Genomic DNA, 57,671 nt, shown 5'->3' with positions numbered 1-57,671 from the left:
ACTTAACTTTAGCGTCCAGCATGTCCAGGGTAGGAATGCCTTCGGTGATGCAAACGATCAGCTTGATGCCGCCGAATGCCGCTTCCAGGATGGAGTCTTTGCAGAAAGGAGCTGGAACGTAGATCACGCTGGCGGTGGCGCCAGTTTTTTCTACCGCTTCTTTCACGGTGTTGAACACTGGCAGACCCAGGTGCTCGGTGCCGCCTTTACCAGGCGTAACACCACCCACCATCTTGGTGCCGTATTCGATGGCTTGCTGGGTGTGGAAACTACCTTGCGAACCGGTAATACCCTGGCAGATAACTTTGGTGTCTTTATTGATCAGGACGCTCATTATTTGCCCTCCGCAGCTTTGACAACTTGTTGAGCAGCGTCGGTCAGGCTGGTAGCCGCGATGATGTTCAAACCGCTTTCTGCCAGTACTTTAGCGCCCAGTTCAGCGTTGTTACCTTCAAGGCGAACAACCACCGGAACTTTAACGCCTACTTCTTTGACTGCACCGATGATGCCTTCGGCAATCATGTCGCAACGAACGATGCCGCCGAAGATATTGACCAATACTGCTGCGACGTTGGAGTCGGACAGGATGATCTTGAAGGCTTCAGTCACGCGTTCTTTGGTAGCACCGCCGCCCACGTCGAGGAAGTTGGCTGGTTTGCCGCCATGCAGGTTGACGATGTCCATGGTACCCATGGCCAGGCCAGCACCGTTGACCATGCAGCCGATGTTGCCATCCAAAGCTACATAGTTAAGTTCCCACTTGGCAGCGCGTGCTTCCTGCGGATCGTCTTGCGACGGGTCGTGGAAAGTCTTCAGCTTTGGCTGACGGTACATGGCGTTGGCGTCGATGTTGATCTTGGCGTCCAGGCAGTGCAGATCGCCGTCAGCCTTGATCACCAGCGGGTTCACTTCCAGCAGGGCCAGATCGTGATCCTGGAACAGTTTGGCCAGACCTACGAAGATCTTGGCGAACTGGGCAACTTGCTTGCCTTCCAGGCCCAGCTGGAACGCCAGCTCGCGACCCTGGAATGGCTGAGCGCCAACCAGTGGATCGATAGTGGCTTTCAGAATTTTTTCTGGGGTTTCTTCGGCGATCTTCTCAATGTCCACGCCACCTTCGGTGGAAGCCATGAACACGATGCGACGGCTCGAACGGTCAACGACAGCGCCCAGGTACAGCTCTTTAGCGATATCAGTGCACGACTCAACCAGGATCTTGGAGACTGGTTGGCCATTGGCATCAGTCTGGTAAGTCACCAGACGCTGATTCAGCCACTTCGCTGCGAAGGCCTTGGCCTCTTCGCGGCTCTTAACCAGCGTGACGCCACCCGCTTTACCGCGACCACCGGCGTGGACCTGGGCTTTTACAACCCACTCACTGCCACCGATTTTGTCGCAAGCTTCTGCTGCTGCTTCCGGGGTGTCTACTGCGTAGCCCTTGGATACTGGCAGGCCGTATTCAGCGAACAGCTGCTTACCCTGATACTCGTGAAGATTCATGCTTTTTACCGTCTTCGTTAGGTACTGCGCATTCGGCGCTGCGCTCATTATGAGTGCCGCGCCACCTGTGACTGCTGCTTGCACACCTTGCGGGGCTTAACGCCCGTAAAGCTGTGCAAGGCTGCGTCCAGCGGATATTCCGCGGTGAGCTTTGCGCGCAAGGCTCACGACGGGCAACTCCGCCGTGGTTTCTTATTATCTCGCTTAGCGCTTCTTGCGGTTGGCGATGTGGATGGCGCCGCCATTCACTGCCAACGCTGCTTCGTGCAACGCTTCGGACAGGGTCGGATGGGAGAAGACCATCATGCCCAGGTCTTCGGCACTGGTGCCGAATTCCATACCGATCGCGCCTTGCTGAACCAGTTCTGCAGCGCTTGGGCCAATCACGTGGACGCCCAATACGCGATCAGTCTTGGCATCAGCGATGACTTTGACAAAACCACCGGTGTCGTTAGCAGCCATGGCACGGCCAGAAGCGGCAAACGGGAAGGTGCCGACGTTAACTTCAACGCCTTCAGCTTTCAACTGTTGTTCGTTTTTACCGACCCATGCAATTTCCGGGTGGGTGTAGATAACCGATGGGATCAGGTCGTAGTTCATCTGGGTTTTGTGGCCCTTGATGCGCTCGACAACCATGATGCCTTCTTCGGAAGCCTTGTGCGCCAGCATCATGCCGCGAACCACGTCGCCAATGGCGTACACGCCTGGCACGGTGGTAGCGCAGTGATCGTCAACGTGGATGAAGCCACGCTCGTCGATGTTCACGCCGCTGTCGGAAGCCAGCAGGTCAGCAGTCACTGGACGGCGACCCACGGCAACGATCAGCTTGTCGAAAGTGATGGTCTGCTCGCCTTCTTTATCGGTGTAGGTCACGACGACTTCTTCGCCGTTGACCTTGGAACCGGTAACACGGGCGCCCAGCTTGATGTCCAGACCTTGTTTGGTCAGGGTTTTCAGCGCTTCTTTGGACACTGCGGTGTCAGCAGCCAGCAGGAACGTGTCCAGGGCTTCCAGCACAGTCACTTCAGAACCCAGACGCGACCATACCGAACCCAGTTCCAGGCCGATTACGCCAGCGCCGATCACGCCCAGACGCTTGGGAACCGATTGGAATTCCAGGGCGCCGGTCGAATCAACGATCACGTTCTGGTCGACAGGAGCAGGCGGGATGTCGATTGGACGCGAACCTGGTGCCAGGATCACGTTCTCGGCTTCGATGACTTCAACCGAGCCGTCCGGCTTGGTGATTTCAACTTTCTTGCCGGCCAGCAGTTTGCCGTGGCCTTGCAGGGAAGTGACGCCGTTGGCCTTGAACAGGGTGGCAACGCCGGAAGTCAGGCCTTTAACGATGTTGGCTTTACGGCCGACCATTGCTGGCACGTCCATGGTCACGCCAGCATGGTTGATGCCGTGGATCGCGAAACCGTCTTGGGCTTCGTGGAATTTCCAGGAGCTGTCCAGCAGCGCCTTGGAAGGAATGCAACCGACGTTCAGGCAAGTACCGCCCAGCGCCAGTTTGCCTTCCTTGTCGGTGTATTTTTCGATGCAAGCAGTCGAGAGGCCCAGTTGTGCGGCCTTGATCGCGGCAACGTAGCCGCCAGGACCTGCACCAATCACTACAACGTCAAATTTCTGTGTCATGAAAATAGATCCTCTATTTGCGACAAGCTTCTAGCCACACGTTGCAAGCCAAGCTGCTTGTTCCTACAGCTTGTAGCTCGCAACGTGAAGCTGCTTCTATCAGATATCCAGCAGCAAACGAGCCGGGTCTTCCAGCAGGTTCTTGATGGTTACCAGGAAAGTCACGGCTTCTTTACCATCGATCAGGCGGTGATCGTACGACAGCGCCAGGTACATCATCGGGCGGATCACGACTTGGCCGTTGATGGCCATCGGACGCTGGATGATGTTGTGCATGCCCAGGATCGCAGCTTGCGGCGGGTTGACAATCGGGGTCGACATCATCGAACCGAAGGTACCACCGTTAGTGATGGTGAAGGTACCGCCGGTCATCTCGTCGATGGTCAGCTTGCCGTCACGGGCTTTCTTGCCGAAGCCGGCGATGCCGCCTTCGATTTCAGCCAGGCTCATCAGCTCGGCGTTACGCAGAACCGGTACTACCAGGCCACGGTCGCTGGACACGGCAACGCCGACGTCTGCATAGCCGTGGTAAACGATGTCGCTGCCGTCGATGGAAGCGTTGACTGCCGGGAAGCGTTTCAGCGCTTCGGTGGCCGCTTTCACGAAGAACGACATGAAGCCCAGGCGCACGCCGTTATGGGACTTCTCGAACAGGTCCTTGTACTTCGAACGCAGGGCCATGACTTCAGTCATGTCGACTTCGTTGAAAGTGGTCAGCATCGCCATGTTCGACTGTGCTTCAACCAGACGCTTGGCCACGGTGGCACGTACGCGGGTCATCGGCACGCGCTTCTCGGTGCGGTCGCCAGCAGCGAACACAGGCGCGGCAGCAGCAGGGGCTGCAGCCTTGGCCGGTGCGGCAGCCGGAGCGTTTTTCTTGGCTTCAACAGCCGCAACCACGTCTTCCTTGGTCACGCGGCCGTCTTTGCCGGTGCCCTTGAGGGACGCCAGGTTGATGCCGTTTTCTTCAGCCAGCTGACGCGCAGCCGGTGCAGCGATCGGGTCTTCACCACCCGCAGCCGGAGCGGCAGCAGCGGGTGCGGCCGCTGGAGCAGCAGCAGCGGCGGCCGGAGCAGGAGCAGCAGCGCCGCCCGCTTCGATCGAGCCCAGGATCTGGTTCGACAGGACGGTAGCGCCCTCTTCAGCCACGATCGCGCCCAGCACGCCGTCAGCTTCGGCCAACACTTCCAGAACGACTTTGTCGGTCTCGATGTCGACGATCAGGTCGTCACGCTTTACAGCGTCGCCTGGTTTCTTGTGCCAGGTGGCAACGGTGCCATCGGCAACCGATTCCGGGAATGACGGGGCTTTGATTTCGATAGCCATTATCTGTGGGTCCTTAAAATTCGGTTTCAGTCAGCGCGAAGGCGTTAAACAGTGAAAGCATCTTGCAGCAGTTTTTCCTGCTGCTCGGCGTGCATCGACGCATAACCACACGCAGGTGCAGCAGAAGCATCACGACCGGCGTACTCCAGGCCCAGGCCTGTTTTGTGGTTACCGATACTGCGACGCAAATGATGCTGGCTGCTGTACCACGCGCCCTGGTTCATCGGTTCTTCCTGGCACCACACCGCATGGGTGAGGTTGGTGTAAGGCGCGATGGCCTCCATCAGGTCGTCTTCCGGGAACGGGTAAAGCTGCTCGATACGCACGATGGCGATGTCTTCGCGGCCTTCGGCACGGCGTTTTTCCAGCAAGTCGTAGTAAACCTTGCCGCTGCACAGGATCAGGCGAGTGACCTTGGCTGCGTCCAGGGTGTCGATTTCTGGAATCACGGTCTGGAACGAACCGTCGGCCAGATCTTCCAGGGTCGAGATGGCCAATTTGTGACGCAACAGCGATTTCGGGGTCAGCACTACCAGCGGCTTGCGCAGCGGGCGGATCACCTGGCGACGCAGCAAGTGGTAGATCTGGGCCGGGGTAGTCGGCACGCACACCTGGATGTTGTGCTCGGCGCACAGCTGCAGGTAACGCTCCAGACGGGCCGAGGAGTGCTCCGGACCCTGACCTTCATAACCGTGTGGCAGCAGCATGGTCAGACCGCACAGACGGCCCCACTTGTGCTCGCCGCTGGTGATGAACTGGTCGATAACCACCTGGGCACCGTTGGCGAAGTCGCCGAACTGGGCTTCCCAGATCACCAGCGCCTGTGGCGTGGTGGTCGAGTAACCGTATTCGAACGCCAGTACGGCTTCTTCGGATAGGAACGAATCGTACAGGTCGAAACGTGGCTGGCCTTCGTACAGGTTCTGCAACGGGATGTAGGTGCCCGCATCTTTCTGGTTGTGCAACACAGCATGACGGTGCGAGAACGTACCACGGCCGATGTCCTGGCCGGTCATGCGGATCGGGTGACCTTCGAACGCCAGGGTCGCGTACGCCATGGTTTCGGCGTAACCCCAGTTGATCGGCAGGCCGCCGGCTTGCATCTTCTGACGGTCTTCGTAGATCTTCGCAACCTGGCGCTGTACCACGAAGCCATCCGGAATTTCCAGCAGCTTGGCGGACAGTTCCTGCAGGGTCTTGAGGTCGAACGTGGTGTCGTGACGCGCCGTCCAGGCGTGGCCCAGGTAAGGGCGCCAGTCCACGAACAGCTCTTTGTTCGGCTCTTTAACCAGGCTTTTCACTACATGCAGGCCGTTGTCCAGCGCGTTGCGGTATTCATCGATCTTCGCTTGAACACGCGCATCGTCAACCACGCCGGCCGTGATCAGGCTGTCGGCGTACAGTTCACGGGTGGTGCGCTGCTTGGTGATCTGCTGGTACATCAACGGCTGGGTGCCGCTCGGCTCATCCGCTTCGTTGTGACCGCGACGGCGGTAGCAAACCAGGTCGATGACCACGTCACGCTTGAACTGCATGCGGTAGTCGATGGCGAGCTGGGTCACGAACAACACGGCTTCCGGATCATCCCCATTCACATGGAGGATCGGCGCCTGGATCATCTTGGCAACGTCGGTCGCGTACTCGGTAGAGCGCGCGTCCAGCGGGTTGCTGATGGTGAAACCGACTTGGTTGTTGATGACGATGTGAACCGTACCGCCGGTCTTGAAGCCGCGAGTCTGCGACATCTGGAACGTTTCCAGGACCACGCCTTGACCGGCGAATGCCGCGTCACCGTGGATGGAAATCGGCAGGACTTTCTCACCGGTGGAATCGTTACGACGATCCTGACGGGCACGCACCGAACCCTCGACCACTGGCGAAACGATTTCCAGGTGGGACGGGTTGAAGGCCATGGCCAGGTGAACTTCACCGCCGGTGGTCATTACGTTGGACGAGAAGCCCTGGTGGTATTTAACGTCACCGGAACCCAGCTCGACCTTCTTCTTGCCTTCGAACTCGTCGAACAGTTCACGCGGGTTCTTGCCGAAGGTGTTGACCAACACGTTCAGGCGACCACGGTGAGCCATGCCGATCACGATTTCCTTGGTGCCATAGGAACCGGAACGCTGGATCAGCTCGTCGAGCATTGGAATCAGGCTTTCGCCGCCTTCCAGGCCGAAACGCTTGGTGCCCGGGTATTTGGTACCCAGGTATTTCTCGAGGCCTTCGGCCGCGGTCACGCGCTCCAGCAAGTGGCTGCGCACGTCGGCGGACAAAACCGGACGGCCACGCACACCTTCCAGACGATGCTGGAACCAGTGGCGCTGCTCGGAATCGGTGATGTGCGTAAATTCAGCGCCGATGGTGCGGCAATATGTCTGCTGCAACGCTTCGTGAATTTCGCGTAGGCTCGCTTCCTCTTTGCCGATGAACAGGTCGCCGGCACGGAAGGTCGTATCAAGATCGGCATTGGTCAAGCCGTAATGATTGATCGACAGGTCAGCAGGTGCAGGACGCTTCCAGAGCCCCAGCGGGTCAAGCTGGGCCGCCTGGTGGCCACGCATCCGGTAAGCCTGGATCAGTCGCAATACTTCAACTTGCTTCTTCTCATGCTCGCTGCTCACGCTACCGGCGGAAACCGGTTGGGCGCGGCGCTGGTTCTTTGCCAGCAGCACAAATTGATCGCGAATTGTTGCGTGCGATACATCGGTGGCAGCGTTGCCGTCTGAAGACAACGTCTGAAATTTGGTGCGCCATTCTTCTGGCACAGCGTTAGGGTCGTGCAGGTAGAGCTCATAAAGCTCTTCCACATAGGCAGCGTTACCACCTGAAAGATAGCCGCTGTTCCACATGCGCTGCATCACGCTTTCTTGCATGCTTGGTCACCCTCGATTTGGGGACACCACCGGCGAAAACACCGAGTTTGCTTGCAAAAGGCCAAGTGCAGCGACCAAAACAAGCCACTTAGGATCACGCTGATAGTTCGGGTACCAACCCGAATGCCCCTGCTTGTCTCATTTCTTCAAAATAAGAGCTGCGGCTTTGTAAGTCGCTGCTCAAGTTAAAACTACGGCGCCGGTTGAAGCCTGCGCCGCAGCATTTACGGGCACAACGTTCCTGCTTTGCTACAACGTCGCTTACACGCCGCTTTGCAGCAGCATGTTACGGATGTGACCAATGGCCTTAGTCGGGTTCAGGCCTTTGGGACATACGTTGACGCAGTTCATGATCCCGCGGCAGCGGAATACGCTGAACGGGTCATCCAGTGAAGCCAGACGCTCGGACGTCTTGGTGTCACGGCTGTCTGCCAGGAAGCGGTACGCTTGCAGCAGGGCAGCTGGACCCAGGAACTTGTCCGGGTTCCACCAGAAGGACGGGCACGAGGTCGAGCAGCAAGCGCACAGGATGCACTCGTACAGACCGTCGAGCTTTTCACGCTCTTCTGGGGACTGCAGACGCTCGATGGCCGGAGCCGGCGTGTCGTTCTGCAGGAACGGCTTAACTTTTTCGTATTGCTTGTAGAAGATGCTCATATCGACCACCAGGTCACGGATAACCGGCAAACCTGGCAGTGGACGAACGATCAGCTTGTTACCTTTAACCACGGCGGACAGCGGCGTGATGCACGCCAGGCCGTTTTTGCCGTTGATGTTCATGCCGTCGGAGCCACACACACCCTCACGGCAAGAGCGACGATAGGAGAAACCTTCGTCCTGCTCTTTGATCAGTGCCAGTACATCCAGCACCATCAGGTCTTTACCACCGGTATCGACCTGGAATTCCTGCATGAACGGCGCGGCGTCCTGATCAGGGTTGTAGCGGTAAACACTGACTTTCAACATGGCAGCCACCCTTAGTAAGTCCGAATCTTCGGTTCAAACGTCGGCACCGTCTTCGGCGAGAAGTTCACGGCACGCTTGGTTACGCGCTTGTCACCCGGGAAGTACAGGGTGTGGCACAACCAGTTTTCGTCGTCGCGATCTTCAAAGTCTTCACGAGCGTGAGCACCACGGGATTCTTTACGAACCTCGGCGGCAATCGCAGTCGCTTCAGCCACTTCCAGCAGGTTTTGCAGCTCAAGGGCTTCGATACGAGCGGTGTTGAACGCCTGGCTCTTATCGTTGATCTTGACGTTGGCGATGCGCGTGCGCAGGTCAGCCAGCTGGGCAATACCCTTCTGCATGTATTCGCCAGTACGGAATACACCGAAGTAGTTCTGCATGCAGCTTTGCAGCTCGCGACGCAGGGTTGCCACATCTTCGCCATCGGTACGCTCGTTCAGAGCGTTCAGGCGCGCCAGGGCGGCCTCGATGTTGGCGTCGGTGGCGTCATCGTATTCGATGCCGTCGGTCAGGGCTTTTTCCAGGTGCAGGCCGGCAGCGCGACCGAATACCACCAGGTCGAGCAGCGAGTTGCCGCCCAGGCGGTTGGCGCCGTGTACCGATACGCAGGCCACTTCGCCTACAGCGAACAGACCGTGGATGATCTCATCCACGCCTTCGGCATTCTGGGTGATCGCCTGACCATGAATGTTGGTCGGCACGCCGCCCATCATGTAGTGGCAGGTTGGAACAACCGGCACCGGAGCAACCACCGGGTCAACGTGCGCAAAGGTCTTGGACAGCTCGCAGATGCCTGGCAGGCGGCTGTGCAGGACTTCTTCACCGAGGTGATCGAGTTTCAGCAGCACGTGGTCGCCGTTCGGGCCACAGCCGTTACCGGCGATGATTTCCTTAACCATCGAACGGGCCACAACGTCACGACCGGCAAGGTCTTTGGCGTTCGGAGCATAACGCTCCATGAAACGCTCGCCGTGCTTGTTGATCAGGTAACCACCTTCACCACGGCAACCTTCTGTAACCAGTACACCGGCGCCGGCGATGCCGGTTGGGTGGAACTGCCACATTTCGATGTCTTGTACCGGCACGCCAGCACGCAGGGCCATGCCGACGCCGTCACCGGTGTTGATCAGGGCATTGGTGGTCGACGCGTAGATACGACCTGCACCGCCGGTTGCCAGCACAGTAGCCTTGGCGCGGATGTAGGTGGTTTCACCGGTTTCGATGCAGATGGCGATTACACCGACGAAGGCGCCGTCGGCGTTCTTCACCAGGTCAACCGCGTAGTACTCGTTCAGGAACGTGGTACCGGCTTTCAGGTTGCCCTGATAAAGGGTGTGCAACAGCGCGTGACCGGTACGGTCGGAAGCGGCGCACGTACGGGCAGCCTGCCCGCCTTTACCGTAATCCTTCGACTGGCCGCCGAATGGACGCTGGTAGATACGACCTTGCTCGGTACGCGAGAACGGCAGACCCATGTGGTCCAACTCGAACACGGCAGCCGGGCCTTCCTGACACATGTACTCGATAGCGTCCTGGTCACCGATATAGTCGGAACCCTTGACGGTATCGTACATGTGCCAGCGCCAGTCATCGTTTGGATCGGCGGAAGCGATGGCGCAAGTAATGCCACCCTGGGCCGAAACGGTGTGGGAACGGGTCGGGAACACCTTGGTGATCACGGCAGTCTTGTGACCACCCTGGGCCAGCTGCAGCGCTGCGCGCATGCCGGCACCGCCGCCACCAATAATGATGGCGTCGAAGGAAATAGTTGGAATGTTAGCCATGAATCAGATACCCCAAAGAATCTGCACACCCCAGACGAAGTAAGCGAACATCGCGACGCCGCAGACTGCCTGGAAGAGAAAACGTACTGCAGTCGCGGACTTGCCCAGCGCCATCGGCGTGAGGTAGTCGGTCGCGATGGTCCACATGCCGACCCAGGCGTGAGCGCCCAGGGCTACAAGGGCCAGCAGACTGAAGATTCGCATCGCATTGTGGGAAAACAGGCCGTGCCATTGTTCATAGCCGATGCCCGGGTTTGCGACGAGGTATCCGATCAGGAAAATGAAATAAGCCGCGAGAACGACCGCAGACACACGCTGCGCCATCCAGTCATAGAGGCCCGAACGCGAAAGGTTCGTAACGCTGGTTACCATATCCAAACTCCTGCCAGAACGATCAGCACCACGGAAATGGCGATGATGATTTTCGAGCCCAGGCGGCCGCCTTCCAGCGTCTCACCGATACCCGCATCCATGATCAAGTGGCGCACACCGGCTACCAGGTGATACAGCAGAGCGGACAGGAGGCCCCATGCTACGAACTTGGCCAGCGGGCTGGTCAAGCATGCCTTCACCTCGGCGTATCCTTCCTCGGAACCCAGGGATTTGCTCAATGCATAAAGCATGATGCCCAAGCCCAGGAACAGGATGATGCCGGAAACACGGTGCAGGAACGACGTAACGCCGGTGATGGGGAGTTTGATGGTCCTTAGGTCTAGGTTTACAGGTCGTTGGCTATTCACGGCTTTTTTTCACACTGAAGAGCCCCTAACAATCAGGGCAAAGTTGTTGGGGAGTGCACTGGTCAGGTAAGCACCACCCAGGGAGTGCGACCCCCAATGAAAGCAAGCCCAAAAGCCCTTGGCGGTCGGTGGCCGAGTATAGACAGTTAGGTTACTAATGACAACGCGCACTCCTCACCCTAATAGCTGATTGCGCTGGCGGTATAAAAGGCGTAAATGGCAGTCAATTTCGACGAAAAAGTATGGTTAAAGCCTTCTGGAGCAAGACTTTAGGCAAATTGACATCTGGATTTATATCAATATAGTGGTGCGGGCCCTGCGTGGGGGGTCTGTCTGATGATTTGAAGCATAAATAGGAGGCCACATGGCTGACAAAAAAGCGCAGTTGATCATCGAGGGCGCAGCCCCCGTCGAGCTGCCCATTTTAACCGGCACCGTTGGTCCCGATGTTATCGACGTACGGGGCCTGACGGCCACGGGCCGTTTCACATTCGACCCAGGCTTCATGTCGACCGCCTCTTGCGAGTCGAAGATCACCTACATCGATGGTGACAATGGCATTCTGCTGCACCGCGGCTACCCGATCGAACAGCTGGCTGAACAGTCGGACTACCTGGAAACCTGCTACCTGCTGCTAAATGGCGAATTGCCAACAGCCGAGCAGAAAGCCCAGTTCGTCAGCACCGTGAAGAACCACACCATGGTTCACGAGCAGTTGAAGACCTTCTTCAACGGCTTCCGTCGCGACGCCCACCCGATGGCCGTCATGTGCGGTGTAGTCGGCGCCCTGTCGGCCTTCTATCACGACTCCCTGGACATCAATAACCCGCAGCATCGCGAAATTTCCGCGATCCGCCTGGTTGCCAAGATGCCCACCCTGGCCGCAATGGTTTACAAGTACTCCATGGGTCAACCCATGATGTACCCGCGCAACGACCTGACGTACGCGGAAAACTTCCTGCACATGATGTTCAACACCCCGTGCGAGATCAAACCGATCAGCCCGGTGCTGGCCGCCGCGATGGACAAGATCTTCATCCTTCACGCCGACCACGAACAGAACGCCTCCACCTCTACCGTACGCCTGGCCGGTTCTTCGGGTGCCAACCCGTTCGCCTGTATCGCCGCCGGTATCGCCGCACTGTGGGGCCCTGCCCACGGCGGTGCGAACGAAGCCGTATTGACCATGCTGGATGAAATCGGCGATGTCTCGAACATCGACAAATTCATCGCCAAGGCCAAGGACAAGAACGATCCGTTCAAGCTGATGGGCTTCGGTCACCGCGTTTACAAGAACCGTGATCCACGCGCCACCGTGATGAAAAAGACCTGCGACGAAGTGTTGAAGGAGCTGGGCATCAAGAACGATCCGCAACTCGAACTGGCCATGCGCCTGGAAGAGATCGCCTTGACCGACCCGTACTTCATCGAGCGCTCGCTGTACCCGAACGTCGACTTCTACTCGGGGATCATCCTCAAGGCGATCGGCATTCCAACCAGCATGTTCACCGTGATCTTCGCCCTGGCACGTACTGTCGGCTGGATCTCGCACTGGAAAGAAATGCTCTCCAGCCCGTACAAGATTGGCCGTCCACGCCAGCTGTACACCGGCTACGAGTCGCGTGATATCACCAAACTGGAAGATCGCAAGGGCCTGTACGCCGACTACGAGCCGGATGACCTGACCAAAACTCAGGATCGCAAGTAAGCGTTCAGCAGTTTGGTTATAAAAAACGGCCCCCTCGCACAAGGGGGCCGTTTTTATTTGTGCAGAAATTGAGAAACAGTTTTGATCATTCCCACGCTCCGCGTGGGAATGCCTCCTGTGACGCTCCGCGTCAGATTGCACAAGACCTGAGGCCAGCGCGAACCGGGACGCGGAGCGTCCGTGGCTGCATGCCCACGCAGAGCGTGGGAACGATCGGCGTAGAGGCGCTTTATTGATGCAGGAATTGAGAAACAGTTTTGTGATATCCACCCACAATAAAAGCAAAAAAAAGCCCCGATCTCGCGACCGGGGCATTTTTTTGTAACCGTTACAAATCTTAGTGGTTAACCGCCCCACTCGCCCCCAGGCCAGTCTGTGAACGCACAAACTGCGGGAAGTACAGCGCACGCTCTTTCTCTGCCGCCGCCGACTTGTCGGTGATGGAGAAGAACCAGATGCCGACGAACGCAATGATCATCGAGAACAGCGCCGGGTATTCGTAAGGGAAGATAGCTTTTTCATGGTGCAGGATCGACACCCAGATGGTCGGGCCGAGGATCATCAGGCCGACGGCACTGATCAAGCCCAGCCAGCCGCCAATCATGGCGCCACGGGTGGTGAGGTTTTTCCAGTACATGGAAAGCAGCAGTACCGGGAAGTTACAGCTGGCAGCAATCGAGAATGCCAGGCCGACCATGAACGCGATGTTCTGGCTTTCGAACAGGATACCCAGGCCGATCGCCAACACGCCCAACGCCACGGTGGTGATCTTCGACACGCGAATCTCATCTTTCTCGTTGGCCTTGCCCTTCTTGATCACACTGGCGTACAGGTCATGGGACACCGCCGAAGCACCGGCCAGGGTCAAACCGGCAACCACCGCCAGGATGGTGGCAAACGCCACAGCCGAGATGAAGCCCAGGAAAATACTGCCACCCACCGCGTTGGCCAGGTGCACCGCCGCCATGTTGTTACCGCCCAGCAAGGCGCCTGCAGCATCCTTGAACGCCGGGTTGGTGCTCACCAGCAGGATCGCGCCAAAGCCGATGATAAACGTCAGGATATAGAAGTAGCCGATGAAGCCGGTGGCATACAACACGCTCTTGCGTGCTTCCTTGGCGTCGCTGACGGTGAAGAAGCGCATCAGGATGTGCGGCAGGCCGGCAGTACCGAACATCAGCGCCAGGCCCAGCGAGAATGCCGAGATCGGATCTTTCACCAGGCCGCCGGGGCTCATGATCGCCTCACCTTTAGGGTGAACCTTGATCGCCTCGGAAAACAGCATGTTGAAGTCGAAGTTGACGTGCTTCATCACCATCAGCGCCATAAACGAAGCACCGGACAGCAACAGCACTGCCTTGATGATCTGCACCCAAGTGGTTGCCAGCATGCCGCCGAACAGCACGTACATGCACATCAGGATACCCACCAGGATCACCGCGACGTGGTAGTCCAGGCCGAACAGCAGTTGGATCAGCTTGCCCGCACCGACCATCTGCGCGATCAGGTAGAACGCCACCACCACCAGCGAACCACAGGCCGACAGGCTACGGATCTGGGTTTGCCCGAGGCGATAGGACGCCACGTCGGCAAAGGTGTACTTGCCCAGGTTACGCAGGCGTTCGGCGATCAGGAACAGAATGATCGGCCAGCCCACCAGAAAGCCGATCGAGTAGATCAGGCCATCGTAGCCGGAGGTGAATACCAGCGCGGAAATTCCCAGGAAAGACGCCGCCGACATATAGTCACCGGCAATCGCCAGGCCGTTCTGGAAACCGGTGATCTTGCCGCCGGCCGCATAGTAGTCGGCCGCCGACTTGTTGCGCTTGGACGCCCAGTAAGTGATGCACAGCGTGGCGCCAACAAACGCGACAAACATCACGATGGCGGAGACGTTCAGCGGTTGTTTGTGCACTTCACCGGTCAATGCATCCGCCGCCCAAACGGCCGGTGCAAACAGCGAAGCGCCGAATATAGCCAATAGACGCCGGATCATTGCGCAGCCTCCTTGAGAATCGCATTGTTCAGGTCGTCAAATTCGCCATTGGCCCGACGCACATAGATCGCGGTCAGGATGAAAGCGGACACAATCAGTCCGACGCCCAGGGGAATGCCCCAGGTAATCGAAGACCCAGGGCTGAGCTTGGCGCCCAACACTTGTGGCCCGTAGGCAATCAACAGGATGAAAGCGGAGTAAAGCCCTAGCATGATCGCCGAGAGAATCCAGGCGAACCTTTCCCTTTTTCTGACCAGCTCCTTGAAACGCGGGCTGTTTTGAATCGAGAGGTAAATGCTGTCGTTCATTGTTTTTATCCTCGCAGCACAGCTTTTTATTATTTTGGAACATATCCACTGTATGCGGCTGCGGAACAGGTTCCAGACGACCTTAGTAGTAGAGGGAGTGTAGCGAGGGTTTACGGGCGTGCGAGGCTAATGTGGGAGCGGGCTTGCCCGCGATGGCGGTGTATCAGTCAAACCATCTGTGACTTATACGCCGCCATCGCGGGCAAGCCCGCTCCCACAAGGGTTAGTGCTTTATTTTGCGGTCCACTCCGCCACACGTTCAGGGTGCTTGGCGACCCAATCCTTGGCCGCGGCATCAGGCTTGGCGCCCTCTTGAATCGCCAGCATGACTTCGCCGATTTCGTCCTTGGAGGCCCACTGGAATTTCTTCAGGAAAGCGGCGACTTCCGGCGCTTTCTTCTCCAGGCCCTTGCTGCCGATGCTGTTGACGGTTTCAGCAGCACCATAAATCCCTTTTGGGTCGTCGAGGAAACGCAGTTTCCACTTGGCGAACATCCAGTGCGGCACCCAGCCGGTCACGGCAATGGATTCCTGTTTGTCTTCGGCGCGGGTCAGTTCGGCAATCATCGCCGCACCCGAGCTGGCTTGCAGTTTGTAGTCCAGGCCATAGGCCTTGATCGCTTCGTCGGTCTTGAGCATCACGCCTGAACCGGCGTCGATGCCGACGATCTTGTTCTTGAAGGTGGTGTCGGTCTTGAGGTCTTCGATGGACTTGGCCTTGACGTACTCCGGCACGATCAAGCCGATCTTCGCATCCTTGAAGTTGGGGCCATAGTCGACCACCTTGTCCTTGTTCTTGGTCCAATACTCACCGTGGGTCACAGGCAGCCAGGCGGACAGCATGGCGTCAAGTTTGCCGGTGGCCACGCCTTGCCACATGATCCCGGTGGCGACAGCCTGCAGTTTCACGTCATAACCGAGCTTTTGCTTGATCACCTCTGCCGCCACATGGGTGGTGGCTACGCTGTCGGACCAGCCATCTACATAGCCGATGCTCAGGGTTTTGCTGTCGGCGCTGGCCAGTGTGGAGCCCATCGCAACTACCAGAGTGGCAGCTGCGCCCAAGAGTCGTCGCATCTTCATAGTACTTCCCCGAAAGTGCTGCGCCCGACGGATGCCGAGCGACGTCAACCTGTTGTTATAGGGTGCATCGCGCCCCCTTCACGCGCGTCGATCACGGTGGTGCGCCGCCAGTGGAGTGCTGACACATCGATCATCAACCTGCCGGAGCCTTGGACCTGCTCTGTCAGCGACCTCGGGTAAGCAAGAAACGACATCACATCGCCAGCAGGACAGTTCCTAGGACTTGGCGTCAATTTCCCGCCCGAACTTTGCATGTCTAAATTATGCAGCCCCACTGGGACGGGCTAAATCCGGGTAAGATGCGCGCCTTTGCTCCCCCAGATAAGCTGACCATGCCCGCGACTGCCCGCTTCCCTGCCCTGCCCTATTTCTGCGCCTTGACCCTCGGCGTGCTTGCCCTCGCCGGCTATTGGTACGGCCTCGGCCGGCCGGTGGTGCTGCCGGACGTGGCCAGTGCCAGCCACAAGATGCAATGTGCATCCTATACGCCATTCGACAAGGACCAGTCGCCGTTCGACCAGCCGTTCAAACTGCGCCCCGAGCGGATGGACGCCGACCTGGCGTTGCTGTCCACCCGTTTTGAATGCATCCGCACTTACTCCATGACGGGGCTGGAAGCCCTGCCAGGCATGGCGCGCAAGCATGGCTTGAAGGTGATGGCCGGTGCCTGGGTCAGCAGCGACCCGGTGGCTACCGAAAAAGAAATCAACGAGCTGATCGCTGCCGCCAATGCCAACCCCGATGTGGTCACCTCGGTGATCGTCGGTAACGAGGCCCTGCTGCGCAAGGAAGTCACTGCCAAACAGTTGGTAGCGCTGATTCACCAAGTCAAAAGCCAGATCAAACAGCCGGTCACCTATGCCGATGTGTGGGAGTTCTGGCTGCAACACCCGGAAATCGCCCCGGCGGTGGATTTCCTGACCATTCACCTGCTGCCCTACTGGGAAGATGACCCGTCGGGCATCGACCAGGCCCTCAAGCATGTAGGCGATGTGCGCCAGACCTTCGGCAACAAGTTCGCCCCTAAAGACGTGCTGATCGGCGAGACCGGCTGGCCCAGCGAAGGCCGCCAGCGCGAAACGGCGGTGCCAAGCCGGGTCAACGAGGCCAAGTTCATGCGCGGTTTTGTGGCCATGGCCGAAGCCAATGGCTGGCGCTACAACCTGATCGAAGCGTTTGACCAGCCGTGGAAACGCGCCAGTGAAGGCGCCGTTGGGGGTTACTGGGGCTTGTTTGATGCTGATCGCCAGGACAAGGGCATTCTGGCCGGGCCGGTGAGCAACGTGCCGTATTGGCCGCTGTGGCTGGGCGTCGGCGGCCTGATTCTGCTGGGCACGCTGGCACTCGGCGGCCGGGTGCGCAGCGCACGTGCCGCATTCATGCTGCCATTGCTCGGCGCAGTGGCTGCTTGCTCCATTGGCACCTGGGCCGAGCTGACCCGTGTCACAGCGCGCTTTAATGATGAATGGGTGTGGGCAGGCTTGCTGGTGGTGTTGAACCTGTTGGTACTGGCCCATGCCGCGCTGGCTCTGAGTGCTCGGGAAGCTTGGCGGGAACGCGCCTTCAACTGGCTGGAGCGGCGCGCCGGCTGGCTGGTGGCAATCGCCGGGTTCGCAGGGGCAGTGATGATGCTGGCGCTGGTGTTTGACCCGCGCTATCGCAGCTTCCCAAGTGCGGCGCTGGTGTTGCCGGCCCTGGTTTACCTGGTTCGTCCGGTCACCGGGCCGCGTCGGGAGATTGCGCTGCTGGCCTTCATTATTGGCGCTGGCATTGCGCCGCAGCTGTATCGCGAAGGGTTGCTGAACCAGCAGGCGTGGGGTTGGGCGCTGGTCAGCGGGTTGATGGTGGTGGCTTTGTGGCGGTGCTTGCGCGTGCGTAAGGCTTAAGACCGCTATCGCAGCGGTGCGACGATTCGACAAGCCAGCTCCCACATTCGACCGCATCTCAAGGGATGTACTCGGTCAATTGTGGGAGCGGGCTTGCTCGCGAAGAGGCCCTATCAGACAACCCGAGGCTTCCTGACCAACCGCAACCCCGCAATCACCACCGCAAACACCGCAAACGTGGTGTTGTACAACGCCAGTGCCGGCAACCCGAACACCATCCCCAACACCGCCAAACCCCAGCCCGCTCGCCCTGGCACAAAAAACGCCAGCACCGAGGTGACCAATGCGGCCCAGCCCAATACCTTGAAGTGAATCATCAGCCCCAGGTTCGAGCGCAGTTGGCATTCCCAGCGGCTGGCCTCGTCAACGCAGATCCCCACCCACTGGCCGTCTTCCATAAAACCGTAACGGGCGCCATAACTGGCGGCCAGCCATAACGGCAAGGCGATAAGCAGCAGGATAAGTGGCAAACGACGGGACATGGCGAACTCCGATAGGCAAAAACGGCGCTCAGCTTAATCCCACGGCGGCCGTTAGCAAGGTGTGTACGCAGATAACTGTTCATCAGGGCGCTGCAAAGTGTATCTTCTGGCTACTATTACCCCGAATCCATGGTTTTTTTCCGACTTTTCGTGCCGAGGGCTGGCACTTCGGTGGCAACGCGGTGGTCATAGCCTGCGAACTTCATTCAGCACGTTTCCTCTTAGGGATTAAGTCATGCTCCGTTCCTTGCGCTGCGCTGCCTTGCTGGGCAGCCTATTTTTGAGTGCGTCAGCACTGGCCGTCGATGTCGACCAGGCCACTTATGGCTTCCCTTTGACGAACCCGTTCGAGGCGACCATTGCCACCACCCCGCCGGACCTGCGGCCTAAATTGCCCAGCAACGACGAGATCAACCAGTCCGATTACACCCTCAACATGCGCCCTGAGCGTGAATTCAGCCTGCCGGACAACTTCTGGGCAGTGAAGAAACTCACCTACCGCATCGCCAAACAGGACCACGCCGCGCCGCTGATCTTCCTGATCGCAGGCACGGGCGCCCGGTTTGACAGCAGCATCAACGAATACCTGAAAAAACTCTATTACCAGGCCGGCTACCACGTGGTGCAGCTGTCATCGCCCACCAGCTTCGACTTCATCAGCGCCGCCTCGCGCTTCGCTACGCCGGGTATCACCCAGGAAGACGCCGAAGACATGTACCGCGTGATGCAAGCGGTGCGCGCGCAGAACGCCTCGCTGCCGGTGACCGACTTCTACCTCACCGGCTACAGCCTCGGCGCCCTGGATGCAGCGTTTGTCAGCAAGCTCGACGAGACCCGCCGCAGCTTCAACTTCAAGAAAGTGCTGCTGCTCAACCCGCCGGTCAACCTCTACACCTCGATCACCAACCTCGACAAGCTGGTACAGACCGAGGTCAAGGGCATCAACAACACCACTACTTTCTATGAGCTGGTGCTGGCCAAACTGACGCGCTACTTCCAGCAAAAGGGCTACATCGACCTCAATGACGCCCTGCTCTACGACTTCCAGAACTCCAAGCAGCACCTGACCAACGAACAGATGGCCATGCTGATCGGCACCTCGTTCCGCTTCTCGGCCGCCGACATTGCCTTTACCTCGGACTTGATCAACCGTCGTGGCCTGATCATCCCGCCGAAATACCCGATCACCGAAGGCACCAGCCTCACGCCGTTCCTCAAGCGTGCCCTGCAATGCGACTTCGACTGCTACCTCACCGAACAAGTGATCCCGATGTGGCGAGCGCGCTCCGACGGTGGCAGCCTGCTGCAACTGGTTGACCAGGTCAGCCTGTACGCACTCAAGGACTACCTGCACGACAGCCCGAAAATCGCGGTCATGCACAACGCCGACGACGTGATCCTCGGCCCAGGCGACCTCGGCTTCCTGCGTAAAACCTTCGGCGATCGCTTGACCGTCTACCCGCTGGGCGGCCATTGCGGCAACCTTAATTACCGCGTCAACGCCGACGCCATGCTGGAGTTCTTCCGTGGCTAAATATCTTCTGCTGCTCGCCGCGCTGATGTGCGCAGGCGTGGCCAATGCCGACAACAGCAAGGCCCACGAACCGGTCAAGGTTGACTCCGATGGCTTCAAGGAGCCGCTGACCAAACTCAAGTTCAACCCTGGCCTGGACCAGCGTGAGTTCGAGCGTTCATCGCTGACGGCACTTAACGTCTATGACCCGCTGGAGTCGTGGAACCGCCGCGTCTACCACTTCAACTACCGCTTCGACCAATGGGTGTTCCTGCCCGTGGTCAATGGCTACACCTATGTCACCCCAAGCTTCCTGCGCACCGGCGTAAGCAACTTCTTCAACAACCTGGGCGATGTGCCCAACCTGTTGAACAGCCTACTGCAACTCAAGGGCCACCGCTCCCTGGAAACCACCGGGCGCCTGTTGCTCAACACCACCATCGGCATCGCCGGCCTGTGGGACCCGGCTACCGCCATGGGCCTGCCCCGCCAGAGCGAAGACTTCGGCCAGACCCTGGGCTTCTACGGCGTGCCCGGCGGCGCCTACCTGGTACTGCCGATCTTCGGCCCCTCGAACCTGCGTGACACTACCGGCCTGATCGTCGACTACGGCGCCGAGACCGAGATCAACTTCCTCAACGTCTCCAAAGTCAGCGAAAACCACCCGGAAATCTGGGCCCTGCGCGCCGTCGACAAGCGCTACCAGACCAGCTTTCGCTACGGTCAGATGAACTCGCCGTTTGAATATGAAAAGGTGCGCTACATCTATACCGAGTCGCGCAAGTTGCAGATCGCCGAGTAACCTCCCTGCAGGAGCTGGTTCGCCAGCTCCTGCTGCTATATGCCCCGCTGACACCACTTGCGCCAGGTAAACCGCAATTGCAGCACCGCCGCCCTGGCCATCTCCCGATCCTGCTCCGTCAACCCCGACGGCTGCTCAAGTGCTTGAAGCAGTGCAGCACTTGGCCCATCCAGCAGCCCCGCCGTTGCCAAGCCTGGCCCCGCGTGCCTGAGTATCACCGCCAACTGCCGCAGATAATCATCACGCTCGCCAGCCAAGGCCCCCTGGCTGCCCGCAAGGCTTGCACGCAACTCCAGCAACTCATCACCCAGGTCCAACCCGAGCAGGCCATTGTCCCAATGGGTACGACGCTCGGCGGGCAAGGTTTGGCTGTAGCGTGACAGGCGGATCAAGCGATCGGCCATGCGCCCGCCAAACCAGCTCTCGGCTTGCTCCAGAGGGCGCGAAGTCAACTGCGCCAAATCGAACAACGAAGCCTTGAACATACGCCGGTAGTGTCGCTCGCCAGGGTTGAGCTGAATCAGGCGAAACACCATCACCGCAATCCCGACGCCCACCAAAGTCGCGATGGCCTTGTTGAGAAAGGCAGCAATGTCGTAACTCATCAGGTTGCTCGGCCCGACGTTGTTGACGAAGAAGATACAAAACGCCGAAGCGGTGGCCACAAGTTTTGCCCGGCTCATGCACAGCGAGGCGAAAAACAACGGCACGCCCAACGCCACGCATAACAGCGCGAAAGCATCAAACCCGGGCAACAAGGCAAAGCGCACAAAGCCGGCTATCGGGATCGACAGCGCAATGCCCTTGAGAAAATTGAGGCCCGACGCAGAGGGGTTTTCCCGTGCGGCAAACAGGCTCAAGACCACGCCGCTGATCGACACTGCGCCCAGGCCCGACGGCCAGTCGGTAAAAATCCAGAATGCCGCAACGGCCAGAAACGCCAAGGCACTGCGCAGCCCACCGAGCACGCCTTGCTCGATATCCCGATGCCAGGACAGGGCGCCTGGCGCACCGGGCGGCACCCTGCCGGCTTCGACGGCCGCCAGGGTCACGGTGCCCACGTCAATCAAGCGCAGCACCTCGGCCAATTGCACCAGGCAAAAGTGCGCCTCCGCGCTCAAACCTGGATCACCCAGCGCCAACCTCAGGCGCTGCGAGAGTGCAGGCAGCGCATCGGGCCGCTCTTGCTGTAGCGTCGCGGCCACCTCGTCCACCCAAGGCGCCACGCGGGTCGTATCTTCCAGCATCAGTCGCTGCCGTGCCACGCCGCGGGCCGCGCGCAAGAGTCCCAGCAACTCCCGGCTCAGCACCCGCAGCGCCTGGGATCTGCGCCGGCCCTTGGGGCCTTCGAACCAGGCATGGTCACGCTGGGCATCAACTGCAACCAAACGGCCCAGTGCTTCGAGCAACCCCTTGCGCTGATCGGTGCCCAGGAGCTCCGACGCCGCGGCGCGCAGGCCCGCCTGCCAAGCTGCACGGCCTTGCACCGCCAGCGTCTGCTCAACCCGGCGCGGCCATAAAATCGTGCTCGCGATCGATGCACAGAGAATCCCCAGGCTGATTTCCTGGCAACGGGCTACCGCCTCATCAAACACCCCAAGCGGCGCCGCTGTGGCGGGCAGCGCGATAATCGCCGTGGTGTAGCCCGCCAGCACAAACCCATAGGACGCGTGATTACGCAGCAGTGATGCCCCCGTGGTGCAAAACGCCAACCAAAGCGCCATACACAGTAAGAACAACAACGGCGCCTGACCGAAGACAGCAATCATAACCACCGAAACCGCCGCACCCACAAACGTGCCCAGCAACCGATAAGCGCCCTTGGCCAAGACCATGCCGCTGGTGGACTGGCTGACGATAAATACCGTGGTCAGCGCCCATTGCGGCTGCTGCAAGTCCAGGCAAAAAGCCAAATACAACGCGACCCCTCCGGCGATCATATTGCGCAGGGCAAACAACAGATCGGCCCGCGAGGGCGCCAGCGTGGCTTGCCAAAAGTCCGGCAGTTGAAAGGTGGGAGGTTTCATTCGGTGCACACATAGATAGCAAGCTAATGATTAGCATCGTATCTATATTCACCAGGATTGCCAATTCTCTGTTAATTCCGGTCTGAATCGCCTCATCGTTGAAGCAGTACACCGTCAAAATGTGGGAGCGGGCTTGCTCGCGATGGCATCAACTGTGTGCTCCTGATGGACTGAGGTGTCTGCATCGCAGCGGTGCGACGATTCGACAAGCCAGCTCCCACAGTTTGAATCCCGGTGTGTCAGGGCTGCCAGCCGCCACCCAGGCTTTGGATCAACGCCACACTGCCCTGGCTGAGCTGCCCTTGCGTATCGCGCAAACTCTGTTCGGCCTGTAGCAGCACAAGCTGTTGAGTCAGCACCGCCTCCCGGCTGACCGTACCCGCCCGCAACTGCGCCTCCTGGCTGCCGAACAGCTGTTGATTGCGCTGATAGACCTGCTGGAAAGCATCGGCCTGGGTTTGCAGATGATTGATCGCCGACAGGTTGTCCTCGACGTTCTGCAAGGCACTGAGCACCGTCCCGCGGTAGGCTGCGGCAATCTGGTCATAACTGGCCTCAGCCTGTTTGACTGCCGCCTCGCGGGCGCCACCATCAAAGATCGTTTCCGCCAACGCCGGCCCCAAGGTCCAGATGCGATTCGGTAAAGAGAACAACCCGCCCAACGCACTGCCGCGATAGCCCACCTCGGCGGTCAGGTCCAGAGAAGGGAAAAACGCCGCCTCGGCCACGCCGATCTTGGCGTTGGCCGCCGCTGCCGAACGTTCTGCCGCCACCACATCCGGGCGGCGTTGCAGCAAGGTCGAAGGCAAGGTCAGCGGTGGCCGTGGCACCACGAAGGTGAAATCCGTGCGCGGTGCCACGCTGAACTCGCTGGGCGTCACGCCCACCAGCACTGCCAGTGCATGCTCGTATTGCTCACGGTCTCGCAGCGAGGTCTGCAAGCCGGCAATCGAGGTGGTCAGTTGATCCTGGGCCACCAGCAACTGGTCGTTGGTGGCGACCCCTTGGGTGAACTGGGCCTGGATCATGTCGAGCAATTGCTGGGTGATCGTCTGCTGCTGTTGCAGCAGGCGCACGTCGATGTCCATCTGGCGCAATGCCAGGTAATTACTCGCCACGCTGGAGCTGATGGATAAACGCACCCCGGCCAGCAAGGCATCCGATTGCTGCGCCGCCGCCTGACTCGACTCGATGCCTCGGCGCACCTGGCCCCACAGGTCCGGCTCCCAACTGGCGGTGAGGGTGGCGCTGACACTGTTCTTCACGCCGGTCGACGCGGTGCTGCTGGAGTTGGTGCCGTCACCGCCCTCGCCGCGCGAACCCGACAGCCCTACGCCCACCGTCGGCCACAACCCGGCGCGGCTCGACGCCACTTGCGCCTGCGCCAACCGGTACGCCGCCTCGGCGGCGATGATCGACTGGTTAGCCTTGGCCGAGCGCGCCACCAAGTCGTTCAGCACCGGGTCCTGGTAGGCCAGCCACCACTGGCTGTCCATGGCACCTTGCGGGTTGGACGCGGCGCGCTGCCACTGCGCGCCTTCCTTGAACGACTGCGGCAGTTGCATCCCAGGCTTCTGGTAATCCGGCCCTACCATGCAGCCGCCAAGCATCAGGCTGATAAACAGCACACTGAATCTGAGTTTCATGACCTTGCTTCCTTGTGCCGTCCCAGGCGTTGGGACGCCCGGTCGAGCCAGAGGTAAATCACCGGAGTGGTGTAGAGCGTCAGCACCTGGCTGAACAGCAGCCCACCAATAATCGAAATCCCCAAGGGCCGGCGCAATTCCGAGCCGTAGCCCGAGCCGAGCACCAGCGGCAGCGCGCCGAGAATCGCCGCCAAGGTGGTCATCATGATCGGCCGGAAGCGGATCAGGCACGCGCGGCGGATTGCTTCCTTGGCGCTGAGGCCGAACTCACGGCGCTCGGTGATCGCGAAGTCGATCATCATGATCGCGTTCTTCTTCACGATACCAATCAACAGGATCACGCCCACCAGCGCGATGATCGACAGCTCGGTGCCGGTCAGCAGCAAGGCGATCAACGCGCCGACACCCGCCGAGGGCAAGGTCGAGAGGATGGTCAGCGGGTGCATGAGGTTTTCATACAGAATGCCCAGCACGATGTACACCGACAGCAACGCGGCGACGATCAGCAGCGGCTCGCTGGCCACCGACGACTGGAACACCTGGGCCGTACCGGCAAACTGACCAGTGACGCTGGCCGGCATGCGCAGTTGCTTCACGGCATCCTCCACCTGCTCAGTGGCCTGGCCGATGGACGTGCCGGGCGCCAGGTTGAACGACACCGTCACCGCCGGGAACGTGCTTTGGTGGCTGATAGAGATAGCGGTGCGCGAAACGCCGTAATCCGCCAAGGCCGACAGCGGCACCAGCGCAGGCGGGTTGGCCAGGTTCGGCGCAGCGGTGGTGCCTTTGGCCGCCGCCGCCGTATTGCCCGTGGGCACATAAATACCTTTGAGCGCCGAGGGATCGGTCCAGTATTGCGGCGCGATTTCCATCACCACATGGTATTGGTTGGCGGCACGATAAAGGGTCGAAACCTGGCGCTGACCAAAGGCATCGTAGAGCGTCTGGTCCACCGCCGACATGCCCACGCCGAGGCGTGCCGCCGTATCGCGGTTGATGGTGACGTTGGCCAGCAGGCTGTTGTCCTGCTGGTCGGTGTTGAGGTCGGTGAGTTGTGGCAGCTTGTGCAACACGGCCACCACCTTGGGCACCCACTCATCCAGGGATTGCTGGTCATCGGCGGTCAGGGTGTATTGGTACTGCGCGCCGCTTTGCCGCCCGCCCACGGTGATGTCCTGCGCCGCCTGCAAGAACAGCTTGGTGCCGGGCATATCACCGAGGGTGCGGCGGATTTGCCCGATCACATCGGTGGCACTGTCTTTGCGCTGATCGATGGGCTTGAGTAACACGAACAGTTGCGCGCTGTTGACCGCCCCGCCGCCACCGCCCCCGCCGCCGACAAACCCGGCAGCGGTTTCCACATTGGGGTTTTGCATCACCTTGTGGTTGATCGCGGTGAAGTCTTTTTGCATCGCCCCGTAGGAAATACTCTGCGCGGCAATGATGCTGCCTTGCAGGCGCCCGGTGTCTTCCTGCGGGAAGAAGCCCTTGGGCACCAGCACATACAGCACGCCTGCGAGCACGATCACCAATACGGTGACCAGGCCCATCAGGATCGAATGATCAATTACCCAGCCCAAGGTGCGGTCGTAAAAACGGTGAAAGCGTGAATCCGGGTGTTCGTTGCCTTCATGGACCTCCTTCGGCGCACGCAGCAACACACTGGCGAGCATTGGCGTGACGGTCAGCGAGATCACCATCGAGATGACGATGGCTACCGACAGCGACACCGAAAACTCGCGAAACAGTCGCCCGACAATCCCGCCCATCAGCAGCAGCGGAATAAACACCGCCACCAGCGACACACTAATGGTCAGCACGGTAAAGCCGACTTCCTGCGCCCCGGCCAGCGCGGCCTCCACCCGCGTTTTGCCGCGCTCCAGGTGGCGCATGATGTTTTCCACCACCACGATGGCGTCGTCCACCACAAAGCCGGTGGAAATGGTCAGCGCCATCAGCGACAGGTTATTCAGGCTGTAGCCAAGGAAGTACATGGCGCCAAAGGTGCCCAGCAACGACAACGGCACCACCACCGCAGGCACCAGCGTGCTGCGCCAGTCGCGGAAGAAGCCGAAGGTCACCAGCGTCACCAGCAGGATCGAGGCCAGCAACGTCACTTCCACGTCATGCAGCGACGAGCGAATGGTGGTAGTGCGGTCCATCAGCAGGTTGAGCTTGATTGACGCCGGGATCGAGCTTTGCAAAAACGGCAGCGAGGCTTTTACCGCGTCCACGGTTTCGATCACGTTGGCGCCCGGCTGCTTGAACACCACCAACAGCACCGCCGGCTTGCCGTTGGACAGGCCGAAGTTGCGCAGGTCCTGTACGTCTTCGCGTACATAGCCCAGGTCCGAGATATGGATCAGGTCGCCGTTGTGCGCCTTGACCACCAGCGGCCCGTAATCGTTGCTGTCGAGCAACTGGTCATTGGCCCCAATGCCGTAGGAGCGGTCACCCACCGCCACATTGCCCTTGGGCAGGTTGGCGTTGGACGCGCCGATCACCTGGCGCACCTGCTCCAGGCTCACGCCGTACTGGTTGAGGCGGTCCGGGTTAAGCTCAATGCGCACCGCCGGCAGCGCGCCACCGCCCACCGTCACGTCGCCGACGCCGGTGGTTTGCAGCAGGCGCTGCTCCAGTACCGTCGAGGCGGCGTCGTACATTTGCCCGGGCGTGGCGCTGTCGGAGGTCAGGCTGATAATCAGGATCGGCGAATCCGCCGGGTTGACCTTGCGATAGGTCGGGTTGCCGGACAAGTCACTCGGTAAGTTGCTGCGCGCGGCGTTGATCGCTGCCTGCACGTCCCGCGCGGCGCCGTCGATGTCGCGGCTCAGATCAAACTGCATGGTGATGCGCGTCGAGCCAAGGCTGCTGGCGGAGGTCATCTGCGTGACCCCGGCGATCTGCCCGAACTGGCGCTCCAGCGGCGTGGCCACCGAGCTGGCGACGGTGGTCGGGTCGGCGCCGGGCAATGAGGCGCTGACGCTGATGGTGGGGAAATCCACTTCCGGCAGCGGCGCCACCGGCAGCAGATTGAAGGCCAATAGGCCAAACAGTGCCAGCCCGGCCGCCAGCAGCGTGGTGGCAATGGGACGATGGATAAACGGCGCGCTAAGGTTCATCGCATCATTCCACCGCCACCGGGCGACGGCTGAAACGCTGCCCCAGGCCATGCATGGCGAGGAAGATCACCGGCGTGGAAAACAGCGTGAGCAGTTGGCTGAGCAATAGCCCGCCGATGATCGCGATGCCCAGCGGGTGGCGCAGCTCCGAGCCGATGCCGGTGCCCAGCGCCAACGGCACCGCGCCGAACAGCGAAGCCATGCTGGTCATCAAAATCGGCCGGAACCGCAACTCCGCTGCCTGGCGAATCGCCTGCACCGGGCTCAAGCCGCCTTCGCGTAAAAGCTCCAGCGCGAAGTCGACCATCATGATGCCGTTTTTCATGACGATGCCGATCAGCAACACAATGCCGATCAAACCGATAATGTCGAACTGCGTGCCGGTCAGCAGCAACGCCAGCAAGGCGCCGAGGGCCGCCGACAGCAGGGTCGAAAGAATCGTCACCGGGTGTACGAAGCTCTCGTACAAAATGCCCAGCATCAGGTACACCACCACAATCGCCGCCAGCACCAGAAACACCTGGTTGGATAATGACGCCTGGAACGTCGCCGCCGCGCCTTCGAGGTTGGCTTGCACCGACAGCGGCAGGCCGACCTTGGCTTCGATTTCCTGCAAACGCGTGACTGCCGCACCCAGGGTCTGCCCAGGCGCGAGGTTGAACGACACATCCGCATAGGGGAACTGCCCCAGGCGGTTGATAGTGACCGGCGAACGTACAATCTGCATGGTCGCCATGCTCGACAGCGGCGCCACACCGCCCCCAGGAATATCCACGTACAACCCGGTGAGCAAGTCCGGCAGGTTACGCGGCGGGTGGTCGGTGGCGATCACCACGTGGTACTGGTTGAGCTGCGTGTAGATGGTCGAGACCTGGCGCTGGCCGAACGCGTCGTACAGCACATCGTCGATGGCCTGCGGCGTGATGCCCAGCCGCGAGGCGGTGGCGCGGTCGAAGGTCAGCTTGATCTGGTTGCCGAACTGCATGGCCTGGCTTTGTACATCGGTGAACATCGGGTCTTGCTTGATCGCGGCGAGCAGCTTGGTGGTCCACTGTTCCAGTTCATCCGGGTCAGTGGCTTGCAGGCCCAAACGGTAGCTGGTGGTCGACACCGTGGCGTCCAGGGTCAGGTCTTGCACCGAGTGCAGATACAGACGGATGCCGGCGTCATCCGCGTTGGCGTCGGCCAGGCGGCGAATCACTTCGGTGCTGCTGTCACGTTCGCCACGCGGCTTGAGGTTAATCAGCAAATTACCCTGATTAATGGTCGGGTTGGTCTGGTCAATACCGACGAACGACGACAGGCTTTGCACCGCCGGGTCCTTGAGGATACGGGCCGCCAGGCGTTGCTGCTCGACTTGCATTTGCTGGAACGAAATGGTCGGTGAAGCCTGGGAAATGCCCTGGATCAGGCCGGTGTCCTGATCGGGGAAAAAGCCCTTGGGCATGATCACCAGCGTGAACAAGGTCAGTGCTGCGGTGAGCACCACCGAAATCAGGGTCAAGGTACGGTGCGCCAACACCCAATCCAGGCCGCGCACGTAATGGTGGTTGATGCGGTCGAAGAAATCCGCCCGGCGCTCCTCATGCCTGGACTTGAGCATGCGCGCGCACATCATCGGCGTAAGCGTCAGGGAGATGAAGGCCGAGATCACGATGGTCACTGCCACGGTCATGGCGAACTCACGGAACAGCCGCCCGACCACATCGCCCATGAACAGCAGCGGGATCATCACCGCAATCAGCGCGATGGACAGCGAAATAATGGTGAAGCCGATCTGCTCCGCGCCCTTGAGCGCGGCTTGCAGTGGCGTGTCACCGGCCTCCAGGTAGCGCGTGATGTTTTCGATCATCACGATGGCGTCATCCACCACAAAGCCGATGGCAATGGTCAGCGCCATCAGCGTCAGGTTATTCAGGGAAAAGCCCAGAGCGTAGGCCACCGCCAGGGTGCCGATCAGCGTCAACGGGATGGTGACGGCGGGAATAATCGTGGCCGGCACGTTGCGCAAAAAGGCAAAAATCACGATCACCACCAGCAGGATCGCCAGGCCGAGTTCGTACTGCACATCGGTGACCGAGGCGCGGATGGTCTGGGTGCGGTCGGTGAGCACCGCGACTTTCAAGGTGCCCGGCAGGCTGGCGCGCAGTTTGGGCAGCAGTTGCTGCACGCGGTCGACCACTTCGATCACGTTGGCGCCCGGTTGGCGCTGGATATTCAACACGATCGACGGCGTGTCGTTGGTCCAGGCGGCCTGGCGTGGGTTTTCCGGGCCTTGGGTGGAGCTGGCAATTTGCGAGAGGCGAATCGGCGCGCCGTTTTTGTAGGCGATCACCAGGTCGCGGTATTCCTCGGCCGATTGCAGCTGGTCGTTGGCGCCGATGGAATAGGCCTGGAACTTGCCGTCGATGTTGCCCTTGGCCTGGTTGACGTTGGCGGTGCCCAAAGAGGTGCGCAAATCATCCAGCGACAGGCCGAGGCTGTTCAGCGCCGAGGTGTTGGCCTCAACCCGCACCGCCGGGCGCTGGCCGCCGCTGATGGTCACCAGGCCGACGCCGGTGATCTGCGAGATTTTCTGCGCCAGCCGTGTGTCGGCCAGGTCTTCGACCTTGGTCAGCGGCAGCACATCGGAGGTCAGCGACAGCGTCAGCACCGGCGCATCCGCCGGGTTGACCTTGCTGTACACCGGCGGGTACGGCAGGTTGGCGGGCAGGAACGTCCCCGCCGCGTTGATCGCCGCCTGCACTTCCTGTTCGGCCACGTCCAGGGACAGCGACAGGTCAAATTGCAGGGTCACCACCGAAGCACCGTCTGAGCTGGTGGAGTTCATCGACTTGAGCCCCGGCATTTCGCCGAGCTGACGCTCCAGTGGCGCGGTGATCGAGGAACTGACCACATCCGGGCTGGCGCCGGGGTATTGGGTGAACACCTGGATGGTCGGGTAATCCACTTCCGGCAGTGCCGACACCGACAGCAAGTGATAACCCAACAGGCCAAGCAGCAGCACCGCGACCATCATCAACGTGGTGGCCACGGGGCGTTCGATAAAGGGCCGCGAAATATTCATGTTCGGCGGCTCCTTACTGGGCGACGACTTTTACGGAGGATCCATCATCCAGTTTGTCGGCGCCCTCGGTGATCACCTGCTCACCGGCCTTGACGCCATTGTCGAGCACTGCCGAGACATCCCCGGTGCTTGGGCCGGTCTTGATCGTGCGCAGGCTGGCCTTGTTGCCGTTGACCACAAAGACGAAATCGCCCTTGCTGCCGTGCTGGATCGCGCGGGTCGGCACCACGGTGATCTGGCTCAAGGTGTCAGCCTTGAGCCGCGCGTTGACGAATTGGTTGGGGAACAGCGCAGTGCCCGAATCGTCGAACTGCGCCTTGACCTTGATGGTGCCGGTACTGGTGTCCACCTCGTTATCCAACGCAAGCAACGCGCCGGTGGCGAGCAGGGATTGCTTGTTACGGTCGTAAGCCAGCACGCTGACGCTGCCATGGGACATGGCCTGGTTGATTGCGCCCAGGTCGTCCTCGGGCACGGCGAACACCACAGTGGCCGGGTTCATCTGGGTGATCACCACAATTCCGGTGGTGCTGGCGGTGGTCACGTAGTTGCCGGGGTCGACCAGGCGCAAGCCGACCACGCCATCCACCGGCGAAGTGATGGTGCAGTAGCTCAATTGCACTTCAAGGTTTTGCACACTGCCCTGGTCGGCGGCGACGGTGCCTTGTTGCTGCTGCACCAAGGACGCCTGGGTGTCGAGGGTTTGCTGGCTGGTGGAACCGGCTTTGACCAGGTCGCGATAGCGCGCCAGGTCGCGCTGGGCGTTGCTCAGTACCGCCTGATCATGGGCCAGGTTGCCCTTGGCCACCGCCAGTTGCGCCTTCAGCGCACGGTCGTCGATGCGGGCGATAACCTGGCCTTTGCTGACGTGCTGGCCTTCCTTGAATTCCACGCTGCTGAGGATGCCATCGACCTGGCTTACCACCGTAACGCTGCGGGTGGGGGTGACGGTACCGAGGGCGTCGATGTACACCGGCACGTCCTGCAACACCACCGGCACCACGGCGACCGGCTCACCCAGGGACGGCGGCTTGCCCTTGTGTTGCCCGCTGAAGAAATGAATCCCTGCCAAAACCGCCAGTACCACCAAGACTACGCCGACCATCCAGGCGAACGTACGACGTCTGCTTTTCTCCACGGTTTCTCACTCACAAAAGCCAAAAACAGGATGAAGCGATGCAGCTTTGCACCGAATCGCTGCCCTGAACTCTAGCAGCGTGCCCGGCGCGTGCCTGTACAACCGTGAATGCGTTCAGCATCAAGACAGACAAACTCCGCTGTAACGCCCGGTGTGCAAGGGTTGCACCTGCATTCTTGAGCGCTGCGTCAAGCCGGTGCTACCATGCCCGACCGCCTGTCTTGGCAAGGAACCTGTTGGTTTATGAGCACCATTCGCGAGCGCAATAAAGAAAAGATCCTGCGGGCGGCAAGCGAGGAGTTTGCCGACAAGGGCTTCGCCGCGACCAAAACCAGCGACATCGCCGCCAAGGCCGGGCTGCCCAAGCCCAACGTCTATTACTACTTCAGGTCCAAGGACAACCTCTACCGCGAGGTGCTCGAAAGCATTATCGAGCCGATCCTGGCCGCCTCCACACCGTTCAACCCTGAGGGCGAGCCGGCGGTGGTGCTGAGCAACTACATCCGCTCGAAAATCCGCATCTCCCGCGACTTGCCGTATGCCTCCAAGGTGTTCGCCAGCGAAATCATGCACGGCGCCCCGCACCTGAGCCCCGAGCAGATCGAGCAGCTCAACGCCCAGGCCAAGCACAACATCAACTGCATCCAGAGCTGGGTAGATCGCGGCCTGATCGCCGCCATCGACCCCAACCACCTGATGTTCAGCATCTGGGCGGCGACGCAGACGTATGCGGATTTTGACTGGCAGATATCGGCGGTGACCGGCAAAGCCAAGCTGGATGAGGCGGACTATGAGGCGGCGGCGCAGACGATTATTCGGTTGGTGTTGAAGGGGTGTGAGTTGGGCTGATGGGCTGTGGTGCCTGTGCTATTCGGGACAAAGCCCGCTCCCACACTTTGAACCGCGCCAGACATAAATTGTATGAACACCACAGAGCCCATGTGGGAGCGGGCTTGCTCGCGAAGGCGCCCTCCCAGACACATCCTGCCAAAAGCCTGCCAATCAGCATCAGCCACCTAGACCTAGCCTCTCAGAACCCCATCTGAAGAGAGGCCATGGAATGCCTGATCTAGCCACTTCACACCGCCTGCGCATCGGGCGGTTCAGCGAACCGAACCGCATCTACCTGATCACCACCAACACCCACGAACGAGTCCCACTGTTCGGCGACTTTCACCTCGGCCGCCTGGTGGTCTGGCAGTTCAGACTGGCCCAATACCAAGGCCTGGCTAACTCTTTGGCCTGGGTAGTGATGCCAGACCATTTCCACTGGCTGATCGAACTGCAAAAAGGCTCGTTGGGGGATCTGATGTGTCAGGTGAAATCCAAAAGTACCCGGACGGTGAATGGTGCAACCGGACGCAAGGGTCGGCTTTGGCAAACCAGTTTTCATGATCGGGCACTGCGCAGGGAGGATGATTTGGTGAAAATGGCCAGGTATGTGGTGGCCAATCCATTGCGAGCCGGGTTGGTAGAGCGGATTGGCGATTATCCGTTGTGGGATGCTGTTTGGGTTTAGAGCCAAGACCGAGTCGCCGCCTTCGCGAGCAAGCCCGCTCCCACACTTGACCGAGTTCCAGCTGTGGAATGCAGTCAAAATGTGGGAGCGGGCTTGCTCGCGAAGGGGCCCTTACAGTCACCACATAATCAAGCCGAAACCCCCGCATCCGCCAACAACCCCACCCCCTCGATCGCCGTAATCGCGCACTGCTCATCAATATCCGAGGTATCCCCGCTGATCCCGATCGCCCCCAGCACCAGCCCCTCCAGATTCCGTATCAACACCCCACCCGGTGCCGGCACCACGCTGCCCTGCCCCAGGCTGTTCAACGCGGCGATAAACGCCGGGCGCTGCTGTGCGTCCAGCGCCAACAGGCGCGAGCCCTTGCCCAACGCAATCGCGCCCCAGGCCTTGCCGATGGCGATTTGCGGGCGCAACAAGCTGGCGCCGTCTTCGCGTTGCAGGGTGATCAAGTGGCCGCCGCTGTCGAGCACCGCAATGGTCAGCGGCGCGGCCGAGATGGTGCGGCCTGCGGTGAGGGCCTGGCTGGCGAGTTGGGTGGCAAGTTTCAAGGTTAAAGCGCTCATGGTGCTGTCCTTCTTTTGTTATTGGGAATGCCGTGGATGTCTGTTTGATCAGATGCTCGATCAAACAAATAGAACACAATGATATTTATTTTTGTATACAATATTTTCGCACAAAGGCTCCATACGTCGAAAAAAGTGCTTCCGACGAACGCCAGGGCCACTTTGCAAAATGCATTGACCTGCGGCGCTTGCCGTGAATACACTTTGTCCAGACACCACTTGTATACAATTACAAAACGCAAGAGGCACCAAAACCATGAGCAAAATGAGAGCAATCGAAGCCGCCGTCCTGGTAATGCGCCGTGAAGGCGTGGACACCGCCTTCGGTATCCCGGGCGCCGCGATCAACCCGCTGTATTCGGCCTTGCAGAAGGTCGGTGGCATCGATCACGTCCTTGCTCGCCACGTTGAAGGCGCCTCGCACATGGCCGAGGGCTACACCCGCACCAAGGCCGGCAATATCGGCGTGTGCATCGGCACCTCCGGCCCGGCGGGTACCGACATGGTCACCGGCCTGTACAGCGCCTCGGCCGACTCGATCCCGATTCTGTGCATCACCGGCCAGGCGCCGCGTGCCCGCATGCACAAGGAAGACTTCCAGGCCGTCGACATCACCAGCATCGTCAAGCCGGTGACCAAGTGGGCGACCACCGTTCTGGAGCCCGGCCAAGTGCCCTACGCGTTCCAGAAAGCCTTCTATGAAATGCGCTCCGGCCGCCCTGGCCCCGTGCTGATCGACCTGCCGTTCGACGTGCAGATGGCCGAGATCGAATTCGACATCGACGCCTATCAGCCACTGCCGCTGGCCAAGCCATTGGCCACGCGCATCCAGGTGGAAAAAGCCCTGGCCCTGCTGGATGCGGCTGAACGCCCCTTGCTGGTCAGCGGTGGCGGCGTAATCAATGCCGACGCCAGTGAGCTGCTGGTTGAGTTTGCCGAACTGACTGGCATCCCGGTGATCCCGACCCTGATGGGCTGGGGCACGATCCCGGACGATCACCCGCTGATGGTCGGCATGGTCGGCCTGCAAACCTCGCACCGTTATGGCAACGCAACGATGCTCAAGTCGGACGTGGTGCTGGGCATCGGCAACCGCTGGGCCAACCGCCACACTGGTTCGGTGGAGGTTTACACCGAAGGCCGCAAGTTCATTCACGTCGACATCGAACCGACGCAGATTGGCCGCGTGTTCACGCCGGATCTGGGCATTGTGTCCGACGCCGGTTCTGCCCTGACGATGTTCATTGAAGTGGCCCGCGAGTGGAAAGCCGCCGGCAAGCTCAAGGACCGCAGCGCCTGGCTGCATGACTGCCAACAGCGCAAGGCTACCCTGCACCGCAAGACCCACTTCGACAACGTGCCGGTCAAGCCGCAACGTGTGTACGAAGAGATGAACCAGGTGTTTGGCAAAGACACCTGCTACGTCAGCACCATCGGCCTGTCGCAGATTGCCGGCGCGCAATTTCTGCACGTGTACAAGCCACGCCACTGGATCAACTGCGGCCAGGCCGGCCCCTTGGGTTGGACCATCCCGGCGGCACTCGGTGTGGTCAAGGCTGACCCGACGCGCAAAGTGGTGGCCTTGTCCGGCGACTATGACTTCCAGTTCATGATCGAAGAACTGGCGGTGGGCGCGCAGTTCAAGCTGCCGTATATCCACGTGGTGGTGAACAACTCCTACCTGGGCCTGATTCGCCAGGCCCAGCGCGGGTTTGAAATGGACTACTGCGTGCAGCTGTCCTTCGACAACCTCAACGCGCCGGAACTCAACGGTTATGGCGTCGACCATGTGGCCGTCGCCGAAGGCCTGGGTTGCAAGGCGCTGCGTGTATTCGAGCCGGGCCAGATACAGCCGGCGTTGCGCAAGGCGCAGGAAATGATCGAAGAATTCAAGGTTCCGGTGATTGTTGAGATTATTCTGGAGCGCGTGACCAATATTTCCATGGGCACCGAGATCAACGCCGTCAACGAATTCGAAGATCTGGCCCTGGTCGGCAACGATGCGCCGACTGCCATTTCCCTGCTCGATTAAGGAGAACCCTATGCCGCGTTTTGCCGCCAACCTGTCCATGCTGTTTACCGAGCAGGACTTTCTCGCCCGTTTCAAAGCGGCCGCCGACGCCGGCTTCCAGGGTGTGGAATACCTGTTCCCGTACGAGTTCAGCTCCGCCGAGATCAAGGCGCAGCTGGATGCCAACGGCCTGACCCAAGTGCTATTCAACCTGCCGGCCGGTGACTGGGCCAAGGGCGAGCGCGGTTTGGCGTGCCACCCGGATCGGGTCGAAGAGTTCCGCGCCGGGGTCAAGCTGGCCATCGCCTACGCCCAGGTGCTGGGCAATACCCAGATCAACTGCCTGGCCGGGATTCGTCCTGCCGGTGTGGATGATGAAACCGTGGAAAAGACCTTTGTCGCCAACCTCAAATACGCCGCCGACAAGCTGCAAGCGGCGGGCATCAAGCTGGTGATGGAGATGATCAACACCCGCGACATTCCGGGTTTCTACCTGAACAACACGGCGCAGGCCCTGTCGATTCGCGAGCAGGTGGGCAGCGCCAACCTGTTCCTGCAATACGACATCTACCACATGCAAATCATGGAAGGCGATTTGGCCCGGACCATGGCCGCACACCTGGGTGAGATCAACCACATCCAGCTGGCTGACAACCCTGGGCGTAACGAGCCGGGGACCGGGGAGATCAACTATCGCTTCCTGTTCGAGCATTTGGATCGGATTGGTTACGCCGGTTGGGTCGGCTGTGAGTACAAGCCGCTGACCACCACCGAAGCGGGACTGGGTTGGCTCAAGACCCATAACGCCATCTAACTGACACAACACAAAAGAATGTGGGAGCTGGCTTGCCTGCGATGCAGACACCTCGGTGTATCAGGCAAAACCGGGTGATGCCATCGCAGGCAAGCCAGCTCCCACAGTAGGTCTTCGGTGTTAGGCGAGCCCTAGACAGGCTTGCACATAGAATAAAAAGAGGATGTTGATCATGGCTAAAATCGGATTTATCGGCACCGGCATCATGGGCCAACCCATGGCCGCCAACCTGCAAAAGGCTGGTCACCAACTGTTCTTGTCCGAGCACCACGGCAAGGCGCCCGAAGCCCTGATCGCGGCGGGTGCCGTGGCCCTGGCCAACCCGCAGCAAGTCGCCCAGGAAGCCGAGTTCATCATTGTGATGGTGCCCGACACCCCACAGGTGGACGATGTGCTGTTCCGCGCGGATGGCGTTGCCGCCGGCCTGTCACCGAACAAGGTGGTGATCGACATGAGCTCGATCTCCCCCACCGCCACCAAAGCCTTTGCCGCCAAGATCAATGCAACCGGCGCGCAATACCTCGACGCGCCGGTGTCCGGCGGTGAAGTCGGCGCCAAGGCCGGCACCCTGAGCATCATGATCGGTGGCGAGCCGCAGACGTTCGAGCGCGCCCTGCCGCTGTTCCAGGCCATGGGCAAAAACATCACCCTGGTCGGCGGCAATGGCGACGGCCAGACCGCCAAGGTGGCGAATCAGATCATCGTCGCGCTGAACATCCAGGCGGTGGCCGAAGCGCTGCTGTTCGCCTCCAAAAACGGCGCCGACCCGGCCAAGGTGCGTGAAGCGCTGATGGGCGGGTTTGCTTCGTCGAAGATCCTGGAAGTGCATGGCGAGCGCATGATCAAGGGCACCTTTGATCCGGGCTTCCGTATCAACCTGCACCAGAAAGACCTCAACCTGGCACTCGCTGGGGCCAAGGAACTGGGGATCAACCTGCCGAACACGGCTGGTACCCAGCAGGTGTTCAGTACCTGCACGGCGATTGGTGGTGGCAATTGGGACCACTCGGCGCTGATCAAAGGGTTGGAGCACATGGCGAATTTTTCGATTCGCGATAAGTAACAAACACCACTGATCGTACTGATCGTTCCCACGCTCCGCGTGGGAATGCAGCCCAGGACGCTCTGCGTCCCAAAGCATGACGCAGAGCGTCACATGAGGCATTCCCACGCGGAGCGAGGGAACGATCGCTGCACCTCTAATAACAAGAATCCCCCGGGAGCCCGCTTATGTCGGTCGATCCGCAACACCTGCTTCGCGAGCTGTTTGCCACAGCCATCGACGCCGCCCACCCCCGGCAAGTCCTTGAACCTTATCTGCCCGCCGACCGCAGCGGCCGTGTGATCGTGATCGGCGCCGGCAAAGCCGCAGCCGCCATGGCGCTCGTGGTCGAAAACTGCTGGCAGGGCGAAGTCTCGGGCCTGGTGGTCACCCGTTATGGCCACGGCGCACCCTGCAAGAAAATCGAAGTGGTTGAAGCCGCGCACCCGGTGCCCGATGCAGCTGGCCTGGCCGTCGCCAAGCGTGTGCTGGAACTGATCAGCAACCTCACCGAAGACGACCGCGTGATCTTCCTGCTCTCTGGCGGCGGCTCAGCCTTGCTGGCCCTGCCCGCCGAAGGCATCACCCTGGCCGACAAACAGACCATCAACAAAGCATTGCTCAAATCCGGCGCGACCATTGGCGAGATGAATTGCGTGCGCAAGCACCTCTCGGCCATCAAGGGTGGCCGGTTGGCCAAGGCCGCATGGCCAGCGACGGTGTACACCTACGCCATCTCGGATGTGCCGGGCGACCAGGCCACCGTCATCGCCTCCGGCCCCACTGTCGGCGACCCGAGCACTTCGCAGCAAGCCCTGGCGATTCTCAAGCGCTACGGCATTGAGGCGTCGGCGTCGGTACGCAGTTGGTTGCAGAACCCAGCCTCGGAAACCGTCAAACCCGGCGACCCGGTGCTCGCCCGCAGCCACTTCCAGTTGATCGCCCGCCCGCAGCAGTCGCTGGAAGCGGTGGCGGTAAAAGTCCGCCAGGCGGGGTTCAGCCCGTTGATCCTCGGCGACCTGGAAGGCGAAGCACGGGACGTGGCCAAGGTACACGCAGGTATCGCCCGGCAGATCGTGCAGCATGGCCAGCCATTGGCGGCGCCGTGCGTGATTCTCTCGGGCGGTGAAACCACCGTCACCGTGCGCGGCAATGGCCGTGGCGGGCGCAATGCCGAATTCCTGCTGAGCCTCACCGACAGCCTCAAAGGCCTGCCCGGCGTGTACGCACTGGCCGGTGACACCGACGGCATCGACGGCTCCGAAGACAACGCCGGCGCGATCATGACCCCGTGCAGCTACCGCCGCGCCGAAGCCTTGGGCCTTAGCGCCAGCGACGAGCTGGACAACAACAATGGCTATGGCTACTTCGCCGCGCTCGACGGTTTGATCGTCACCGAGCCGACCCGCACCAACGTCAATGACTTCCGCGCCATCCTGATTCTCGAGACTGCCAAACATGACGCCTGACAAGAAAGTCAAAATCCTCGCCACCCTCGGCCCGGCCACTGACGGCATCGATGATATCCGTGAGCTGGTGGAAGCCGGCGTGAATATCTTCCGGCTCAACTTCAGCCACGGCGAACATGCCGACCACGCCCAGCGCTACCAGTGGATTCGCCAGGTGGAGCGCCAGCTCAATTACCCGCTGGGCATCCTTATGGACCTGCAAGGGCCGAAGCTGCGCGTCGGGCGCTTTGCCGAGGGCAAAGTGCAACTGGTGCGCGGCCAGGCGCTGCGCCTGGACCTGGACCCGACACCGGGCGATCAGCGCCGGGTCAACCTGCCCCACCCGGAAATTATTGCAGCGCTGGAGCCGGGCATGGACCTGCTGCTGGACGACGGCAAACTGCGTCTGCGCGTGATCACCAAACATGCTGATGCCATCGACACTACCGTACTCAATGGCGGCGAACTGTCCGACCGTAAAGGCGTGAATGTGCCGCAAGCGCTGTTGGAACTCAGCCCGCTGACCGCTAAGGACCGCCGCGACCTGAGCTTCGGCCTGGAGCTGGGCGTGGACTGGGTGGCGTTGTCGTTTGTGCAGCGCCCGGAAGATATCCGCGAAGCCCGCGAGTTGATTGGTGACAAGGCTTTCCTGATGGCCAAGATCGAAAAACCCTCAGCCGTGCTGCGCTTGCGGGAAATCGCCGAACTGAGCGACGCGATCATGGTGGCCAGAGGCGACCTGGGTGTGGAGGTGCCCGCCGAGAGCGTGCCGCAGATACAGAAAGACATCATCAGCACCTGCCGCCAATTGGGTAAGCCGGTGGTGGTGGCCACGCAGATGCTCGAATCCATGCGCTTCTCGCCGGCGCCGACCCGCGCCGAAGTGACCGACGTGGCCAACGCCGTGGCCGAAGGCGCGGACGCGGTGATGCTCTCGGCCGAAACCGCCTCGGGCGAATACCCGCTGGAAGCCGTGCAGATGATGAGCAAGATCATCCGCCAAGTGGAAAACGGCCCGGATTACCAGACGCAACTGGACGTGAGCCGGCCCAAGGCGGATGCCACGGTGTCGGACGCCATCAGCTGCGCGATCCGGCGTATCAGCAGCATTTTGCCGGTGGCGGTGCTGGTCAACTACAGCGAGTCCGGCAGTTCCAGCCTGCGCGCGGCGCGGGAGCGGCCGGTGGCGCCGATCCTCAACCTCACGCCGAACCTGTCTACGGCAAGGCGTCTGAGCGTGGCCTGGGGCGTGCATTCGGTGGTCAATGATCGGCTGCGCCAGGTCGATGAGGTGTGTTCCACGGCGCTGGAAATTGCCCAGGCGCAAGGCATGGCGCAGCGCGGGGACACCCTGGTGATTACGGCGGGGGTGCCGTTCGGGCAGCCGGGGTCGACCAATTCGTTGCGTATCGAGACGTTGATTTAGCGTCTGTAAGGGCCTCATCGCGGGCAAGCCCGGCTCCCACAGTTGATTGGATTCACACCTCTTTATGTGTGAACACAGCCAAGTGTGGGAGCTGGCTTGCCTGCGATAAGGGCAACTCGGTCTCACTGACTAACCACCATGCACAACCCAACCTGCCCCGACTGGGCCGAAGCCCTGCTCAACGGCTTCAGCCAGATATTCCTGCAGCGCCAGCCGCTGTGCGGCCTGCTGTGCCTGCTGGCCATCCTGATCGGCGCCCCGACCTTGCTCGGCGGGGCGTTGCTGGGTGGCCTCGCCGGTTTGCTCACGGCCCAGCGCCGGGGTTATCCCAAGGCTGAGCGCCAGGCCGGTCTGTACAGCTATAACGGCGTGCTGCTGGGTGTGTTGATCAGCCAGCACTTCGCCTGGTCGGCGTTGCTGCCGCCGTTGATTCTGGCCTGCGGCGGCCTGAGTGCGATGCTCACGCGGCAATGGTTGAAACATGCCCATCACCCGGATGACTTGTCTGCGTACACCGCGCCCTTTGTCGGCCTGGGTTGGCTGCTGATCGGCAGCGTGCCTCAGCCGACGTTCGCCCTGGTTGAGCCCGACGTTCTGTCTGTGCTCAGTGCGCCCTTTACCGGCCTTGCGCAAGTCATGCTGCTGGACCAACCCCTGGCGGGAATCTTGGTTGCCGTCGGCCTGTTGTTGGCCAACCGTCGCGCCGCGCTGTGGGCCTTGATCGGCGCGACCACCGGCGTGCTGGTCGCTCTACTGCTCGACGAACCCGCCAGCGCCCTCCTCGGCCTGCACAGCTACAACCCGGCGCTGGCGGCACTGGCCTTGAGCCAATCACGCCGTCAGCCGTGGCTGCCAGTGGTGGGCATCCTGCTGGCGATCATCCTCACGCCCGGTTTTGCCGCCCTGCACCTGCCTGCGTTGACCGCGCCGTTTATCCTCGCCTGCTGGCTGGTGCGCGCCACACAGCGGATGTTCAAAGCCCGCGTGGACAGCCCGTTCGAATCCCCCTAGGCTTGCTCGATATTCGATTCAGGCGGGTTTTATGGACAGCAACAGCGACTGGCGTCAGCGCCTCTATGTCATGGTATTCCAGAGCGACACCGCAGCCGGGCGGCGCTTTGACGGCATCCTGCTACTGATCATCCTTGCCAGCATTGTGATCGTGATGCTCGACAGCATCGACGAAATCCACCAGAACTACGCCAATGTGCTGGCCTATATCGAATGGGGCTTTACGCTGATCTTCGCGATCGAGTACGGCTTGCGCCTGTACTGCTCGCCCAAACCCTTGCGCTATGCCTTCAGCTTTTATGGCTTGGTGGACTTGCTGGCCATCGTGCCCGGCATCCTCGCGCTGTATTACAGCGACGCCCAATACCTGCTGATTATCCGCATCATTCGGATGCTGCGGATTTTCCGCGTGCTCAAGCTCAGCCCGTACCTCAAGCAAGCCAACTACCTGATGGCGGCGCTGCGTGGCAGCAAACAGAAGATCGTGGTGTTCCTGGTCAGCGTGTGCACCCTGGTGACGGTATTCGGCACCCTGATGTATGTGATTGAAGGCCCGGAGCACGGGTTTACCAGCATTCCCAAGGGCATCTACTGGGCGATCGTGACTCTCACCACCGTGGGCTTTGGCGATATCGTGCCGAAGACGCCGCTGGGCCAGGTAATTTCGTCGCTGGTGATGATCACCGGTTACTCGATCATCGCCGTGCCCACCGGTATTTTTACCGCTGAACTGGCCAGCGCCATGCGCGGTGAACAGCTGGAACACGATTGCCCGGTGTGCAAGAAAAACAGCCACGAACCCAACGCGGCGTTTTGCTCGCGCTGCGGCAGCAACCTGTTTCATAAAGTGGAATAAGCACAGTACGTTTTAATCTTTAAACGCCTATGCAGGCCCGGCTATAGTTGCTGGCAAATTGCCCCCAGTCTTCTCTCGAACAACAAGGAATGAGCAGTGAAAAAAATCCTCAGCGCCTCTCTTCTGGCCGCGGGCCTGGCCCTGGCCGGTGTCGTGCAAGCCGCACCGGTCACACTGCTTAACGTCTCCTACGACGTGATGCGCGATTTCTACAAGGACTATAACGCCGCCTTCCAGAAGCACTGGGAAGCCGAGCACCCGAACGACAAGCTGACCCTGCAAATGTCTTTCGGCGGTTCCAGCAAACAAGCGCGCTCGGTGATCGACGGCCTGCCGGCCGATGTGATCACCATGAACATGGCCACCGACATCAACGCCCTCGCGGACAACGGCAAACTGGTGCCGGACAACTGGGTCACACGCCTGCCGAACAACAGCGCGCCGTTCACCTCTGCCACCGTGTTTATCGTGCGCAAGGGCAACCCCAAAGCCCTGAAAGACTGGCCGGATCTGCTCAAAGATGGCGTGCAAGTGATCGTGCCCAACCCGAAAACCTCGGGTAATGGCCGCTACACCTACCTGTCGGCCTGGGGTTATGTGCTGAAAAACGGTGGTGATGAAGACAAGGCCAAGAAGTTCGTCGGCGAATTGTTCAAACATGCACCGGTGCTGGACACCGGCGGCCGCGCCGCCACCACCACGTTCATGACCAACCAGATCGGCGACGTGCTGGTGACCTTTGAGAACGAAGCCGAAATGATCGCCCGTGAATTCGGCCGTGATCAGTTCGAAGTGATCTACCCAAGCGTCTCCGCCGAAGCTGAACCGCCGGTGTCGGTGGTCGACAAAGTGGTCGACAAGAAAGGCACCCGCGTCGCGGCCGAGGATTACCTGAAGTACCTGTGGTCGCCGCAAGGCCAGGAAATTGCCGCCAACAACTACCTGCGCCCACGGGATCCGAAAGTGCTGGCCAAGTACACTGACCGTTTCCCGAAAGTCGACTTCCTGTCGGTGGAGAAGACCTTTGGTGACTGGCGGACCGTGCAGAAGACCCACTTCAATGATGGTGGGATTTTTGACCAGATCTACAGCGGGCAATAAATCGCTGTAACTGAAAAAATGCGGTCAAGTGTGGGAGCCAGCTTGTGTGGGAGCTGGCTTGCCTGCGATAGCATCACCCCCGTATGCCTGATACACCGAGGTGTCTGCATCGCAGGCAAGCCAGCTCCCACACAAGCCCGCTCCCACATTTTGGATCTATGTTTTGCAGTTACATCGGCGGTGTCACGCCATCCTTGCCGGCTGAGATCGCCTGGGCCGTGATGGTCCCATCCGCGCCCTGCGCCGCAAACAACACCACCTTCACGCCCGCCTTGAGCAAACTGCGATCGCCTGGCTCCAGGTTCACGATCGGCACATCCTCCGGCACCACAATCTTCTGCTCGCCGCCTTTGTACTTCACGGTCAGGGTGCGCCCGTTGCTGACCACCAGGTCGCCCACCGTGCCGTTGGTCATGCTGCTGCCTTCTTTCAAATCAAACGCGCGGTGCCCGTCGCCCGTGCCGGCCATGGCCGGTGGGAACACGTGCACTTCCAGCGCAGTCAGGGTGCCATCGGCGTTCGGCATGGCGGCCGAGCCAATGTAGCTGCCGGGTTTGATCTCATCGATCTTGGCCAGGGTAACGGCGCGTACCTGGGTGGCCGGCGTCAGATGCACCACAACCTCTTCACCACTGTTGACCTTGACGTGCATCGCGTCGCCGTCCATCGCAGTAATGGCGCCGCGTACACCAACCCGTGGGGCCTCGGCGGCATTCGCCAGCCCAATGGCCATGGCCGCAGCCAGGGTGGAGGCCAGGAGCATCTTGTTCAGCGTGATTTTCATCGCAATGGATTTCCTGTTTCGACAGTTATGTCTGAATGTATCATTGGCGTTCGACGCAAAAGTTAACGATTCAGTCATTAATTTGCGGCATGAGTGATATCAATGCGCACGCCCTACACCGACGCAGGCGTTGTCTTTACTCTCGCACGCCACCTTCCTTCGCTTGAATGAGAACATCATGACCGCTACCTCACACGCTTCAAGCACCATGACCCGAGGCATGGTGATGCTGTTTGCGTTCTGTTGCGGCGCCATTGTTGCCAACATCTACTACGCCCAGCCGATCATCGAGTTGATCGCGCCGGACATCGGCCTGACCCCGGCACTGGCCAGCCTGATCGTCTCACTCACGCAAATCGGCTACGCCCTGGGACTGTTCTTTCTGGTGCCGCTGGGCGACCTGCTGGAAAACCGCAAGCTGATGATCATCACCAACCTGGTAGCCATCGCCAGCCTACTGGGTGCAGCGTTTGCTGAGCAGCCGAATGTGTTCCTGCTTGTGTCGTTGCTGATCGGCTTCAGTTCCGTCTCGGTGCAGATTCTTATCCCGCTGGCCGCGCACCTGGCGCCCGCCGAGTCCCGGGGCCGTGTGGTCGGCAGCATCATGGGCGGCCTGTTGCTGGGCATCCTGCTGGCGCGGCCGGTGTCCAGCCTGGTGGCTGACCACTTTGGCTGGCGGGCGATGTTCATGGCGGCGGCTGCGGTGATGGTGTTTATCAGTGCGGTGCTGATGCTGACCATCCCCAAGCGCCAGCCCGACCACAGCGCCAGCTATGGCCAACTGCTGGGCTCGTTGGGCACCTTGCTGCGCAAGCAACCGGTGCTGCGTCAGCGCGCGTTCTACCAAGGTTGCATGTTCGCCACCTTCAGCCTGTTCTGGACCGCCGCCCCGCTGGAGCTGGCGCGTAACCATGGCCTGAGCCAAAGCGAAATTGCCCTGTTTGCCCTGGTCGGCGCCCTGGGCGCCATCGCCGCACCTATCGCCGGGCGCCTGGCCGATGCCGGGCATACGCACCGCGCCTCACTGCTGGCCATGGTATTTGCCGCGTTGAGCTTCCTGCCGGCTTTTGTACACCCGTTGTACAGCGTGATCGCCCTGGCGTTGACCGGCGTGGTCCTGGATTTCTGCGTGCAGATGAACATGGTCCTCGGCCAACGCGCCATCTACGCCCTCGACGCCAACAGCCGCAGCCGCCTGAACGCGCTGTACATGACCAGCATTTTCATCGGCGGTGCCTTCGGCTCGGCGATTGCCAGCAGCGTGTATGAACACGGCGGCTGGCTGGGTGTGATGCTGGTGGGCAGTGCATTCCCGCTGGTGGCGTTGGTGCGGTTCCTGAGCGCTTCGCGCCAGGCTGAGGTGGCTACCGCTTAAGAACGCACCAACTTCTCCAACGCCGCATCCGCCAGAAATGACGAGCGGCTTTTGACCTTGTGCTCGCGCACATAGCGGTCGATGCGCTGGATGACATAACCGGGCAAGGTCACATTGACCTTCTCGGTCTTGCCCAGATAGGGCGAGATATCCAGCTCCAACATGCCCCAGCCCATGCCTGCGTAGTCTTCGTGGGCATGGTGGTTGGCCACTGACGTCGGCATTGGAATTGCGCCGCCTTCAGCTGCGATCTCTTGCAGCATGATGTGGGCGATTTCTACCGCAGCGTTATACGCCTCTTCAAAACTGTCCCCGGCGGTGACCGCGCCTGGAATATCGGGGATCTGGATACCGGTGGCAGTGAAGTCATCGCCCCATTCGATACACATTGGGTATTGCATGCATGCTCTCCTTAAAACTGAAACAGCCCGGCGCGCTTTCTGATGCTGCGGACGGTGCCCTGAGGCAGGTCCTTTTTGGGATGAGGCACCGGGATCGTGTACGGGTTATAGCGGTGGGTAAAAATATGATGACTGCCCGTGACCCGATCCAGCACCCAACCCGCCTCTTGCAGCTCCTTGATCAATAACCTGCTTTGCACCCCAGCCTCCTTGGCTCGGCCTGAATAAAAGTAACCCTAGAGTTATCTTTACTCAAGCACAGATTTTGTTGGTCGGACTGGCGGCTGTATTACTGAATATTGGACAGGCCCGATTTTTCAACCCCGATTACACTCAACGCCCAGAACCCTCAGCCATGCTCGAGGCCCTCACCCGCTAACCCAAGGACCTTCGATGGACCGCCTCAGCGCAATGGAAACCTTCGTCCACGTGGTCGAAACCGGCTCGTTCTCCGCGGCAGCCAAACGCTTGGGCATTGGCCAGCCCGCCGTGTCAAAAAGCATCGCGCAATTGGAGGCGCGCCTGGCGGTGCGGTTGCTGTTGCGCTCTACACGCGGCCTGACCCCGACCGAAGCGGGCCTTGCCTATTTCGAACGGGCCAAGCGCGCCATCGATGAAACCAACGAGGCCGACGACGCTGCACGCGGCGCCGGGGCCGGGCTGTCGGGCAACCTGCGCGTCAGCGCCGCAACCACCTTTGCGCGGTTGCACGTCATCCCTTACCTGGGGCCATTTCTGGAGCGGTATCCCGCCGTCAATATTGAAGTGGTGCTCAATGACCACTCGCTTAACCTGGTGGAAGAAGGCATCGACGTGGCGCTGCGCATGGGCAACCTGGTCGACTCAGGCCTTACCGCGCGCAAGATTGCCCAATCCCACCGGCAAATTCTCGCCACCCCAACCTACTTCGAACGCTTCGGCGAACCCGCCACCCCGGCGGATGTGCTGCAACATCAAGCGATCATCTACAGCCTGGGCGGCGGCGCACGCTGGACCTTCAGCAAGGGTGACAGCCACTACCCGATCGTCGCCAGTGGCCGCATACGCGTAACCTCGGCGGAAGGGGTTCGCGCCGCCGTACTCAACCACCTGGGCCTGACCATGGCGTCGACCTGGATGTTTGCCCCGGAGTTGGCCAGCGGCGAAGTAAAAGCCGTGCTGAACGACTGGCGGCTGCCGCCCCTCGATTTGTGGGCGGTGTTCCCCACAGGCCGCATGGCGAGTGCCAAGGCGCGGGCGTTTGTGGAGTATGTAGAAGGGTTACTGACTTAGTGCAGTTTCATCAAACCTGGGAATACGGCCGTTAAGCGATGGCCAGTAGCTGAACCGGCCAGCGCCCGCCAGCAAAGCCGGCTGACGACGCAGCAAGGCCAACACAGCTTGCGCGGCGATCGTCAGCGCCAGCTGTTGGCCTGGGCACTGATGGCGCCCGCTACCAAAGCTGAACAGACGCCGTTGCGTGCGCGCCAGCACAAAACTGTCGGGATCGGTGTTGGCCTCAGTGTCGCGATTGGCCGACGCCAGCAGGACTAAAATACTCTCTCCCGCCGCCAACACCTGGTTGCCAATGGTGCAGCGCGCCGCCACGAATCGCCGTGTGTTTTGCACCGGTGAATCGTAACGGGCCACCTCCTCCACCAGCGCCTTGGCGAGGGCTGGCGTGCGCACAATCTGCGCAACCAGCTCAGGTTGCCGCGCGAGCATCACCAGTGAGTTGCCGATCAACCCGGCGCTGGCTTCACAGGTCTGCGACAACAGCCCGATCAGATTGGCCGTCAATACCTGCGCGTCCTCCCAGTTGCCGCCACGGATATGGGCCAGCAGCGCGGTTTCCTCCAAGACATCACGGAACATCTGCTGCAACTGCGACGCGCCGGCCTGCGCATTGCACAGTTGCGCTTCACTGCTCAGCGGTGAAAGGCCGGCGACCAACGCCCGCGTCAGCCCGGCGACACATGCCAGTTGTGGCGCCGGGCATCCCAGCAGCGACGCAACCACCGACATGGGCAAGGTAAACATCAGCGCATCCAGGCTCTGCACGCTGTCGATCAACCGAGCGACCCGCTGGGCGACGGCCGACGCCTCCACCACCGCCAACGCCGGCTCAATCGCCGCCCGTGGGCATCGATGCGCCGGGCCTTCGTTCATGCGCATCCACCGCGCAAAAAGCTGTCCTGCCGCGCCCTGTGCAATCGCCTTGGGCACCGGCTCGTGTAACGGGCGTACGCGACACTCCGGGAGTGCCAGCACCGCCTCCACGGTCTTGGCGCGGCTGGCGATCCACAGGCCCAGCTCGGCATCGAACAGCAGTTCTTCATGGCGCCGCAGACTGGCGTAATACGGGTAGGGATCAACATGGGTAGCAGCTTGCAGCGGTGTCATCCGGGACGTCCTGTGCTTGAAGAAGCATTACTATCGGCGCTCCCACGCGGCAATGATTCGTTCAGGAACGAAATATGAACGCCTTTGATGATGACGCAGCACTCTCACAAATCGCCGGTGCGATAGCAGAGCCTGCGCGCACAAAAATGCTCTGCGCGCTGATGGATGGCCATGCGCGCACCAGCACCGAGATGGCCGTGATCGCCGGCGTCAGCACCTCGACGGCCAGCGCCCACTTGGCCAGGCTCAAGGACGATGGCCTGCTCACGCTGCACACCCAGGGCCGACACCGTTACTACAGCCTCGCCGGCGCGCACGTGGCCCAGGCCATCGAAGGGTTGATGGTGATCAGCCGCAACAGCGCACAGGCATTTGTCCCCAGCACGCCCAACCGCCTGCAACTCGCACGCACCTGCTACGACCACATGGCCGGCACGCTGGCGGTGCACCTGCACGACCATTTCATCGCCTCTGGTTGGCTGGTTGGCGACGGCACCTATGCGCTGACGGCGCCCGGCGAAACCGCGATGATCGCGTTGGGGCTGGATATGCCGGCGTTACGCGCGCAACGTCGGCGTTTCGCCTGTGCCTGCCTGGACTGGAGCATGCGCCGTCCGCATTTGGCTGGGGCATTGGGTGCAGGCTTTTTACAGTGCGTGATTCGTCGTGGGTGGGTGACTCAGGATCTGGACAGCCGGGCGCTGGGGGTCACGGCCAAGGGGCGCAAGGCGTTTGCAGCCCGCTTTGGAATACACACTGCCGAACAATAAAGACCAAAGGTGGGAGCGGGCTTGCTCGCGAATGCGGTGTGTCAGTGACAGATGAATTGACTGACCCACCGCATTCGCGAGCAAGCCCGCACAGTTGACCGCATGCAGTTTTGAATATGAGGTCGGCTGCGGATTTGCATGCACCGAAGGAGCTCCCACAGGGTTATGCGGTGTTCAAATAATCCGGCCATCCCAGGCCACTGTCACATGCCGTGGCAATTCGCGTCGGTGTTCCAGCAGCCACGCATCCAAGGTGTGCCCCACATGGGTCAGCACGCCCAACTGCGCGCCGGTTGCTTCGATGCTCTGCAACGCCAGCGTCAGGTCATTGTGGTTACGCGGCGCTTGCGGCTGCGGTGGCATGGAGCAGTCGAGTACCAACACGTCCAACGGCTCCCGTTGCAACCAGGCCAAGGTAGCCGGTGGTAGGCCGACGGTGTCGGTGAGGTAGGCGATGCGCCGCCCCTCGCCCTCCAGCAGATAACCCAAGGTCAGCTTTGAATGCTGCAACGGCAAGGCGGTGACGCTCAGTTCGCCGAACGTGCGGGTTTCAAACTCGGCAAACGGCTGGCTGAAATCAAGAATGCCCGGATGTTTGTAGAGGTCGGACAAACCCTCCGGGTCGGCGGGGCCGTGTACCGGAATGATCAAGCCCTGGCCCCAACGCAGGTGCAACAAACCCTGAGCGTGATCGGCATGATAGTGCGTCTGCAAAATCCCATTAAAACTGCGCGGCGGGAAGCGTTCGCAGAGGTCGGGCAAGCCGCTGTCGATCAACCAGCGCTGGTCACCGCACTCGATCAACGCGCTGCACGGGCGGCGGCGCAGGCTGGCATCACTGCGTGCCAGACCGCACGCCGCGCACTCGCAGCCATACACCGGAACCTGCCGCGCGTCACCGGTGCCCAGTAAGGTCAGGCGCATGCCGTGTGCCCGTGATCGAGGCAGCAGAGCAAACGCTCGACGGTGTTTTCCAGCGGGCCGGAATTGTCGAGCACAAACAACCCAGGGCCATTACCCGCGATCAAATCGGCGGTGAACCGCGCATTGCGCGCCAGGCGTTCCTCGATATCGGCCTGGGACTCGCGCCCACGCGCCATCAGGCGCTGGCGCAATACGGCCTGATCCACCGTCAGCAGCAATACCAGCAAGCCCGGATAACACTCACGGGTTTGCGCCAGGTGCGCACGCGAACCATTGACCAGCACGTCGTCCCCCGCCGCCAGCCATTCGTCGATGGCCTTGGGAATGCCATACCACAAGCCATTGGCCTGCCAACTGAGGGCAAAGGCGCCCTCGGCCAGCATCGCGGCGAACTGCTCCGGGCTCACCCCTTGCGCGGCCTCGCCCACCGCTTCCGGCGAGCGGGTGATCACGCGGCGCACAATACGGCAGCCGCGCTCGGCCAAGCGTGGGCGTGCGGCATCCAGCAGGCTGTCCTTGCCCGAACCGGATGGCCCGATGAGATAGATCAACCTGCCTGCCATCAAAACACCCTCTTCGCTTGTCGCCAGACTTGTTGCACTACAGGAAGCCCTTCACAACGGCGGGCCTGCACCAGGTCCGCCCGCAGGCCAATGGCGATTTCACCGCGATCATCGAGGCCCGCCGCTTGTGCAGGCGCCAGGCTGATCATCTTGACCGCCCGTGACAGCTCGCCGCCATCTTGTTGGTCGGCCAGCACAAACGCCGCCTGCAACAGGCTGGCCGGGTAGTAGTCACTGGAAAGTATATCCAGCAATCCTTCAGCGGCCAGGCCGGCGGCGGCCACATTACCCGAGTGCGACCCGCCGCGCACCACGTTCGGCGCGCCCATCAACACTTTCATGTTCAGCGCCTGGCAGCCCTTGGCCGCCTCCAGCGTGGTGGGGAATTCGGCGATGGTCATGCCATAGCCCGCCGACTCCTCCACGTGCGCCAGCGTCGCGTCGTCATGGCTGGCCACCGACAGGCCGCGTTCCAGGCAATGCGCGACGATGGCCGCGCGATAGCGGTCGCTGTATTGCTTGGAATTGGCCATTTGCAACACGATAAACGCGTCCATGGTTTCGTCGTTGAGGTGGTACTTGCCCATGTAGTACTCACGGTACTTGGATTCAAGCACGAACTGGCGCTGGCCCGGCGAATGGTCCATCACCGACACCAGGCGTACCAGGGGGTTTTCCACCAGGTCGCGGAACACGCTGAGGGTGTCCGGGTGGCACAGCTCGCAGCGCAGGTGCAGGTGGTGTTCGGCGCGGGTCAAGCCGGCGTCTTCAGCCTGGGCGATCGCATCGAGCATCGCCGGCAGCTTTTTCATGCGGTTGCCCTTGGGGTTCACATCGCCGATGGACACCGCGTCGAACACCGTGGTGATGCCCGCCGCGATGATTTGCGCATCGTGGCTGAGCACCGCCGAGATCGACGGCCAGTCCACGCCGGGGCGCGGGGTCATGTGTTTTTCCAGGTTGTCGGTGTGCAGCTCCACCAGGCCCGGCAGCAGGCAATCACCGCCCAGGTCCTGGGCCTGGGGCAACTGGCTGCGGCCTTCGGCGAGGTCGACAATCTTGCCGTCGCGCAGCACTACCGTGCCCAGAAACATACGCTCCGCCGTGACGACCTGGGCATGGGTGAGGATCTGTTCAGCGGGCATGGGCGTATTCCTCTTGAGCGACGGGCGATGGGGTCATGTCGAGATGGCGGTCGGCGACCGCTTCACGGGCGGCGCGGTCATGGAAGATGCCGATCAGCGCAGCGCCGGCGGCCTTGGCTTCGTTCATCAGTTCCAGCACCACTTGGCGGTTGCTGTCGTCCAGGGACGCGGTGGGCTCGTCCAGCAACATCACCGGCCAGGCGACCATGAAGCCACGGGCGATATTGACGCGCTGTTGTTCGCCACCGGAGAAGGTGCCGGGCGCCAATTGCCACAAGCGCTGCGGGATGTTCAGGCGTGTAAGCAGGTGTTCGGCGCGAGCCTGTGCATCGGCCTTCGACCAACCACGCGCCAAGGCCGGCTCCATCACCACGTCCAGGCAGGCCACGCGGGGAATGACGCGCAGAAACTGGCTGACATAACCGAGGGTCTGCTGGCGCACCTGGAGAATGTCACGCGGCTCGGCGCCGACCAGCTCCAGCCACTCACCGGCATGCTGCACACGGATGCTGCCACCCGCTGGCAGGTAGTTGCCGTACAGGGTGCGCAACAAGGTGCTTTTACCCGCGCCGGACTGGCCATGCAGCACCAGGCATTCACCGCCCTGCACACTGAACTCCACACCGCGCAACACGTTGAGCACCACGCCGTGTTGCTGATGCAGGGTGAAGGTTTTCGAGAGGTCACGGACCTCGATCAAGGCATTCATCATGGCTGCAATACCGAAGACACCAGCAGTTGAGAGTAAGGGTGCTGTGGATCGTCGAGGATCTGGTCAGTGAGCCCGGTTTCCACCACATGGGAGCGGCGCATCACCATCAGGCGGTCGGCGAGCAAGCGCGCAACGGCCAGGTCGTGAGTGACGATCACTACCGCCAGATCCAGCTCACGCACCAAGCCGCGCAACAAGTCGAGCAGGCGCGCTTGCACCGACACGTCCAGGCCGCCGGTGGGTTCGTCCATGAATACCAGGCGCGGGCTGGAGACGAGGTTGCGGGCGATTTGCAGGCGCTGCTGCATGCCGCCCGAGAAGGTGCGCGGCAAATCGTCGATGCGCTGCGGGTCGATTTCCACCTGGCCGAGCCAATCCAGACCGGCGCCGCGCAGTTGCGAGTAGTTGCGCACGCCTTGGGCCATCAGGCGTTCGCCGATGTTGGCGCCGGCTGACACGCCCATGCGCAGGCCGTCCCGTGGGTTCTGCTCGACAAAACCCCATTCGGTGCGCAGCAAGGTGCGGCGCTCGGCTTCACTGACGCTGTACAAATCCAGCCATTCGCCGTCCTTGCTGCGGTAGCCGATGCTGCCCGCTTGCGGCGGCAAACGCCCGCTCAGCAGCGAGAGCAAGGTGGATTTACCTGAGCCGGATTCGCCGACAATTCCCAGCACTTCACCCGGGTAAAGATCAAAGCTGACGCCCTGGCAGCCCTTCTCTGGGCCGTAAAGCAACGACAGGTCACGTACTTGAAGCAAAGGCTGGCTCACTGGTTGTTCTCCTTGACCCGTTGGGCGCAATACCAGGTGTCGGAACAGACAAAACTCTGGGTTCCCGCGTCGTCGAGAATCAGCTCATCGAGGAAGGAGTCGTGGCTGCCGCAAATGGCGCAGTTGTGTGCCCACTTCTGCACTTCGAACGGGTGGTCTTCAAAATCCAGGCTGGTGACCTGGGTGTACGGCGGCACCGCGTACAGGCGCTTTTCGCGACCGGCGCCGAACAGCATCAGCGCCGGGCTCATGTCGAGTTTGGGGTTGTCGAATTTGGGGATCGGCGACGGGTCCATCACGTAGCGCTCATCGACCATCACCGGGTAGGCGTAGCTGGTGGCGATATGGCCGAAGGTGGCGATGTCTTCGTAGAGTTTGACGTGCATCACCCCGTAATCATTCAGGGCGTGCATGGTGCGCGTCTCGGTTTCCGAGGGTTCGATAAAGCGCAGCGGTTCGGGGATCGGCACCTGGTAAACCATGATCTGACCGGCCTGCAGCGCAGTTTCCGGGATGCGGTGGCGGGTCTGAATCACGCTGGCGTCTGGCGTGGCTTCGGTGGTGGCAACCCCCGCCGTGCGGGCGAAAAAGCGCCGAATCGACACGGCGTTGGTGGTGTCGTCGGCGCCCTGGTCGATCACCTTGAGCACGTCATCATCACCGAGGATCGCGGCGGTCAATTGCATGCCGCCGGTGCCCCAGCCGTAAGGCAAAGGCATTTCGCGGCCGCCAAACGGCACTTGGTAACCGGGGATCGCCACGGCCTTGAGCAAGGCGCGGCGGATCATGCGTTTGGTCTGTTCGTCGAGGTAGGCGAAGTTGTACGCCGGGTCGCGCACAGCCGGTTGGGTCAGGTCATTCATGGCGGGTGCCCTCGGCCGGTTGGCGCAGTTTGCGGATCAGTTCCAGCTCGGACTGGAAGTCCACGTAGTGAGGCAATTTGAGGTGCGAGACGAAACCCGCCGCCTCGACGTTGTCGCAGTGGGCCAGCACAAACTCTTCGCGTTGGGCCGGTGAAACGACTTCTTCGTTGTATTCCCCGGCACGCAGCGAGCGGTCGACCAGCGCCATGCCCATGGCCTTGCGCTCGGCATGCCCGAACGCCAGGCCGTAGCCACGGGTGAACTGCGCCAGCTCGGTGGCCGAACCGACAAACTGGTTGACCATCTCGCACTCGGTGACTTCGATGCTGCCCAGGCAGATGGGAAAGCCCAGCTCTTCGGGGTCGATCCACACCTCGACGTCGCCGATGCGAATCTCACCGGCAAACGGGTGGTTGCGGCCATAGCCGCGTTGGGTCGAGTAACCCAGCGCCAGCAGAAAACCTTCGTCGCCACGGGCCAGGGCTTGCAGGCGCTCGGCACGGCTGGCCGGGTATTCCAGCGGGTCGCGAGTGATGTCGGCGACGCTGGCGTTGTCGTCGGCTTCGTGCTTGATCAGGCCTTCTTTGGCGAGCAAACCGAGCACCCGTGGGCAGGCGTCAATCTGCGCATCCGCGGTGGTCTGCGGGCCTGGGTATTCACCTTCGGCCAGCAGCGAAAAATCCAGCAGGCGGTGGGTGTAGTCGAAGGTCGGGCCGAGCAATTGGCCGCCGGGCACGTCCTTGAACGTGGCCGAAAGGCGCCGGCTCAAGGACATCTGCGCGGTATCAATCGGCAGGCTCGGGCTGAAGCGCGGCAGCGTGGTCCGGTAGGCGCGCAGCAGGAAGATCGCCTCGACCAAATCCCCTGCCGACTGCTTGATCGCCAGCGCCGCAAGCTCTTCGTCAAACAACGAGCCTTCGGTCATCACCCGCGCCACCGCCAGCGGCAATTGCTCGCGGATTTGCCTCACGCTCAACTCAGGAATGGCCGTATCGCCCCGGCGTTTTTTCGCCAGCAGGCGGTGGGCATTGTCGATGGCCTGTTCGCCACCTTTGACGGCTACGTACATCAGGCGTGCTCCTGTGCAATACGGCTGCTGCGCGGCAGGCCGATCAGGTGGTGGCCGGCGGTGAACAACAGGTCCAGGCCACGCGGGAAGGCTTCGCGGCGTTGGCGCTCTGGCCAGAAGGCTTGCGGCACCGGCAGGTTTACCAGGCGCTGGGTTTTGATCCCTGGGCCACGCCAGTGCAGGCCGCGGCCGGACTCCAGGTCGGTGAGCTGAACCAGCAAGGTGCAGGACTGATCCGGGTAACGGTCGTTGCCGTGGTCGAAGCCGCCGAGGTCGAGCAGGTCTTGCTCGCCGAGCAGCGCGAACACCGCGTCTTCGCGTTTATCGGTGAGCGGGCAACCGCAGTGGAAGGCCAGGTTGGCGCGGATCAGCGCCGTGTCGAAGCTCGGCGCCAGCCACAGCGGCGTGTCCATATCCAGCAGCGCCAGGCACAGCGCGTAAGTAGCAGGCGCCAGGCCGTCGAGGCGCGGGGCCGAGGGCAGATGCTGGATCAAACCGGGTTCGGCCAGCGCCTTGAGGGCAGCACGAAAACCGCGTTGGGCATCCAGTACCGGCTCGACAAACGCCGGTTGCAACAGGTGAGCGTTCATCAATTTTCTCCTCGCACCAGGGTGAAGAACTCGACCTTGGTGGCAGCGGTGTCGGCTTCTTTTTCGGCACGGCGTTTGGCTTGGGCAGTGGCCAGGGAGGTGATCAAGTCGCTGAGCCACAGGCTCGGTTGCATGCCTTGCAGATGCGCATCGGCCAGGGCGGCCAACTCGGCATGCAGCTTGTCGCGCCCGGCCAGGTAGCTGTAGCCGGTGCGGCCATCAGCCAGGCGTACCACGCAACGGGTCACGCTCATTTCGCCGACGTTGAAGGCCGCGCCGTCACCGCCCATGCGCCCGCGCACCAGGGTCATGCCGATTTCCGGGGCGCGGATAAGTTGGTATTCGGCGTCTTTCAACGCGGCTGCGTGGGGTTGCAGTTCATTGAGCTGGGCGCGGGCTAATACGCCGATCCAATGTTGTCGCGGGGACACACTCATCATTCAAGTCACCACTTGGTACTGAAAGCGATCCGAACGGCTGGTGGACTGCGCCAGCTCCACCGGGCGGCCGTCGCGATCGCAGGAAAGGGTAAACACCGTGAGGGCCGGCAAGTGCCGAGGCATCATCAGCAGCGCGGCTTCATCACGGTTGGGCAAACGCGCACCGATCAGGCTTTGGGTGCGGGTCAGCGGCAGCGCTCGTTCACGCAGGTATTGGCGCAGGGAGCCGCCGGTGTAATCAGCCAGCAACGGCGCACGGCTGGCGCAGTAGCGATGGCGGATCAGGCTGACGGGCTGGTGGTCGAGCTTGCGCAGGGTTTGCAGCTCGATCATCGGCGCCATCTCGGCGATGCCCAAATGCTCGGCTTCGTCACGGCTGGCGTAGCAGTAGCGGCGCTTGAGCAACACCGCCTGCACACCGACGCCCTGGGCCGACAGCGATTGGCTGTAGGAGGTCTCGGCGCCCATCGAGTAAATCAGTGGGCGGTCGAGCACCTGGGTGCCCTTGCCCTGACGGCGCAACAGGCTGCCTTCAAACACCAGCTCGTCGATGGCGCGGCGCAAGGTGTGGCGGTTGACGCCGAAGCGCTCGGCCATGTGCACCTCGCCGGGCAGGAAGTCACCGGCCTGGTAGCTGCTCAATTCACGGCGCAGGATATCCGCGAGTTCGCGATACACCGGCTCATCTTGTCTAGACAACTGCATGCTAAAAAAAAGCGCCGCGTGGGCACCCCTCCGGCGTCAGATGAACTGCTTGCGCAGGCGTTGGGACAGCACATCGATACAGCTCACCACCACGATGATCACCAGCAGCACCGCGCAGGTTTGTACGAACTGGAAAGCGCGAATGTTTTCCCAGAGGATCACGCCGATACCGCCGGCGCCGACCATGCCCACCACGGTGGCTGAGCGCACATTGGCTTCGAAGCGGTACAGCGCGTAGCTCACCCACAGCGGCATCACTTGCGGGATCACGCCGTAGATCACTTCCTGCAGGGCACTTGCGCCGGTGGCGCGCACGCCTTCTACCGGGCCTGGGTCGATGGCTTCGACGGCTTCGGCAAACAGCTTGGCGAGCACGCCGGTGGTGCTGATCCACAAGGCCAAAACACCGGCGAAAGGACCGAGGCCGACGGCGACCACGAACAGCATGGCGAACACCATTTCATTGATGGAGCGGAAGGCGTCCATCACTCGGCGCAGCGGTTGGTGGACCCACCACGGGGTGATGTTGTCGGCGCACAAGATGCCCAGCGGCACCGAGCAGACGATGGCCAGCACCGTGCCCCACAGGGCGATTTGTACGGTGACGATCATCTCCTTGAGGTAGGAGCGCCATTCGTGGAAGTCGGGCGGGAAGAAGTCGGCGGCGAAGGTCGCCATGTTTCCGGAATCGCGGTACAGCGCCAGCGGGTTCATCTCGGCGCCGTGCCAGGCCCAGGCCAGCAGGACCAGGAACAGGCCCCAGCCGAGGT

General features: G+C 61.0%; 51 protein-coding genes (2 of these 51 running past the window's edge). 17 read left to right on the top strand and 34 right to left on the bottom strand.

Translation table 11 applies throughout. From position 1 onward, the window contains the following. The 9 genes from sucD to sdhC form a co-directional block, all read right to left on the bottom strand. Positions 1-334: the 5' end (the start) of a succinate--CoA ligase subunit alpha gene (gene sucD / locus K0H48_RS15610; protein WP_219268146.1), read on the bottom strand. The gene continues 548 nt to the left of window position 1, outside the view; only the first 334 of its 882 coding nucleotides appear in the window; the start codon lies at positions 332-334; the stop codon falls past the left edge of the window. Beyond that, the gene (gene sucC / locus K0H48_RS15605; protein ID WP_219268145.1) at positions 334-1,500 is read right to left on the bottom strand and encodes an ADP-forming succinate--CoA ligase subunit beta; all 1,167 of its coding nucleotides are present in this window, start codon (positions 1,498-1,500) and stop codon (positions 334-336) included. Before sucC ends, sucD begins: the two co-directional genes overlap by 1 nt. A 204-nt stretch (positions 1,501-1,704) precedes the next feature. Beyond that, positions 1,705-3,141, bottom strand: coding sequence for a dihydrolipoyl dehydrogenase (gene lpdA, locus K0H48_RS15600; protein WP_065929497.1), 1,437 nt, complete (start codon positions 3,139-3,141; stop codon positions 1,705-1,707). A 99-nt stretch (positions 3,142-3,240) separates the two neighbouring features. Further along, positions 3,241-4,467, bottom strand: a complete 1,227-nt coding sequence (gene odhB, locus K0H48_RS15595) for a 2-oxoglutarate dehydrogenase complex dihydrolipoyllysine-residue succinyltransferase (protein ID WP_058421396.1) — start codon at positions 4,465-4,467, stop codon at positions 3,241-3,243. 44 nt (positions 4,468-4,511) lie between these two features. Then, positions 4,512-7,343: a 2-oxoglutarate dehydrogenase E1 component gene (locus K0H48_RS15590; protein ID WP_069788733.1), complete on the bottom strand. Its 2,832-nt coding sequence runs from the start codon at positions 7,341-7,343 to the stop codon at positions 4,512-4,514. Between the two features lie 261 nt (positions 7,344-7,604). Then, positions 7,605-8,309 carry a succinate dehydrogenase iron-sulfur subunit gene (locus K0H48_RS15585; protein ID WP_003172807.1) on the bottom strand — a complete coding sequence of 235 codons (705 nt, stop codon included), beginning with the start codon at positions 8,307-8,309 and terminating at the stop codon, positions 7,605-7,607. A gap of 11 nt (positions 8,310-8,320) precedes the next feature. Beyond that, positions 8,321-10,093, bottom strand: a complete 1,773-nt coding sequence (sdhA, locus tag K0H48_RS15580) for a succinate dehydrogenase flavoprotein subunit (protein WP_017134444.1) — start codon at positions 10,091-10,093, stop codon at positions 8,321-8,323. A gap of 3 nt (positions 10,094-10,096) precedes the next feature. After that, positions 10,097-10,465: a succinate dehydrogenase, hydrophobic membrane anchor protein gene (gene sdhD, locus K0H48_RS15575; RefSeq protein WP_003172805.1), complete on the bottom strand. Its 369-nt coding sequence runs from the start codon at positions 10,463-10,465 to the stop codon at positions 10,097-10,099. Further along, complete coding sequence (sdhC, locus tag K0H48_RS15570; protein ID WP_016979564.1) at positions 10,459-10,833, bottom strand: succinate dehydrogenase, cytochrome b556 subunit; 375 nt, start codon at positions 10,831-10,833, stop codon at positions 10,459-10,461. The genes sdhD and sdhC overlap by 7 nt, the downstream gene beginning before the upstream one ends. Positions 10,834-11,197: 364 nt before the next feature. On the opposite strand from sdhC, the gene gltA reads away from it, so the two are divergent. Then, the gene (gltA, locus tag K0H48_RS15565) at positions 11,198-12,541 is read left to right on the top strand and encodes a citrate synthase (protein ID WP_219268144.1); all 1,344 of its coding nucleotides are present in this window, start codon (positions 11,198-11,200) and stop codon (positions 12,539-12,541) included. Between the two features lie 337 nt (positions 12,542-12,878). On the opposite strand, the gene K0H48_RS15560 is transcribed toward gltA, so the two are convergent. The 3 genes from K0H48_RS15560 to K0H48_RS15550 all read right to left on the bottom strand — a co-directional run bounded on the left by K0H48_RS15560 (position 12,879) and on the right by K0H48_RS15550 (position 15,928). Continuing rightward, positions 12,879-14,537 (bottom strand): cation acetate symporter, encoded by a 1,659-nt coding sequence (locus K0H48_RS15560; protein WP_219268143.1) that lies wholly within the window; start codon positions 14,535-14,537, stop codon positions 12,879-12,881. Continuing rightward, entirely contained in the window at positions 14,534-14,845 is a 312-nt protein-coding gene (locus K0H48_RS15555) for a DUF485 domain-containing protein (protein WP_110624991.1), read from the bottom strand. The genes K0H48_RS15560 and K0H48_RS15555 overlap by 4 nt, the downstream gene beginning before the upstream one ends. 231 nt (positions 14,846-15,076) lie before the next feature. Beyond that, a complete protein-coding gene (locus tag K0H48_RS15550; protein WP_056859736.1) occupies positions 15,077-15,928 on the bottom strand; it encodes a glycine betaine ABC transporter substrate-binding protein in 852 nt (283 codons plus the stop codon). A gap of 332 nt (positions 15,929-16,260) precedes the next feature. On the opposite strand from K0H48_RS15550, the gene K0H48_RS15545 reads away from it, so the two are divergent. After that, positions 16,261-17,814, top strand: coding sequence for a glycosyl hydrolase family 17 protein (locus tag K0H48_RS15545; protein WP_219268142.1), 1,554 nt, complete (start codon positions 16,261-16,263; stop codon positions 17,812-17,814). A gap of 113 nt (positions 17,815-17,927) precedes the next feature. On the opposite strand, the gene K0H48_RS15540 is transcribed toward K0H48_RS15545, so the two are convergent. After that, a complete protein-coding gene (locus K0H48_RS15540) occupies positions 17,928-18,296 on the bottom strand; it encodes a hypothetical protein (protein ID WP_219268141.1) in 369 nt (122 codons plus the stop codon). A 235-nt stretch (positions 18,297-18,531) separates the two neighbouring features. Between K0H48_RS15540 and K0H48_RS15535 the strand changes: the two genes are divergently transcribed. Both K0H48_RS15535 and K0H48_RS15530 read left to right on the top strand, forming a co-directional pair. After that, positions 18,532-19,830, top strand: coding sequence for a serine/threonine protein kinase (locus K0H48_RS15535; protein WP_138816042.1), 1,299 nt, complete (start codon positions 18,532-18,534; stop codon positions 19,828-19,830). Then, on the top strand, positions 19,823-20,611 hold the full coding sequence (locus tag K0H48_RS15530) for a VacJ family lipoprotein (protein WP_056857109.1): 789 nt from the start codon (positions 19,823-19,825) through the stop codon (positions 20,609-20,611). Before K0H48_RS15535 ends, K0H48_RS15530 begins: the two co-directional genes overlap by 8 nt. A 35-nt stretch (positions 20,612-20,646) precedes the next feature. Here K0H48_RS15530 and K0H48_RS15525 read toward each other — a convergent pair whose 3' ends face one another. The 5 genes from K0H48_RS15525 to K0H48_RS15505 all read right to left on the bottom strand — a co-directional run bounded on the left by K0H48_RS15525 (position 20,647) and on the right by K0H48_RS15505 (position 31,611). Then, positions 20,647-22,638, bottom strand: coding sequence for an FUSC family protein (locus K0H48_RS15525; RefSeq protein WP_219268140.1), 1,992 nt, complete (start codon positions 22,636-22,638; stop codon positions 20,647-20,649). 239 nt (positions 22,639-22,877) lie between these two features. Beyond that, positions 22,878-24,284: an efflux transporter outer membrane subunit gene (locus tag K0H48_RS15520; protein WP_219268139.1), complete on the bottom strand. Its 1,407-nt coding sequence runs from the start codon at positions 24,282-24,284 to the stop codon at positions 22,878-22,880. After that, positions 24,281-27,406, bottom strand: a complete 3,126-nt coding sequence (locus K0H48_RS15515) for an efflux RND transporter permease subunit (protein WP_219268138.1) — start codon at positions 27,404-27,406, stop codon at positions 24,281-24,283. Before K0H48_RS15515 ends, K0H48_RS15520 begins: the two co-directional genes overlap by 4 nt. Before the next feature lie 4 nt (positions 27,407-27,410). Continuing rightward, positions 27,411-30,473: an efflux RND transporter permease subunit gene (locus tag K0H48_RS15510; protein WP_219268137.1), complete on the bottom strand. Its 3,063-nt coding sequence runs from the start codon at positions 30,471-30,473 to the stop codon at positions 27,411-27,413. A gap of 13 nt (positions 30,474-30,486) precedes the next feature. Then, a complete protein-coding gene (locus tag K0H48_RS15505; protein WP_219268136.1) occupies positions 30,487-31,611 on the bottom strand; it encodes an efflux RND transporter periplasmic adaptor subunit in 1,125 nt (374 codons plus the stop codon). 243 nt (positions 31,612-31,854) lie between these two features. Between K0H48_RS15505 and K0H48_RS15500 the strand changes: the two genes are divergently transcribed. Beyond that, entirely contained in the window at positions 31,855-32,460 is a 606-nt protein-coding gene (locus K0H48_RS15500) for a TetR/AcrR family transcriptional regulator (RefSeq protein ID WP_219268135.1), read from the top strand. A gap of 211 nt (positions 32,461-32,671) precedes the next feature. Then, a complete protein-coding gene (locus tag K0H48_RS15495; protein WP_219268134.1) occupies positions 32,672-33,130 on the top strand; it encodes a transposase in 459 nt (152 codons plus the stop codon). A gap of 128 nt (positions 33,131-33,258) precedes the next feature. Here K0H48_RS15495 and K0H48_RS15490 read toward each other — a convergent pair whose 3' ends face one another. Next, positions 33,259-33,699, bottom strand: coding sequence for a heme-binding protein (locus K0H48_RS15490; protein ID WP_219268133.1), 441 nt, complete (start codon positions 33,697-33,699; stop codon positions 33,259-33,261). A 256-nt stretch (positions 33,700-33,955) separates the two neighbouring features. On the opposite strand from K0H48_RS15490, the gene gcl reads away from it, so the two are divergent. From gcl to K0H48_RS15450, 8 genes are all read left to right on the top strand, one after another. After that, the gene (gene gcl, locus K0H48_RS15485; protein ID WP_219268132.1) at positions 33,956-35,731 is read left to right on the top strand and encodes a glyoxylate carboligase; all 1,776 of its coding nucleotides are present in this window, start codon (positions 33,956-33,958) and stop codon (positions 35,729-35,731) included. Positions 35,732-35,741: 10 nt separating this feature from the next. Further along, the gene (hyi, locus tag K0H48_RS15480; protein ID WP_056857114.1) at positions 35,742-36,524 is read left to right on the top strand and encodes a hydroxypyruvate isomerase; all 783 of its coding nucleotides are present in this window, start codon (positions 35,742-35,744) and stop codon (positions 36,522-36,524) included. Between the two features lie 172 nt (positions 36,525-36,696). Next, positions 36,697-37,587 (top strand): 2-hydroxy-3-oxopropionate reductase, encoded by an 891-nt coding sequence (locus tag K0H48_RS15475; RefSeq protein ID WP_026013623.1) that lies wholly within the window; start codon positions 36,697-36,699, stop codon positions 37,585-37,587. Positions 37,588-37,754: 167 nt separating this feature from the next. Further along, positions 37,755-39,035, top strand: a complete 1,281-nt coding sequence (locus tag K0H48_RS15470; protein WP_219268131.1) for a glycerate kinase — start codon at positions 37,755-37,757, stop codon at positions 39,033-39,035. Next, positions 39,025-40,440: a pyruvate kinase gene (gene pyk, locus K0H48_RS15465; RefSeq protein ID WP_170039950.1), complete on the top strand. Its 1,416-nt coding sequence runs from the start codon at positions 39,025-39,027 to the stop codon at positions 40,438-40,440. The genes K0H48_RS15470 and pyk overlap by 11 nt, the downstream gene beginning before the upstream one ends. Before the next feature lie 138 nt (positions 40,441-40,578). Beyond that, the gene (locus K0H48_RS15460) at positions 40,579-41,451 is read left to right on the top strand and encodes an urea transporter (RefSeq protein WP_219268130.1); all 873 of its coding nucleotides are present in this window, start codon (positions 40,579-40,581) and stop codon (positions 41,449-41,451) included. A gap of 31 nt (positions 41,452-41,482) precedes the next feature. Next, positions 41,483-42,307, top strand: a complete 825-nt coding sequence (locus tag K0H48_RS15455) for an ion transporter (RefSeq protein WP_056857118.1) — start codon at positions 41,483-41,485, stop codon at positions 42,305-42,307. A 96-nt stretch (positions 42,308-42,403) separates the two neighbouring features. Further along, the gene (locus K0H48_RS15450) at positions 42,404-43,408 is read left to right on the top strand and encodes a sulfate ABC transporter substrate-binding protein (protein ID WP_219268129.1); all 1,005 of its coding nucleotides are present in this window, start codon (positions 42,404-42,406) and stop codon (positions 43,406-43,408) included. A 169-nt stretch (positions 43,409-43,577) separates the two neighbouring features. Here the strand turns inward: K0H48_RS15450 and K0H48_RS15445 are convergent, their stop codons facing one another. Further along, positions 43,578-44,192 carry a DUF5666 domain-containing protein gene (locus tag K0H48_RS15445; RefSeq protein ID WP_138816051.1) on the bottom strand — a complete coding sequence of 205 codons (615 nt, stop codon included), beginning with the start codon at positions 44,190-44,192 and terminating at the stop codon, positions 43,578-43,580. Between the two features lie 178 nt (positions 44,193-44,370). Between K0H48_RS15445 and K0H48_RS15440 the strand changes: the two genes are divergently transcribed. Then, a complete protein-coding gene (locus tag K0H48_RS15440) occupies positions 44,371-45,567 on the top strand; it encodes an MFS transporter (protein WP_219268128.1) in 1,197 nt (398 codons plus the stop codon). Here the strand turns inward: K0H48_RS15440 and K0H48_RS15435 are convergent. Both K0H48_RS15435 and K0H48_RS15430 read right to left on the bottom strand, forming a co-directional pair. Further along, positions 45,564-45,968 (bottom strand): type II toxin-antitoxin system HicB family antitoxin, encoded by a 405-nt coding sequence (locus K0H48_RS15435; RefSeq protein ID WP_056857126.1) that lies wholly within the window; start codon positions 45,966-45,968, stop codon positions 45,564-45,566. The genes K0H48_RS15440 and K0H48_RS15435 overlap by 4 nt on opposite strands. An 11-nt stretch (positions 45,969-45,979) precedes the next feature. After that, positions 45,980-46,168 (bottom strand): type II toxin-antitoxin system HicA family toxin, encoded by a 189-nt coding sequence (locus K0H48_RS15430; RefSeq protein WP_138816053.1) that lies wholly within the window; start codon positions 46,166-46,168, stop codon positions 45,980-45,982. Positions 46,169-46,361: 193 nt separating this feature from the next. Here K0H48_RS15430 and K0H48_RS15425 point away from each other — a divergent pair, with 193 nt between their 5' ends. Beyond that, positions 46,362-47,240, top strand: a complete 879-nt coding sequence (locus K0H48_RS15425) for a LysR family transcriptional regulator (RefSeq protein ID WP_219268127.1) — start codon at positions 46,362-46,364, stop codon at positions 47,238-47,240. On the opposite strand, the gene K0H48_RS15420 is transcribed toward K0H48_RS15425, so the two are convergent. Further along, positions 47,229-48,350 (bottom strand): cytochrome P450, encoded by a 1,122-nt coding sequence (locus K0H48_RS15420; RefSeq protein ID WP_219268126.1) that lies wholly within the window; start codon positions 48,348-48,350, stop codon positions 47,229-47,231. The genes K0H48_RS15425 and K0H48_RS15420 overlap by 12 nt on opposite strands. 74 nt (positions 48,351-48,424) lie before the next feature. On the opposite strand from K0H48_RS15420, the gene K0H48_RS15415 reads away from it, so the two are divergent. Further along, the gene (locus K0H48_RS15415) at positions 48,425-49,120 is read left to right on the top strand and encodes a helix-turn-helix transcriptional regulator (protein WP_219268124.1); all 696 of its coding nucleotides are present in this window, start codon (positions 48,425-48,427) and stop codon (positions 49,118-49,120) included. A 174-nt stretch (positions 49,121-49,294) separates the two neighbouring features. Here K0H48_RS15415 and phnP read toward each other — a convergent pair whose 3' ends face one another. The 11 genes in view from phnP to phnE are tightly spaced (at most 36 nt apart) and all read right to left on the bottom strand, a layout consistent with a single transcriptional unit that may run on beyond the window. Beyond that, positions 49,295-50,044 (bottom strand): phosphonate metabolism protein PhnP, encoded by a 750-nt coding sequence (phnP, locus tag K0H48_RS15410; protein WP_219268122.1) that lies wholly within the window; start codon positions 50,042-50,044, stop codon positions 49,295-49,297. After that, positions 50,035-50,607, bottom strand: coding sequence for a phosphonate metabolism protein/1,5-bisphosphokinase (PRPP-forming) PhnN (gene phnN, locus K0H48_RS15405; RefSeq protein WP_219268121.1), 573 nt, complete (start codon positions 50,605-50,607; stop codon positions 50,035-50,037). Before phnN ends, phnP begins: the two co-directional genes overlap by 10 nt. After that, entirely contained in the window at positions 50,607-51,752 is a 1,146-nt protein-coding gene (locus tag K0H48_RS15400; RefSeq protein WP_219268120.1) for an alpha-D-ribose 1-methylphosphonate 5-triphosphate diphosphatase, read from the bottom strand. Before K0H48_RS15400 ends, phnN begins: the two co-directional genes overlap by 1 nt. Continuing rightward, entirely contained in the window at positions 51,742-52,461 is a 720-nt protein-coding gene (gene phnL, locus K0H48_RS15395) for a phosphonate C-P lyase system protein PhnL (RefSeq protein WP_219268207.1), read from the bottom strand. Before phnL ends, K0H48_RS15400 begins: the two co-directional genes overlap by 11 nt. Beyond that, on the bottom strand, positions 52,461-53,270 hold the full coding sequence (gene phnK, locus K0H48_RS15390; protein WP_219268206.1) for a phosphonate C-P lyase system protein PhnK: 810 nt from the start codon (positions 53,268-53,270) through the stop codon (positions 52,461-52,463). Before phnK ends, phnL begins: the two co-directional genes overlap by 1 nt. Continuing rightward, a complete protein-coding gene (locus tag K0H48_RS15385) occupies positions 53,231-54,097 on the bottom strand; it encodes an alpha-D-ribose 1-methylphosphonate 5-phosphate C-P-lyase PhnJ (RefSeq protein ID WP_110623386.1) in 867 nt (288 codons plus the stop codon). Before K0H48_RS15385 ends, phnK begins: the two co-directional genes overlap by 40 nt. Then, a complete protein-coding gene (locus K0H48_RS15380) occupies positions 54,090-55,166 on the bottom strand; it encodes a carbon-phosphorus lyase complex subunit PhnI (protein ID WP_219268119.1) in 1,077 nt (358 codons plus the stop codon). Before K0H48_RS15380 ends, K0H48_RS15385 begins: the two co-directional genes overlap by 8 nt. Then, entirely contained in the window at positions 55,166-55,756 is a 591-nt protein-coding gene (gene phnH, locus K0H48_RS15375) for a phosphonate C-P lyase system protein PhnH (protein WP_219268118.1), read from the bottom strand. The genes K0H48_RS15380 and phnH overlap by 1 nt, the downstream gene beginning before the upstream one ends. Then, a complete protein-coding gene (gene phnG / locus K0H48_RS15370; RefSeq protein WP_219268117.1) occupies positions 55,756-56,193 on the bottom strand; it encodes a phosphonate C-P lyase system protein PhnG in 438 nt (145 codons plus the stop codon). The genes phnH and phnG overlap by 1 nt, the downstream gene beginning before the upstream one ends. Positions 56,194-56,196: 3 nt before the next feature. Continuing rightward, positions 56,197-56,901 (bottom strand): phosphonate metabolism transcriptional regulator PhnF, encoded by a 705-nt coding sequence (phnF, locus tag K0H48_RS15365; protein ID WP_219268116.1) that lies wholly within the window; start codon positions 56,899-56,901, stop codon positions 56,197-56,199. 36 nt (positions 56,902-56,937) lie between these two features. Next, a protein-coding gene (phnE, locus tag K0H48_RS15360) for a phosphonate ABC transporter, permease protein PhnE (protein WP_017136208.1) crosses the window boundary here: on the bottom strand, positions 56,938-57,671 show its 3' portion. 49 nt of this gene lie beyond the right edge of the window; the window shows 734 of its 783 coding nt (coding positions 50-783); its start codon lies off the right edge, out of view; it ends in the stop codon at positions 56,938-56,940.

Origin of the sequence: Pseudomonas sp. Xaverov 259, from assembly GCF_019352915.1 — a bacterium.
Taxonomy (GTDB): domain Bacteria; phylum Pseudomonadota; class Gammaproteobacteria; order Pseudomonadales; family Pseudomonadaceae; genus Aquipseudomonas.
Note: the sequence above shows the minus strand (reverse complement) of the source record. Positions and strands in the feature narration are given on the sequence as shown.

What these genes read in the sequence shown, in the direction of transcription:
- K0H48_RS15515 (WP_219268138.1), bottom strand. Translation starts at nt 27,406, where the DNA reads ATGAACCTTAGCGCGCCGTTTATCCATCGTCCCATTGCCACCACGCTG.
- pyk (WP_170039950.1), top strand. Translation starts at nt 39,025, where the DNA reads ATGACGCCTGACAAGAAAGTCAAAATCCTCGCCACCCTCGGCCCGGCC.
- K0H48_RS15420 (WP_219268126.1), bottom strand. Translation starts at nt 48,350, where the DNA reads ATGACACCGCTGCAAGCTGCTACCCATGTTGATCCCTACCCGTATTAC.
- gltA (WP_219268144.1), top strand. Translation starts at nt 11,198, where the DNA reads ATGGCTGACAAAAAAGCGCAGTTGATCATCGAGGGCGCAGCCCCCGTC.
- sdhD (WP_003172805.1), bottom strand. Translation starts at nt 10,465, where the DNA reads ATGGTAACCAGCGTTACGAACCTTTCGCGTTCGGGCCTCTATGACTGG.
- K0H48_RS15545 (WP_219268142.1), top strand. Translation starts at nt 16,261, where the DNA reads ATGCCCGCGACTGCCCGCTTCCCTGCCCTGCCCTATTTCTGCGCCTTG.
- K0H48_RS15555 (WP_110624991.1), bottom strand. Translation starts at nt 14,845, where the DNA reads ATGAACGACAGCATTTACCTCTCGATTCAAAACAGCCCGCGTTTCAAG.
- K0H48_RS15550 (WP_056859736.1), bottom strand. Translation starts at nt 15,928, where the DNA reads ATGAAGATGCGACGACTCTTGGGCGCAGCTGCCACTCTGGTAGTTGCG.
- sdhA (WP_017134444.1), bottom strand. Translation starts at nt 10,093, where the DNA reads ATGGCTAACATTCCAACTATTTCCTTCGACGCCATCATTATTGGTGGC.
- K0H48_RS15385 (WP_110623386.1), bottom strand. Translation starts at nt 54,097, where the DNA reads ATGAATGACCTGACCCAACCGGCTGTGCGCGACCCGGCGTACAACTTC.
- phnP (WP_219268122.1), bottom strand. Translation starts at nt 50,044, where the DNA reads ATGCGCCTGACCTTACTGGGCACCGGTGACGCGCGGCAGGTTCCGGTG.
- K0H48_RS15510 (WP_219268137.1), bottom strand. Translation starts at nt 30,473, where the DNA reads ATGAATATTTCGCGGCCCTTTATCGAACGCCCCGTGGCCACCACGTTG.
- K0H48_RS15560 (WP_219268143.1), bottom strand. Translation starts at nt 14,537, where the DNA reads ATGATCCGGCGTCTATTGGCTATATTCGGCGCTTCGCTGTTTGCACCG.
- K0H48_RS15540 (WP_219268141.1), bottom strand. Translation starts at nt 18,296, where the DNA reads ATGTCCCGTCGTTTGCCACTTATCCTGCTGCTTATCGCCTTGCCGTTA.
- K0H48_RS15520 (WP_219268139.1), bottom strand. Translation starts at nt 24,284, where the DNA reads ATGAAACTCAGATTCAGTGTGCTGTTTATCAGCCTGATGCTTGGCGGC.
- K0H48_RS15455 (WP_056857118.1), top strand. Translation starts at nt 41,483, where the DNA reads ATGGACAGCAACAGCGACTGGCGTCAGCGCCTCTATGTCATGGTATTC.
- K0H48_RS15380 (WP_219268119.1), bottom strand. Translation starts at nt 55,166, where the DNA reads ATGTACGTAGCCGTCAAAGGTGGCGAACAGGCCATCGACAATGCCCAC.
- K0H48_RS15445 (WP_138816051.1), bottom strand. Translation starts at nt 44,192, where the DNA reads ATGAAAATCACGCTGAACAAGATGCTCCTGGCCTCCACCCTGGCTGCG.
- K0H48_RS15585 (WP_003172807.1), bottom strand. Translation starts at nt 8,309, where the DNA reads ATGTTGAAAGTCAGTGTTTACCGCTACAACCCTGATCAGGACGCCGCG.
- K0H48_RS15425 (WP_219268127.1), top strand. Translation starts at nt 46,362, where the DNA reads ATGGACCGCCTCAGCGCAATGGAAACCTTCGTCCACGTGGTCGAAACC.
- K0H48_RS15440 (WP_219268128.1), top strand. Translation starts at nt 44,371, where the DNA reads ATGACCGCTACCTCACACGCTTCAAGCACCATGACCCGAGGCATGGTG.
- phnN (WP_219268121.1), bottom strand. Translation starts at nt 50,607, where the DNA reads ATGGCAGGCAGGTTGATCTATCTCATCGGGCCATCCGGTTCGGGCAAG.
- K0H48_RS15535 (WP_138816042.1), top strand. Translation starts at nt 18,532, where the DNA reads ATGCTCCGTTCCTTGCGCTGCGCTGCCTTGCTGGGCAGCCTATTTTTG.
- K0H48_RS15415 (WP_219268124.1), top strand. Translation starts at nt 48,425, where the DNA reads ATGAACGCCTTTGATGATGACGCAGCACTCTCACAAATCGCCGGTGCG.
- K0H48_RS15435 (WP_056857126.1), bottom strand. Translation starts at nt 45,968, where the DNA reads ATGCAATACCCAATGTGTATCGAATGGGGCGATGACTTCACTGCCACC.
- K0H48_RS15500 (WP_219268135.1), top strand. Translation starts at nt 31,855, where the DNA reads ATGAGCACCATTCGCGAGCGCAATAAAGAAAAGATCCTGCGGGCGGCA.
- odhB (WP_058421396.1), bottom strand. Translation starts at nt 4,467, where the DNA reads ATGGCTATCGAAATCAAAGCCCCGTCATTCCCGGAATCGGTTGCCGAT.
- K0H48_RS15470 (WP_219268131.1), top strand. Translation starts at nt 37,755, where the DNA reads ATGTCGGTCGATCCGCAACACCTGCTTCGCGAGCTGTTTGCCACAGCC.
- phnG (WP_219268117.1), bottom strand. Translation starts at nt 56,193, where the DNA reads ATGAGTGTGTCCCCGCGACAACATTGGATCGGCGTATTAGCCCGCGCC.
- sucC (WP_219268145.1), bottom strand. Translation starts at nt 1,500, where the DNA reads ATGAATCTTCACGAGTATCAGGGTAAGCAGCTGTTCGCTGAATACGGC.
- K0H48_RS15495 (WP_219268134.1), top strand. Translation starts at nt 32,672, where the DNA reads ATGCCTGATCTAGCCACTTCACACCGCCTGCGCATCGGGCGGTTCAGC.
- K0H48_RS15475 (WP_026013623.1), top strand. Translation starts at nt 36,697, where the DNA reads ATGGCTAAAATCGGATTTATCGGCACCGGCATCATGGGCCAACCCATG.
- K0H48_RS15400 (WP_219268120.1), bottom strand. Translation starts at nt 51,752, where the DNA reads ATGCCCGCTGAACAGATCCTCACCCATGCCCAGGTCGTCACGGCGGAG.
- lpdA (WP_065929497.1), bottom strand. Translation starts at nt 3,141, where the DNA reads ATGACACAGAAATTTGACGTTGTAGTGATTGGTGCAGGTCCTGGCGGC.
- K0H48_RS15525 (WP_219268140.1), bottom strand. Translation starts at nt 22,638, where the DNA reads ATGAAACCTCCCACCTTTCAACTGCCGGACTTTTGGCAAGCCACGCTG.
- phnH (WP_219268118.1), bottom strand. Translation starts at nt 55,756, where the DNA reads ATGAACGCTCACCTGTTGCAACCGGCGTTTGTCGAGCCGGTACTGGAT.
- K0H48_RS15590 (WP_069788733.1), bottom strand. Translation starts at nt 7,343, where the DNA reads ATGCAAGAAAGCGTGATGCAGCGCATGTGGAACAGCGGCTATCTTTCA.
- K0H48_RS15490 (WP_219268133.1), bottom strand. Translation starts at nt 33,699, where the DNA reads ATGAGCGCTTTAACCTTGAAACTTGCCACCCAACTCGCCAGCCAGGCC.
- K0H48_RS15460 (WP_219268130.1), top strand. Translation starts at nt 40,579, where the DNA reads ATGCACAACCCAACCTGCCCCGACTGGGCCGAAGCCCTGCTCAACGGC.
- gcl (WP_219268132.1), top strand. Translation starts at nt 33,956, where the DNA reads ATGAGCAAAATGAGAGCAATCGAAGCCGCCGTCCTGGTAATGCGCCGT.
- phnF (WP_219268116.1), bottom strand. Translation starts at nt 56,901, where the DNA reads ATGCAGTTGTCTAGACAAGATGAGCCGGTGTATCGCGAACTCGCGGAT.
- hyi (WP_056857114.1), top strand. Translation starts at nt 35,742, where the DNA reads ATGCCGCGTTTTGCCGCCAACCTGTCCATGCTGTTTACCGAGCAGGAC.
- phnL (WP_219268207.1), bottom strand. Translation starts at nt 52,461, where the DNA reads ATGAATGCCTTGATCGAGGTCCGTGACCTCTCGAAAACCTTCACCCTG.